This window comes from Mesorhizobium sp. B2-5-13, assembly GCF_006440535.1.
GTDB classification, from domain to species: domain Bacteria; phylum Pseudomonadota; class Alphaproteobacteria; order Rhizobiales; family Rhizobiaceae; genus Mesorhizobium; species Mesorhizobium salmacidum.
Map to the genome: position 1 here is coordinate 56212 of NZ_VFUI01000014.1, position 55195 is coordinate 111406.

The following is a 55195-nucleotide window of genomic DNA, read 5'->3' on the forward strand; positions in this document are numbered from 1 at the left end:
CGTGGTGGAGAGATAGCTCGACACGGCGAAGATATCGTTGGCGGCACCTTGGCGGTCGAAGGTTCTGGCCGCTTCGGCGACGGTCGAATAGAGCTTGAGCACCGATTTCGGCGGCTCTTCCTTGTTCCACAAGGTGATCGACAGCACGCCGCCATCGGCAAGCGCGTGGATGTAGCTCAGCATCGCCTCACGCGTGTAGGCATATTTCTCCGAAATGGCGAAGCCGCCGGGATTGGACAGGCCGACGCTGTCGGCGAGGCTGAGGTCGATGACGTCGTAGCGCTCCGCCGTGTTGGCGAGGAACAGGCGCCCGTCATAGTCGATCACCTTGATCCGCGGCTCGGCCAGAATATTGCCGGTGACGTCCCTGAGCACGGAATCGCGAAACGCCCGCAACGTCATCGGGTTGCTTTCGGCGACGGTCACCGATGTCGAACCGGCATTGAGCGCCGCTTGGGTGGAGATGCCGCCGCCGAACTGCACGACGAACGTCTTGGGCTTCTGCTTGATGACATAGGGATAGTGCATCGGCAGATAGCGGAAATAGACCTGCTCGGCCGGCGCCAAGTTGCGCATGATGCCTTCCGGCCCGTCGCCGTCGCGATACATGCCGACATAGGTGTTGGCCGGAACCTCGGGCATGCCGAAAGCGGCGTTGTCGCTCAGGCCCGGCGCGAAGTGCATATAGGAGCTGGCATAGACCTGCAAATCGCCGAACGGCGAGACGCTGCGGTAGATGCGCTTGCCGTCGGGGAAATTGCGGGCATAGGCGACACCCTTGTATTGCGAGACGGCGATGTCGGGTATGCCTGTGAGCCCAGGCAGCATGAGGTAGCCGGCGATCGACAGCGCCGCAACCACGGCACCAGCGACAACACTCTTCCAGGCGCCGAACGCGGCGAACCACAAGAGCGAGCCGGCGGCCCACAAAAGCAGCGGCACGACGATGATGGTTTCAGGCGCGAACAGATACAGCGACACCAGCACGACGAGGCCGGCAAGCCCCGAGCCGGTCAGGTCGGCGAAATAGACGCGGCCGAAGGCGGTGCGGCTTTTCAGGAAGACGATGCCGAGGAAGAAGGCGCCGGCCAGGAACGGCAGGAGATAGAGCAGGAAATTGGCGAGCAGCCGCCATTTCTGCTGGGGATCGGAAACCAGGAAGATGGCGTTGAACGGCACCGTCTGGGCGACAAGGTTGGAGCCGACGGCGAGCGGGCCGATCAGCAGCAGGGCCACTGTTGCCGCGCCTTGCCAGTGGCGGTCGAACCAGCCCTTGCCGGCGAAGATGACGACGCTGGACAAGGAGAAACCAAGCATGGCGAGGCTCACCACCAGCGAGCCGAAATGCGACCAGCTGCCCACGGCGAACACCCGCATGACGGCGATCTGCAGGGCGATGATGGCGCCGGCGATCAGCCCGACCGCGAGATAGTGCGCAAGCCGTGGCGCCTCCAGCGGGGCGATGCCTGGTCGAGAGATCGGTGCGACGGCTGCCATTCAGGCCCCTTGGTGCGAAATTCAGCAAGGCCGGTGCCGCCGCGCGGCAACTCAGCCGTTATGCGTACCGACGATCTGGTTGCCTTCCAGCTTGGTGAAGGGCACGAAGGGCACCACCTTGCCGTTGTAGATGTCCGAGCGGACGATGTTGAACGTGCCGTCGGCAAGCTGCTGCTTGATCACCTTGAGCACATGCTGGGCGCCCGGCGGACCGACCGGAATGACCATCACGCCGTTGGGCTTGAGCTGCTGCAGGAGGGACGGCGGGATGTGGTCGATGCCACAGGTGACGATGATCTTGTCGAACGGGCCGACGCTCTCCCAGCCATAATAGCCATCGGCATTGCGGCTGGTGACCGAGCCGTATTCGCTGTAGCCGCGCTCGATCAGCCCATCATAGGTGCGGCGGGTGCGCTGCGCCAGAGGATTGATGATCTCGATCGTGTGCACCTTGTCGGTGAGGTTGGCGAGGTAGGCCGACTGGTAGCCCGAGCCGGTGCCGATCTCGAGCACGGCTTCGCCGAACTGCACGTCGATGGACGTCGTCATGCGCCCGACCAGATGCGGGCCTGAAATCGTCACGCCATAACCGATGTCGAGGAAGGCATGATCATAGGCGCGGCCCATATTCTGCGGCAGCACGAACTCCTCGCGCGGCGTCAGCAGGAAGGCGCGCTTGTTGCGGTCGTCCAGCACGTCCTTGTTGTAGACCATGATCTGGAAGCGATCGAACCGCTCCGCCAGCAACTTCGGATCCTCGCCGCGATTGGCCACCATCCAGTCGATGAATGATTTCTTGTCCTTGAACGGCACCTCCGCATTGCGGTCATAGGCAACCGGCACGGCGGCCTTGACGGCGGCCGGAAGAATGGAAAACGCCGCAGCTCCCGCCGACAGCGCCAAGAAGTCTCGACGCTTCATGGAAAAAGCCTCCAAAAGTGGCCTTTGCCACCTAAAACCAAGCACTTGAACGGATTGCACTGCCTCCCAAAACGAGTCAATCGGCCGCCGGGAGGCGATCCTTCAGGCCGAAGAATTGTGGCAGGACGGCAACACTATTTGCAGGCAGCCGGTGGCATAGCAGCGGCGCGGCCGACGCATGTCGGCGTGCCTCATTGCCGCGGGAATCGCCCGAACCGCCTTTTTGCTAAGACTAGCGAAGGCTGTTTTGCTTGACTCAGCAGGCAAAAACAGGCAGCAAAACAGCCTTGGAAGGGCTGCAATACCGCGTGCATGGTCGTGGACGAGCCTTTTTTCGGCACAAAGTCCACGTCTCTCCATTGGTTTTGAGAGGGATTGGTTAACCAACTTTGTCCATATTTTGAAGCAATCGGCAACTAACGACAGGCGCGGCAAACGCGTCGGGGACCACCTGGGATCACTCACAGAATGGTCGTCGCGGCTATCACAGCCGCGGACGTGGGAGCCGCTTGGAGCAAGATTGGTTGCATGGCGTTCTTGAGTCGTAAAATTGTCGGGGACAGGCGTTGGAGCGGCGAGACCGCTTTCGAAGCGCCACGTGCCTCATCCTTCACCCCTGAACGGGTTGTCCGCTGGGTCGCGGTGCCGGGCGTCAGCGCTGCCGTCGGCCTATGGCTGATCGGCACCATGGCCGGCCTCAGCTCCGTCGGCGCCTCGCTCTCGACGGCGTCGATCGGCCTGCCACAGACGCTGTCCATGCCGGGCACGCTCGCTCTCGCCGATCCGTTGAAACAGCGTTTCCTCAGCTCTGCGGCGCCCTTCGTGACAGCCAATGCCCATGGCGGCGCGCAAGCGCTGCACGACCACGCCGTACAGTGCGGCGCCAGCTGCTTCAAGCTGGCGGCGATAACCTCCAGGGCGGAGAAATCCGGGCGCTTGGTGGTGCAGGCCAAGCCAACGCCGGCGAAGTCGAAATCGCAGCAGCGCTTCGAACTGATGGAAGCGTCGCTGTCGCCGACAAAGCTCGCTGCCGCCTTCGCCGGCGCGGGAAAGCCGGCGGGCACGGCCAGCATCCGTCCCCTGATTTCCAGCCCCGCCCCGCAGATCACCGAGGCGTCCCTCGTGCCGTCCCTACAGGTCATGGCCAGCCTGTCCAATGACATGCCGGCTCCGGCGGCGGAACGTTTCGCCCCCGCCGATACGGGTTCGGTCGTGCAGACCGCAGCGGCGCCGATGGGCTTTGCCCAGTCGGAAACGCCCGACAACGCGCAGTTGGCGCTTGCCCTGGTCGAGTCTCTGCCTGTCGAGGACGAAGCCTTCGCCTCGCCGCTGCCGATGACCGAATCCTCGCCCGACGTCGCGGTTGCGCCGGTCGAGACACAGCAGCAACAGCCGGGCGACGCCGCCTCGCTGCCGGATGCGCTCACCGATGACGTGCCGCTGCCGACCCGCCGCCCGCAATATGACGCGCCGCAGCAGCCCAGGGTGGTGGAAGAGGACAAGCCGGCCGCACAGCCCAAGGCTTTGGAGCAGAAGCCGGCGCCCCAGCCGAAGCCCGTCCAGCAAGCCACGCAGCCGGCCCGGCAAGGCCGGACCCGCGATGGTGGCGACGTGCTGGCCTATGCCAAGCCCGACGTTCCCGCCGGCGGCCTCGGCCAGGCGTTCAAGAACCTGTTCGGCGGCCCGCGCGGCGGCAGTGGCGCAGGCAACGGCGTCGCCGTCTACGACATCAGCGCCGGCACCGTCTACATGCCTGACGGCTCGAGGCTCGAGGCGCATTCGGGCAAAGGCGCCATGGCGGACCAGCCGCGCTATGCCGACCAGAAGAACCGCGGACCGACACCGCCCAACACCTATAATCTGTCGCTGCGCGAGTCGCGCTTTCACGGTGTGGAGGCCTTGCGCCTAACACCGGTCGATGGCCGCAACAAATACAATCGCGACGGCCTGCTGGCCCATACCTACCTGCTTCGGGGCCGCTACGCCCAGTCGAGCGGTTGCGTCGCCTTCAAGGACTATGCGCGCTTCCTCGCCGCCTTCAAGAAGGGCAAGGTCACCCGGCTCGTCGTGGTGCCGCGCCTGAATGGATCGCCGACCCGCGTGGCCGACAACGCGCGCGGCGCCTGACCCCTGCGAGCAGGAAGCGCGCCATACCTGCCCACTCCTGACAGCCTGCTGTCAGGAGCCGCAGCCGGCGGCACGCCTGCCTTCATCGTGCTCTTTCCATTTTCGCCAAGACCTCCCATATTCGGGGCATGGCCAAATCCCCCGATAAAAAAACGCCGCCGACGGCGAATGAGGACCGCGCCGCGCCGAAGCGGCGCAGCCCGCTGACCGATTTCCTCGACGCCTCGGAGCCGCTGCACAAGGGCGGCTTTGCCGAGATGCCGCAGGCCGAACTGTCGGGCACGCCGCTGACTGGCTCGATCGCCGATTGGGCCGAGCAGATCGAGCAGGAGGCCGAACGCGAAGGACGCACCACGGGCAAAGGCGGCGGCGCCAAGTCGCCGAAGAAGATACCCGAGCGGTCCGCCGCGCCGGGCCGCACCGCGCGCGGCACCTCGATGGGCGGCGCCGCGTCGGCCCGCGAACGCACGGCAGCCGGCCTTAATCCGGTCGCCGGCCTCGACATCTCGCTGGAGGAAGCCGAGACGATGTCGTCCAGTAGCGTCACCGCCACGGTGGCCGCGCTCTCGGCGCTGATCGAATCCGGCAATCCGCTGCACAAGGACGGCGTGCTGTGGACACCGCACCGCCCTGCCCGGCCGGAGAAATCCGAAGGCGGCATCGCCATCAAGATGGTGTCGGACTTCGAACCGGCGGGCGACCAGCCGACCGCCATCAAGGATCTGGTCGAGGGCGTCGACAACAACGACCGCACCCAGGTGCTGCTCGGCGTCACCGGTTCCGGAAAAACCTTCACCATGGCCAAGGTGATCGAGGAGACGCAGCGGCCCGCTTTGATCCTGGCGCCCAACAAGACGCTGGCCGCGCAGCTCTATTCCGAGTTCAAGAAATTCTTCCCCGACAACGCGGTGGAATATTTCGTCTCCTATTACGATTATTACCAGCCGGAAGCCTATGTTCCGCGCACCGACACCTTCATCGAGAAGGAGTCCTCTATCAACGAGCAGATCGACCGCATGCGCCATTCGGCGACCCGTTCGCTGCTCGAGCGCGACGACGTCATCATCGTCGCCTCGGTGTCCTGCATCTACGGTATCGGCTCGGTCGAGACCTACACGGCGATGACCTTCCAGATGCAGATCGGCGACCGGCTCGATCAGCGCGCCCTGCTCGCCGACCTCGTCGCGCAGCAGTACAAGCGCCAGGACATCAATTTCGTGCGCGGCTCATTCCGCGTGCGTGGCGACACGATCGAAATCTTCCCGGCCCACCTGGAAGACCGCGCCTGGCGCATCTCGATGTTCGGCGATGAGATCGAGGCGATCACCGAGTTCGACCCGCTGACCGGCCAGAAGACGGGCGAGTTGAAGAGCGTCAAGATCTACGCCAACTCACACTATGTGACGCCGCGCCCGACGCTGAACCAGGCGATCAAGTCGATCAAGGAAGAGCTCAAGCACCGCCTGGTCGAGCTCGAGCGCGCCGGCCGGCTGCTGGAGGCACAGCGGCTGGAACAACGCTGCCGCTTCGACCTAGAAATGCTGGAAGCCACCGGCTCCTGCGCCGGCATCGAGAACTATTCGCGCTACCTCACCGGCCGCCAGCCCGGCGATCCGCCGCCGACCTTGTTCGAATACATTCCCGACAACGCGCTGGTCTTCATCGACGAAAGCCACGTCACCGTGCCGCAGATCGGCGGCATGTATCGTGGCGACTTCAGGCGAAAAGCGACGCTGGCCGAATATGGCTTCCGCCTGCCCTCCTGCATGGACAACCGGCCGCTTCGCTTTGAGGAATGGGACGCCATGCGGCCGCTCTCGGTCGCCGTTTCGGCGACGCCCGGCGGCTGGGAGATGGAACAGGCCGGCGGCGTCTTTGCCGAGCAAGTCATCCGCCCGACCGGGCTGATCGATCCGCCGGTCGAGGTGCGCCCGGCCAAGAGCCAGGTCGACGACGTCGTCGGCGAAATCCGCGAGACGACCGCCGCCGGCTACCGCACGCTGGTCACCGTGCTGACCAAGCGCATGGCCGAGGATCTGACCGAGTATCTGCACGAGCAGGGCGTGCGCGTTCGCTACATGCACTCCGACATCGACACGCTGGAACGCATCGAGATCCTGCGCGATTTGCGGCTTGGCGCCTTCGACGTGCTGGTCGGCATCAACCTGCTGCGCGAAGGCCTCGACATTCCCGAATGCGGCTTCGTCGCCATTCTCGATGCCGACAAGGAAGGTTTTTTGCGTTCGGAAACCTCGCTGATCCAGACCATCGGCCGCGCCGCCCGCAACGTCGACGGCAAGGTCATCCTCTACGCCGACCAGGTCACCGGCTCGATGGAACGGGCAATGGCCGAGACCAATCGCCGCCGCGAAAAGCAGATGGAATGGAACGCCGCCAACGGCATCACGCCGGAATCGGTCAAGTCGCGCATCTCCGACATTCTGGATTCGGTCTACGAGAAGGACCACGTCCGCGCCGACATCTCGCAGTTCACCGACGGCGCCGGCGCCATGATGGGCAACAATTTCAAGGCCCATCTCGACGCGCTGGACAAGCAGATGCGCGACGCCGCCGCCAATCTCGACTTCGAGAAGGCGGCCCGCATCCGCGACGAGATCAAGCGGCTGCGCGAGATGGAACTGTCGATCTCCGACGATCCGCTGGCGCGCGAGGTGGAAGGCCAAAGTCCGGCCTCGGGCCGCGAAAAGGGCAAGCACAACAAGGGCGTGGCCAAGCATCGCACGTTGGAGGAACAGGAACGCTTCCGCAAGCTCGACCAGGCACGCGCCGCCGAAGAGGCGGCCAAGGCCGCCAGGCCCAACCTCTTTCGCAAGCCCGATCTCGACGAGATGGGCGCCGACGGCGCCGTGCCGGTGAAGAAGCCGCTGTTCGCCAAGCCCTCGCTCGACGATATGGGGCCTGGTACCGATATGCCGACACCGTCAGGGGCGGTGTCGCGCTCGCTGTTCAAGAAGCAGTCGGCCGAAGAGGCGCACGGCTCCGATTTCGGCATCCCGGGCGACGCCGCCAAACCGTTGTTTAAGAAGAATTCTCTGGACGAAATGACGGTGCGCCGTACCGAGAAACCGGTAGAGGGAAAAGTGCCGGCGAAGCCACAGCCAATCTCCCCCCTCGTGGGGGAGATGTCCGGCAGGACAGAGGGGGGCGCGAAGGATCGCGGCGACACCGATAAGCCAATCGTCCGTCAGCGCGCCGGCATCGGCTCTTACGAGGACCCAGGCGACGCCCGCCGCGAAAAGCGCCGGCCGGGGAAGACAGGTAGACCGGGACGGTAGCGATCCTTCGCGCCCCCCTCTGTCCTCCAACATGGATCAGCTCTTCTTGCCACCTTGCCAGTCGTGGGATGAACCTATACGGGGCCTTGCAATTCAGCTCTTTCGCTCCGAAAACCATCAGCCAACTCCCCCATGAAACCCAGAGACATCGCCGCCTACGTCTTCCTGGCTGTCACCTGGGGGCTATCCTTCCTGGTGCTGCTCAAGGTGGTGCATGCCTTTGGCTGGGTCGGCGCGGTCACCTTGCGCGCGCTGATCGCCGGCATCACGCTCGTTCTGCTTGCAGCCGCCACGCGGCGACGGCTGGATTTCAGCGCCGGCTGGCGGCACTTCGCCATGGTCGGCGCAACGACGGTCGCGGCGCAGCTGATCGGTCTGTCCTATGCCACGCCGCGCATCGGCACGGCGATGGCGGCCATCCTGGTTGCCGCGATCCCGCTGTTCTCGATGATCATCGGCCAGCTCTGGGGGCTCGAGCGCATCACTGTTCGCGGCCTTGGCGGGTTGCTGCTCGGCGCTGCCGGCATCATCGTCCTGGTCGGTTTCCCCGCGGTTCCGGTCACCGCTTCCTTTGCGGTCGGCTGTGCCGCCTCGCTGTTCAGTTCCTTCTCGGCGGCGTTCGGCAGCAACTACGCCAATCGCCATTTGCGGTCGGCCGGCTCACTGGAACTCACCAGCGCCGCCTTCCTGTTTGGCGGCCTGATGACGCTGCCGCTGCTGCTCGCCGTGCCGGTGCCGGCAGTGCCGCGCCCTGTCGACTTCCTCTATCTGGCGATACTGGCCTGCGTGATGAGCGCATTGACCTATGTCGTGTATTTCAGGCTGGTGGCCAGCATCGGCGCGACCAGGACCATCAGCGTCGAATTCGCCGTGACCACGATCGCAGTGCTGATCGGCACGATGCTGCTTGGCGAGTCGCTGACCGTCATCCAGTGCTTCGGCGCGCGGTGGCGATCATCGCCGGCTGCGTGCTGGTGCTGGACCCGTTTCCCCGCCGGTTGGAAGCCTTGCCCTTGCCATCGGCCCCGCCTTTGGTGTAACCGGTCCCCATACTCGAACGTCTTGAAAGGAGGGCTAACGTGTTTTTCGATCACCATCGTCAGCGTGGCCCGATTTCCGCCCTGCGAGCTTGCTTGCAGGGCTGACCAGGGACGGTCCGGGTTTTTTCCCGCCTCGATTTTTTGGTCTGCCCTTCGTGGTGCCGCAACGCCTGGCCTGATGACCGGCATGCGCACCGTCAAAGTGCATCGAGCCGGATTTTCCGGACAGACCAGAGAAATCGAACATGGCCCTGATCAGCCTCAAATCCCTCGGCGTTACCATGAGTGCGCCGCTCTTTTCCAATCTCGACCTCAGCATCGGCACTGGCGACCGGCTCGGCATCGTCGCCACCAACGGCCGCGGCAAGTCGACCTTGCTGAAATGCCTGACCGGCGAGCTGGAGCCGACGACGGGCGACATCACCCGCACGCGCGGCCTGCGTGTCGGCCATGTCGAGCAGTCCGTTGCCCCTGCCCTGCTTGGCCGCACCTTTTATCAGGTGGTGGCGGATGCCTTGCCGCCGGAGCAGGCCGACAGCGAGATGTGGCGCGTCGATATCGTTCTCGATTCGCTTGACGTGCCCGAACCAATGCGCGAGCGAGAGATGCAGGCGCTGAGCGGCGGCTGGCAACGGCTGGCGCTGATCGCCCGCGTCTGGGTCACCGATCCCGACGTGCTGTTGCTCGACGAGCCTACCAACCATCTCGACCTCGCCCGCATCAGCCAGTTGGAAACTTGGCTCAACGCGCTGCCGCGCGAGGTGCCGGTCATCATCGCCAGCCATGACCGAGCCTTCCTCGACGCCGCCACCAACCGGACGCTGTTCCTGCGCCCGGAACAGTCGCCGGTGTTTTCTCTCCCCTATTCGCGGGCCAGGGATGCGCTGGACGAGGTCGACGCCTCGACTGAGCGAAAGTTCCAGCGCGACATGAAGGTGGCCCAGCAATTGCGCCGGCAGGCGGCCAAGCTCAACAACATCGGCATCAATTCCGGCAGCGACCTGCTGACCGTCAAGACCAAACAGCTCAACCAGCGCGCGGAAAAGCTCGAAGAGGCCGCCAATCCGGCGCATCGCGAGAAATCGGCGGGGGCGATCAAACTCGCCAATCGCGGCACGCACGCCAAGGTGCTGATCACGCTCGACGACGCGGCGGTCGAGACACCGGACGGCACGCTGCTGTTCAGGACCGGCAATCGCCACATCTGCCAGGGCGATCGCATCGTGCTGCTCGGCCGCAACGGCGTCGGCAAGTCGCGCTTCGTCACCTTGATCCGCAACGCCATTCTCGAGCCGGACACGGTGCGGAATGTGAAGGTGACGCCGTCGACCGTGCTCGGCTACAGCGACCAGGCGCTGTCCGGAATCAGCGGCGACGATACGCCGCTGGCGATGGTCTCGCGCCGCTACGATGTCGGAGAACAGCGCGCCCGCTCGCTGCTTGCCGGCGCCGGCGTGGTCATCGAGATGCAGGAACGCAGGATCGGTGTGCTGTCGGGCGGCCAGAAGGCGCGGCTGATGATGCTGGCGCTGAGACTCGCCAATCCCAGCTTCTATCTGCTCGACGAGCCGACCAACCATCTCGACATAGACGGCCAGGAAGCGCTGGAGGAGGAGTTGCTGAAGCACCAGGCAAGCTGCCTGCTCGCCTCACACGACCGTTCCTTCATCCGTGCTGTCGGCAACCGCTTCTGGCTGATCGAGAAGCGAAAGCTGACCGAGGTCGAGGATCCGGAGAATTTCTTCCGCGAGGTGGCCGAGGGAACCGGCTGAGCGGCGGGACTGATTCATGCCGATGAAGTCCGGCCTGTCGTCGCCAGGCCGGACCTTGGCCTCATTCATGAGGCGCCCTCTTGATTTCCGGAACGTATCATGCCATGGTACGTCCAGCGGAACCCGGGGATGATACGCTCATTCAAGGACAAGACCAGCGAAGCCGTTTCGAACGGCAAGACTCCAAAGGGCTTCCCTTCGGATCTTGTACGATCAGCCCAACGAAAGCTCTACATGATCGACAATGCCGTCGAACTGTCAGATCTCAAGACGCCTCCCGGCAACAGGCTTGAGCCCTTGAAAGGCAACCGCGCCGGTCAGCATTCGATCCGCATCAACGATCAGTTTCGCATCTGCTTTCGCTGGGTGGATGGGCAAGCAGAAGATGTTGAAATAACCGACTACCATTGAAAGGCAGGTCCCAAATGCTTGATATCAACCCGCCTATCCATCCAGGAGAAATTCTCCGCGAAGAGTATCTTCTACCGCTTGGTCTGAAGTCTTACACGCTGGCCAAAAAGCTCCATGTGCCGCGCACCCGCATCGAGCGCCTGGCTAGCGAGACGACACCGGTAACGCCTGATACGGCATTGCGCCTTGCGAAGTTTTTTGGCACCACGCCGCAGTTCTGGATGAACATGCAGGCAAGCTATGACCTCGCCGTCGAGGCGAAGGCCAAGAGAGCCGATCTTGAAACGATCGAACGATTGGAGACTGCTGCCTGAAGTCAGCGCATTGCCGATAACAGAGGCCGCTAAAAAGATTCGGCAATCTGTCGGATCGCCCGTTGCTGCCCCGTCCTTGGGATGCCGACACGATGATGCCGGCGCCAACCCAGGGAGAAGTCGTCATGTCCGTCCTGTCATCCATCGGCCGCATCGCAACCCGGTATGCCGCGGCGCGCGCCCGTCACCGCAGCGAACGCATCCTGCTGTCGCTGCCGGCCGAACTGCGCAAGGATATCGGTTTTCCGGAAATCTTCGATGCCCGCGACAGCCGTCGCGCGGCCACGTCCTCGGCCAAGGTCATATGACCACGGCCTGTACGCCGGTCTCAACAGCCGGCCGGTTGCCCGATAATATCAGGCCAAAAATTTTCGCGACCCTGTAGGATTGGCGTCCTCTCGTCCGTCCTATGGTCCGCAAGGCCAATCCAACGTGAAGAGGAACATGCAATGACCGACCAGACCCCACCCCGGCCAAAAGTGCTTGGCGGATTGACCCCCTATCTGCAGGTCGACGGCGCCAACAAGGCCGCCGAGTTCTACAAGAAGGCTTTCGGGGCCGAGGAAGTCTTTGCCTATCCGGCGGATGAAAAAGGCCGCACCATGCATATCCATCTCTACATCAACGGCTCGACGCTGATGCTCGGCGACGCCTATCCGGAACACGGCCATCCGCACCAGGCGGCGCAGGGCTATACGTTGCAGCTCCATCTCGGCAAGGATGATATCGACGCCTGGTGGAAGCGCGCTGTCGACGCCGGTTGCGAGATCGTCACGCCGCTGCAGGTGATGTTCTGGGGCGACCGATGGGGCCAGGTGAAGGACCCCTTCGGCGTCGCCTGGGCAATGAACGCACCGACGGAATAAGCTTTAGCGTGCGCGCCCTCGCCGAGAGGGATGCGCCCAACCGCGCCGGATCGCATCCCCGCCGATCCGGCGCCTATTTCTAGCAAAGAGGAGACCGCCATGTCCTATGTCGATGGCTTCGTGCTTGCCGTGCCGAAGGCAAATCTCGATGGCCCCATATGGATGGAACACGGCGCGCTCGCCTATGTCGAATGTATCGGCGACGATGTGCCCTATGGCGAGCTGACCTCGTTTCCGCGCGCCGTTCAGGCCAAGGACGACGAGATCGTCGTTTTCTCCTGGGCCGTCTACAAATCCAGGCAGGATCGCGATGCTGTGATGGCCAAGGTGATGGCCGACCCGCGCCTGAAACCCGATTGGGGAACCATGCCCTTCGATGCCAAGCGCATGATCTTCGGCGGCTTCCAGCCCTTCATGGAGCTTTGACGCCAAGCTAGGTCGAGATTGAGGTCAGGCCGAGTCGAGAACGATGGTTTCCGAGAACCGGAACGGAGCGTACGTTTGAGTACGTGAGTACCGGAAGCGCAGGCAACCACCGTTCGCGGGCCGGCCTCACCTCAATATCGATCTAGCTTGTCGAGCAGCGGCTTCAGCCTGTCGCCATAGCGCTTCCACAGATCGACCGAGCCCTGGTACATCGGCTGGCGCACCTGCGCGGCGGATGCCGTGCGCACCGGCCTGTCGGTCTGGTGGAACGACAGCACGGCATCCTCCCATGGCAGGCCTAGATAGTCGATCAGCGCCCGGCTCTGCCCGTCCTGGTCGGCGACGAAATCCTCGTAGCGCACATCGTGCACGACGCCGGGCAGCACCTTGTGCCAGTGCGCCATGATATCGGTATAGAGATTGTGGAAATCGGCGAGCTCGCCGAGGTCATAGCCATAGCGGTGGCTGTCGCCGCGGAAATGCACCTTGTAGATCGACAGGCATGTCGCCGCCGCATCGCGGGCGCAGTGGATGATTTTTGCCTTCGGCAGCATCATGTGGATGAAGCCGACGAGCAGGAAGTTGCCCGGCATCTTGTCGGTGACGTGGCGCATATGCGGATAGCGGGCATGGAGCATGTCGAGATAGGCCTGCCCCGCCTCGGCGAAATCCGCATCGTCCGTGTCGGCCACGCCCCAGGGGAACCCGCCCGGCATGTTCGACGGGAACTGCCTGCCGACCGCCGTCTTCAAGATGCCGAGCTCGCCCGCGCCGTAGACTTGGGCGTGGCTGGCGATGATCTGTTCGACGAGCGTCGTACCCGAACGCGGCATGCCGACGACGAAGATCGGCGCATCGTCGGTGATCGGGCTCGGTCTGTGCTTTTCGAAGAAGCCGGCATCGAACACCGTCTTCATCGCCTCGAATTCGGCACGTGTCTTCACCGGATCATAGTCGATGCCCTTACGGCGGATGGCATTGCCCTCGGCGAAGTAGTCGAAAGCCTTGCCATAATCCTTCAGATCATCATTGGCCTTGCCGAGGCCAAACGACAGTTGCATGCGTGCCAGGCTGTCCTGAGGCGCCTTGGCGTGCTGCGCCTCCATGCCGGCCAATTCGGCATCGCGCTCCTTCTGGCGCTTGACCTGCGTCAGCATCAGCCACGCGCGGGCCATGGCGGGCTGGATCGCCACCGCCTGCCGGAACAGGTCGGCCGCCTCGTCGAGCTTGCCCTTCTCCATCAGCCCGACGCCCAGTCCGTGCAGCAGGTCGGCATCCCTAGGCCGGATGGTCAGTGCCTCTTGGAAAACAGCCAGCGCCTCGTCGAGGCGTCCGGCTTCCTGCAGGGTTTCGGCAAGGCCGATCCGCGCGCGCACGTGGAATGGGTTGCGCTGCACCGTGCCGCGATAGATGTCCTCGGCCTCCTCGAACCGGCCGATCTGCTTCAGCGACGAGCCGAGATTGTCGCGCGCCGCAAGCTGCTCCGGCCGCAGATCAACCGCGCCGCGGAAGAAATCGATAGCCGCCGTGACACGCCCCAGATCGCGCATCACGGTGCCGAGATTGTTGAGGAAGTCGGGATTCGTCGGCTGCAGCTGAACCGACTGTTCCAGGAAATCCATCCCTTCTTCGCTGCGCCCGGTCTGGTGCAACAGCAACCCCAGGAAATGCGCTGCGGCCGCATGTTTGGGCTGACGCGCCAGCACCTGCCGGTAGATCGCTTCGGCCTCTTGCCGGTGCCCGGCCTGGTGCAGTTGCAGCGCCTGCTGCACATACTGGTCGAGGCCCAGCGGCGGCTGGCCTCCCGCGCCAGATTTGGCCGCGCCAGATTTGGCTCCCGCACCCGCCGCTCTTCTCTGATCTCTGTTGATGGGACACCTGCCGTGTTTCTACGCCCCGCGGGACCTAAGCCATGCCGAGGAGAGATTCAAGATGTGGGCGCGGCCGAACGGCCGGGAGCCACAGCAAGGTACGCGCAACCACAAGCCGGTCGCGACGTTGAGCCTGCGCGGCCAAACAGGAGTTGCCCAATGTCCCTTACCGCCTTCTCCATCAATTGCTCGCTGAAAGCCTCGGACGACAGGGAGAAATCGTCAACCGACAAGTTGATAGCCGATCTGCTCGCGGCGCTCAAACCGCATGGCGTGGAAGGCGAGGTCGTGCGCGCGCTCGATCATGACATCAAGCCTGGCGTGCTCTCCGACATGGGCAAGGGCGACAACTGGCCTGGCCTGCGCGAAAAGATCCTCGCCGCCGATATCTTCATTCTCGGCTTGCCGATCTGGTTGGGCCAACCATCGAGCGTCGCCAAGCGCATCATGGAGCGGATGGACGCCTTTCTCGAGGAAACCGACGACAAGGGCCGCATGCCGGCCGCCGGCAAGGTGGCCCTGGTGGCGATCGTCGGCAACGAGGACGGCGCGCATCACTGCCACGCGGAGTGCTTCCAGGCGCTGAACGATGTCGGCTTCACCATCCCCGCCAATGGCGGCGTCTACTGGGTCGGTGAAGCCATGCATGACGTCAATTACGTCGACCTGCCGAAAGCCCCCGACAAGGTCAGCGAAGCCATCGAAATGGCGGCCTCGAACGCTGCTCATCTGGCCGGCCTGCTCAAGAGCAAAGCTTATGTTGGCGTGGAAAAATAATGCGCCGCCTTGCCTTCCCTTCTTGCGGGAGGGCAGAATCTCAGCACGGCCCGTTGCCGACAATGTGGTAGTCCGAGGCACGGGCCTCGCAGGCGTTGGGGAAGGTGCGCATCTCGCCATGCCGGCGGGCGCACACCGGCGCGTATTCGCGGGTGCAGAACGTCTGCTCGCCGCCACCACCACCGCCGTCGCGGCAGGGGCTGTCGCGCACGATGCGGTAACCCGCCCGATCGGCAAGGCAGGCATTGGCGAAGGTCTGGCGATCTGCGCCGCGCCGGGCGCAGACCGGCTCGTACTGCTTGGTGCAGAATTGCGGATCAGGGCGCGGCGGGCGCGGCCCCGGTCCTTCATCGACGACGACCGTACAGGCGGCGAGAATTGCCGATAGGAACAGGATGGTAAAACCCTGCCGTGAGAAGATTGCCGCAAGAAACCTCATGATCGTCTCTCCCTCGATCCCCGTCTCGGTCAATACCGCTCAAAACTGCTTGGCGGTTCGCTGACAATGATATCGATCAAAACAAGATTTAAATCAGTCGCCTATGGCATGATCCTCGCTATTGCATTGCCAATTGCAACCCCGTTCGCGGCCTCTGTCGGGAAATGACCGGGATCAGTGAGGCCTCGCCGCGCGTTGCCGGCAATCATCACTTGTGGCCTATATATGACCACGGCCGTGGGCCGATGACCCCTCGGGCAACGAAGTCTATTTGCAGCCGGTCGACGCCCTGATCGGTCGATTTTTTTGCGTCGGATGCGCTCGTGGCGGCGGCCCGCGGCGCTATCTTGCAACGTTCACGTTTCCGTGCGATAAATTCTGTGTTCGGGCATTTGCGACCCGGAGAGCGGAACGTTTTGGACGACCTTTCCCCGATACTGTGAATCTCTGACGGCCCCGTTTTTCGGCGGGGGGTTTTGACATGCGCCAATGCATGACTGCCGAAGCAACCACCGGGAACTGCCCTCGACGCCAGGTGGCGGGCAGGACCACCAAGACTGAACGGGTGAAGGAGTTTCCCCAATGGCCCAGACCGGCACCGTTAAATTCTTCAATGCGACCAAAGGCTTCGGTTTCATCACGCCCGACGGCGGCGCCAAGGACGTGTTCGTCCACATTTCAGCGATCGAGGCCTCGGGCCTACGCACGCTGGTCGACGGCCAGAAGGTCACCTTCGACGTCGAGCCGGACCGCATGGGCAAGGGCCCGAAGGCGGTCAACCTGCGCGCAGCCTGAGCGATCGGCGCCGCACATCCCAGGCGGATGCGCGATCGAGCAGCTTGATCAGCACCTGGGCCAGGCAGACAGATTTTTGAAAGGCGCGGCGGTTTTCGTCGCGCCTTTTTCATGTCCGTGGCGCAGCATAAACGCATGTCATCTGGAAGTTCATCCGGTCCGGGCCAATGACACGCGTCATAACAAGCACTTAAAGCACGACGTGCTTTAAGTGCCCGGAAAACTTTCACTTGCCGATGGCGCTAAAATAAAGGACAAATTTCCATTCGGGCATTTGCCGGCCCGAGACTGGAGTTTATGGGATCAAAGGAGCTTCCCATGCCGCAGACCGGCACCGTCAAATTCTTCAACCATGCCAAAGGCTTCGGCTTCATCACACCGGATGATGGCGCGAAGGATGTCTTCGTCCATATTTCGGCCGTGCAGGCGTCGGGTCTTCCCGGTCTCGAAGATGGGCAGAAAGTGACATTCGACACCGAGCCGGACAAGCGCGGCAAGGGACCCAAGGCCGTCAACCTGTCGGTCGGCTGAGCCGGCTTCGCACCGACGCCGGCTCCGGCAGGTCTGGTCAGCGCCCCGTAGGCGCGGGTTTGATGTCGAGAAACAAGGCGTGCGGTCAAATTTTCGTTCAGCCCCCGTTCAGCCACGGTCCCATATTAATCATTCGTAAAGCCGGACCGCATCCCCTGCAAAACTGCACGGCCCGGCACGAAGGAGACCAAGATGAACCGAATTTTCAAGACAGCCGTACTGTCCGCCGCCGTGGTCGCCACCACGCTGGGGACCTTTTCGGCGGCCAATGCCGATGACTGGCGCCGTTGGCACCATCACGGCCATGGCCATGGCGATGCTGTCGCGGCCGGCGTTCTCGGCCTTGCCGCCGGCGCGCTGATCGGTGGCGCGTTGGCCAATGACCGGCCGCCGCCCGATTCCGACCGTTATTACGATGACGGCTATTACGATCGTGACGTGCGGATACGCCCGGCCCCGGTGCGCCGCTACTACGTGGAACCGCAGGTGGTCTATGCCGACCGCTATGCCGAACCGTGGACGCGCGGCTGGTACGAGTACTGCTCGGACCGCTACCGCAGCTTCAATTCCCGGACCGGCACCTTCACCGGCAGTGACGGCGAACAGCATTTCTGCACCGCCAACTGAGGCTTCCCTGCCCCAAATAAAAAAGCGCTGACCGCAAGGCCGGCGCTTTTTGCTATCGGCTTGCTAATGCATGTCGCCCGGAAGTGTCCTCGGTTCCGGGATAACGACATGCATAATCAGAAGTTTACAGCAGGTCGGCAATCCTGTTCGCCGCGACATGCTGTAGGCTTTCGAACCCGGAGCCGGTCCAGATCTCATTCAGGTCAAAAACGGATTGGTTCGCCGTTCCTCGCCGAAGCGCCCGCCGGGACCGTGACCGCAAATGAAGCCGATGTCATCGCCAAGCGGCAACAGCTTGTCCTTGATCGAGGCGATGAGTGCCGCGTGGTCGCCGCCCGGCAGGTCGGTGCGGCCGACCGAGCCGCGAAACAGGACGTCGCCGACATGGGTGAATTTGGCGGCGCGGTTGTAGTAGACGACATGGCCAGGCGCATGGCCGGGGCAATGCAGCACCTCGAACACATGGCCGCCAAATGACACCGTCTCGCCTTCTGTAAGAAACCGATCGGGCACGCAATTGCGCACACCGCCGATACCGTAGCGCCTGCCCTGGTTCTCCAGATTGTCGAGCAGCATCTTGTCGGCCTCATGCGGGCCGATGATCTCGATGCCGAGTGCTTCCTTCAACTCCATGGCGCCGCCGGCATGGTCGATATGGCCGTGCGTGATCCAGATCGCCTCGGCCGTGATCGCATTGTCCTTCAACACCCCCAGCACCTTGTCGATGTCGCCGCCGGGATCGACCACCACGCCGTGCTTGTCATCCATGTCGAACAGGATGGTGCAGTTCTGCTGGAACGGTGTGACCGGCACGATGCCGGCATTGAGCTGACCCATGATCGTCCTTTCGCTGTGTCAGCGATCATGTAGAGACATCGGTCAAAACCGTCCACAGCCGGAAGGTCAAACAGTGCGTGTCCAAAAAGAAATGGGCGGCCGAAGCCGCCCATTTGCCAGCCCGAGATTGGCAGGCTTATTTCTTCATGGCGCCCATGACCGCGCCCAGAATGCCGGTCAGGATCGCGCCGCCGCCGGCGCCACCGACGATGTTCTGCAGGTTGAGCGCGCTGCCCAGGCCGCCGGTCGCCGCCGCGGCCGCCGCCGGATCGACGCCGTGGCCGAGCAGGCTGCCGAGGATCGCCGCGCCGCCGACACCGCCGATGGCTCCGCCCAGGATTTTGGGAAGCTGACCCATCGCCGCCGTCTTGATCGCCGCCCCGACCGCCTGACCACCGATAATGCCTGCAATGATCTGAATGATGATCGGAAGAAGCGTGTTCATGTCCATATGATTAGTCCCTCCATAGCTGTCAGCCTCCCGGGCCGACAGCATCATGAGAGACGCCGAATTCGATGAAAGTCAAATGCACAAACGCTGAAATAAAAGGGGCGGCCCGAAAACCGCCCCTGCTTGCCCGAAAAGCTGTGACTATCGTTATTCTGCGGCGATGGCATGCTTGGGTTGAACGGCGATAGAATAGTCGTTCATGAGATTCTTGGCGATCTCGCCGACTTCGAATCGGTAAGGGCCGATCTCCGAAACCGGGGTTACTTCCGCTGCCGTTCCGGTCAGGAAGCACTGCTCGAACCCTTCCAGTTCTTCCGGCAGGATGGCGCGTTCGATGATCTCCAGGCCGCGATCCCTGGCCAGGCCAATGACCGTGCGACGGGTGATGCCGTCGAGGAAGCAGTCGGGCTTGGGCGTGTGGATCTTGCCGTCCTTGACGAAGAAGATGTTGGCGCCGGTCGCTTCCGCGACCTGGCCCCGCCAGTCGAGCATCATGGCGTCGGCATAGCCCTTGGCCTCCGCGGCATGCTTGGACATGGTGCAGATCATGTAGAGGCCGGCGGCCTTCGACCGCGACGGCGCCGTGCGCGGGTCGGGCCGGCGCCATTCCGCCACATCGAGACGGATGCCCTTCAGCTTCTGCGCCGGGTCGAAATAGCTCGGCCACTGCCAGATGGCGATAGCGACATTGATGCGGTTGTTCTGCGCCGAAACGCCCATCTGCTCGCTGCCGCGCCAGGCGATCGGCCTGACGTAGGCGTCCTGGAAGCCCTGCTTCTTCAGGAGCGTGGTCGAGGCGTCGTTGAGCTCGGCCACCGAATAGGGAATCTTGAAGCCGAGCAGGCGCGCCGATTCATGCAGGCGCTCCGTATGCTCGTTGAGCTTGAAGATCTCGCCGCCATAGGCACGCTCGCCCTCGAAGACCGCGCTGGCGTAATGCAGGCCGTGGGTCAGAACGTGGATCTTGGCGTCTCCCCACGGAACGAACTCGCCATTCATCCAGATGAAGCCGTCCAGTTGATCGAAGGGAACGGATGCCATGGTAACCTCCCGCGGACCTCCGTCCGCATATCTCAGTATCGTTGCGTGTTCTTTTTTTGGCCGCGCTATTGCGATTGGCGACGCCGGCCGGTGTCTCGAAGCGTAGGCGGATAATCGCGCTCTGGCAAACTCAGGAAGTTCCGGAAAAACCGGCCTGCCTTGCCTTTTCGTTCGCAATTCGCCCAAAAGCTTGTCAAAAATTACCATTGCAGGGAAATTACGTCAATAGTACTGACATAATCTCCCGTTCCGATGGAGAAATGATGACGGATAAAAGCCCACCTGCCGGAAAACCGATCAGGACCGCGATCACCAGCGAGGACGGCATCGACTTCGCCATCATCGAACTCTTCTTCTTCGCCTATCGGGACTTCACTTCCGATCCCGACCAGATCCTGGCTGATTACGGCTTCGGCCGCGCCCACCACCGCGTGCTGCATTTCGTCAACCGCCGGCCGGGCCTGACCGTCGCCGAACTGCTCGATGTGCTGAAGATAACCAAGCAGAGCCTGGCGCGTGTGCTCAAACAATTGATCGACACCGATCACGTCGTGCAGTTGCAGGGCCCGCGCGACCGCCGCCAACGTGAACTCTATCCGACGGCCAAGGGCCGTGCGCTGGCGCTGGCGCTGGCGCGGCCACAGTCGCGCCGCATCCGTGCTGCATTGGAAGATTGCGGTGCCGCCGAACGGACCTTGGTGGAACGCTTCCTCGAAGCGATGGTCAATCCGGAACTGAGAGCTCAGATCGACGTTGGGTCCGCAAAAATGTCAGGGAAAAGCCATGGAGAGCACTGAGAGGATCGACCAGGCGGCCGCACCGGACGACGATGCGCCGCATCTGCTCGTGGTCGACGACGACACCCGTATCCGCAATCTTCTCAAGCAATATCTGACCGAAAACGGCTTCCGCGTCACCGTCGCCGGCAATGCCGACGAGGCCCGCCGCAAGCTCGCCGGCCTCGACTTCGACCTGCTTGTGCTCGATGTCATGATGCCGGGCGAAAGCGGCGTCGATCTCACCAAGGCGCTGCGCGCCGAGAAGAACGTGCCGATCCTGATGCTGACCGCCTTGTCGGAGACCGACAGCCGCATCTCGGGCCTCGAAGCCGGCGCCGACGACTACCTGCCAAAACCCTTCGATCCGCGCGAGCTGATCCTGCGCATCAACAACATCCTGCGCCGGGGCGGCCCGGCGGCGACGCCCAAGGTCGAACAGTTGGTGTTCGGTCCCTACACCTTCCAGATCGCCAGGCGCGAACTGAAGCGCGGCGGCGAGGCGCTGAAGCTGACCGACCGTGAACAGGAGATCCTGGCGATCTTCGCCGCGCGCGCCGGCGAAACCATCCCTCGCCACGAGCTGGTCGGCGACGATTCGGAAGTCGGCGAGCGCACCATCGACGTCCAGATCAACCGGCTGCGCCGCAAGATCGAGCGCGATCCGTCCAACCCGGTCTGGCTGCAGACCGTGCGCGGTATTGGGTATCGGCTCAGCGTGGAATAGAATACCGGCCGCAGCCCAAGAGCATGATCCCGAAAAGTGCGAACCGGTTTTCGGAAAAGATTATGCTCCAACAAAGAGTTAGATCAGGATGACGATTCAGCCAAACGTCATGCTGATCTAATACCGCCGACGGATGAAAAGAGCCAATGGCGACCACGGAACTGGAACAGCCGGACAATGACGGCTTGAGCGCACGCGCCGCGCGGACGCTCAAGGCGGTGCCGCGCAGCTGGAACCGGTTCTGGCGCCTCGTTTCGCTTTACATGCCCAAGCGCCTCTATGCGCGCTCGCTGATCATCGTCATCGCGCCGATGATCCTTTTGCAGTCGGTCGTCGCCTTCGATTTCATGGAACGTCACTGGGCAACCGTGACGCAACGCCTGTCGCAGGCCACCGTGCGCGACATCGCCGCCATCATCGACCTGATCGAAACCTACCCGCACGACGGCGACTACGCCAACATCATCCGCATCGCGCAGGACCGCATGCAGCTGAAGGTCGACCTCCTGCCGCCCGATCCGCTGCCGCCGCCCGGTCCAAAACCGTTCTTCTCGATCCTCGACGATGTTCTCTCCGCCGAAATCACCCGCCAGATCAACCGGCCCTTCTGGATCGACACGGTCGGGAATTCCAACATCGTCGAGGTGCGCGTCCAGCTTGAGAACAAGGTGCTGCGCGTCTTCGTGCGCCGCAGCCAGGCCTATGCCTCCAACACGCACATTTTCCTGATCTGGATGGTCGGCACCTCGCTGGTGCTGCTGATGATCGCCATCCCTTTCCTGCGCAACCAGATCCGGCCGATCCTGGCGCTTGCCGAGGCGGCCGAAAGCTTCGGCAAGGGCCGGCCGATGCCGCGCGATTTCCGCCCGCGCGGGGCCGAGGAGGTGCGCCGCGCCGGCTTTGCCTTCATCCAGATGCGCGAGCGCATCGAGCGTCAGATCGAGCAGCGCACGGCCATGCTGACCGGTGTCAGCCATGATCTCAGGACCATCCTCACCCGCTTCAAGCTGCAGCTGGCGCTGGCCGGCGGCAAGGCCGAGACCAAGGCGGCGCTGGACCAGGACATCGAAGACATGCAGTCGATGCTGGAAGGCTATCTCGCCTTTGCCAAGGGCGAGGCGTCGGAGGATCCGGGACGTTTCGATCTCGAAGCCTATTTCCAGAAGCTCGGCGAAGAAGCGAACTTGCGCAAATGCAGACTGTCGACGACGCTTTCCGGCGATCCGACCGTGCATGTGCGGCCGAACGCCTTCGCGCGGCTGCTGTCCAATATCATCGGCAATGCCTTCCGCTATGCCCGCACCGTGGAGGTCGCCGCCAACCATGGCCGCGGCTCGCTTCTGGTCACCATCGACGATGATGGGCCAGGTATTCCGACCGACAGGCGCGAAGACGTGTTCAAGCCCTTCGTGCGGCTCGACGCGGCCCGTAACCTTGACGCCAGCGGCACCGGGCTCGGCCTGTCGATCGCCCGTGACATCGCCCGCAGCCATGGCGGCGACATCACGCTCGACGACAGTCCGATGGGCGGCCTGCGCGTCGTGATCAAGGTTCCGGCCTGATTTCTATTTGACTATCCGGGCAAGATCTTGCCTGAAAACCGGTTTCGACTTTTCGGGACCACCGTCTGCTTCATCCGCCCGTCATGAAACCATGGTCAAGAGTGCGCATGAAGCGCGCGACCGCACTTGATTCGTCCTTGCCGCCTCACTTCGACCTCGTGCCCGTCAGGGTGCGCTGGAGCGAAGCGAGGGCGGCCGCATGGTCGCCGTTCCGGCATCGTTTCAAGGCAACCGCCGACCTCCGGAGCAAAGGGCCGCCATGCGCATATTGATGGTCACCGACGCCTGGCGCCCGCAAGTCAACGGCGTCGTCCACACGCTGGAGCGGCTAACCGAGACCCTGAAATCCTTCGACGCCGCGGTCGAATTCCTGACCCCGAACATCTTTCGCACCCTGCCCTTGCCGACCTACCCCGACATCCGCCTGGCGCTGACCACGCCCGGCCATGTCGCGCGCCTGATCGATGGCTACAAGGCCGACCACATCCACATCGTCACCGAGGGACCGCTGGGCATCATGGCGCGGCGCTATTGCCGCAATGCCCGCCGGCCGTTCACCACCAGCTATCACACCCGCTTTCCCGAGTATCTCAGCGCCCGCCTGCCGGTGCCCGAGAGCTGGACCTATCGCTGGCTGCGCGATTTCCACAATTCGGGCCAGGGCACGCTTGTCGCCACCCAGTCGCTCGCCGACGATCTCACGGCGCGCGGCTTCAACAAGCTCAGGCCCTGGACGCGCGGCGTCGACACCGAGCATTTCCGGCCCGACAAGCGCAAGGACCTCGGCTTTCCCGGCCCGGTTTTCCTGTGCGTCGGCCGCGTGGCCATTGAAAAGAACCTCTCCGCCTTCCTCGATCTCGACCTGCCGGGCAGCAAGGTGATCGTCGGCGAAGGTCCGGAGCTTGCCAAGCTCAAGGCCAAATATCCCCAGGCGCATTTTCTCGGCCATCGTCCCAATGACGAACTGGCCGAAGTCTACGCCTCGGCCGATGTCTTCGTCTTCCCCAGCCGCACCGACACCTTCGGCAACGTCATCATCGAGGCACTGGCCAGCGGCACGCCGGTCGCCGCCTATCCGGTGACCGGGCCTATCGACATCGTTGGCGACGGCTTTGGCGGCGCGGTTTCGAACGACCTGCGCGAGGCGGCACTTGCCGCGCTCGACATCAGCCGCGACCAAGCCCGCGAGCGCGCCACGCGCTACAGTTGGAAGGCCAGCGCGGAAATGTTTCTCGACGCGGTCGAGGAAGCGCTCGGCGTGAAGCGCACGATCGCGGCCTGACAGGGTCGACACAGCCGAGCCGCCGCGGGCGAGCTTTAGCTAGGTGTGGTGTGGCCGGTGCCAATTGTAGCGATGAAGCCATCGTGGCAGTCTGCGGTGCGTTCATGACAAGTGTTGTAGGCTCGAGCATAAGCCCATTCGCGCAGAGTCGGAGGTTTGCTCCTGATTCCGGCGGATGCGGCGTCGCCTTCCTTCCTGAACCTTGTGCTGATGCATTTTGGACTGGCGTGGCCGTCCGACGTCCTGCATCTTGTGCTCTCAGCCGCAACGGTCGGAGCCATTCTCGGCGCGTTTCGGCCTCCAGCTATCGCGTCAATTCAATCGGCCGCGACGCCGTGATGGCGTCTGCCGGGGCTTCCTGCCCGCTATTTCAGAATAGCCGCCCGCCGTCCGGCACCTTGCGTTCGATGGCGCCCAACACGACGGCGCCCTCTTCATCGGGGAAACCGAGCGTCAGCACTTCCGACATGAACGGGCCGATCTGGCGCGGCGGGAAATTGACCACCGCTAACACCTGCCGGCCGATCAAAGTCTCGGGCGTATAATATTTGGTGATCTGCGCCGACGACTTCTTGATGCCGATCTCGGCGCCGAAATCGATCTTCAGCCTGAAGGCCGGCTTGCGCGCCTCCGGAAACGGTTCAGCCTCGACGATCGTGCCGGCGCGGATGTCGACACGATCGAAGTCGGCAAAACTGATCTCGGGCTTGCGCTCGTTGCTGGAACTCATGTCGAACGCTTCTTGCTCAGGCGTTGCCGAAGGTCTCGAACAGCACGCCGGCCAGCGCGTCCTTGGCCGAGGTTCCCGACCAGACGACGAACTGGAAAGCCTGGAAGTAACACTCGCAGGCTTCCAGCGCCGAGGACAAAAGCACTTCGACCTGCTGGCTCGATGGTTCGACCCCGCCGGCCAGGAGCAGCGACTGGCGGAACATGATCGCGCCTTCCTGCTCCCAGAGGTCGAAATGGCCGAACAGCATCTGTTCGTTGATCAGCGACAACAGCCGCATCACTTCCAGCGTGCGGGTTTCCGGCACCTTGATGTCGAAGGCGCAGGCCAGGTGCAGCGCCTCGAAATCCTCCATCCACGAGAAGGAGACGTGATAGTCGGTCCAGCTGCCGGCAACCGAGATCGAGATTTCGTCGTCGCCGGCCCGTTCGAAGGACCAGTCATTGTTGTGGGCCACCTGCTCGATCACATCCACCGGATGGATTTCGCGGGAAAATTCGAGTTCGAGAAGTTCCATGGAATGCTTCCTGTGTTCAGGGGGAGCGCCACACGCTCCGCGGGGCACACACGACGAACAATCTTGTCTAGAACTCGGACGGCCGGGACTTCTCAACGCAAAGACCCCAGACCGGACCCCACCGCCCGGCGCATGACCCCTGCTCCGAATCATGCAACAAATTCAGTCTATTGATCGGGAGTCGCGTGAACAGCCCAATTTTCGCACTGCGTCATTCGCATGTGGAAAGGTGCCTGCCACAAAGAGTCACGCAATGCCGGTAAGCGATTCACGGCAAAGCGATTTTCAGGCTGGTGCTTTGTGGAAAAGTTTAACGAATTATTTTTTCGGCTTGGGCTTCGCCGGAGCCGCAGGTGTAGCCTGACCGGTCAGTTCGGCGATCCTGGCCTCGAGCGTCTCGATGCGCTCGGCGAGCCTGCCGTTCTCTTCTCTCGCCTTGGCCGCCATCTCGCGCGCGGCCTCGAACTCCTCGCGCTGCACGACATCCATGGAGTTGAGGATGCGTTCCGCTTGGCCCTTGAAGGCCGTCTCCACCTCGCGCCGCACACCTTGAGCGGCACCGGCGGCATCGGTCATCAACTTGGCGAATTCATCGAGAATGCGGTTCGGTCCGGTCGACATGGCAGATCCTCGCTTGCATGATTTGAATTAGTGACGTGGCGCGAGGAATGCAAGAACGTTGGGCGTTGGTGCGGCATCTGCGTTGCTATGGCGCACAACCGCATGGCGACTGCCGCGTCCTGCGGGAGGCTCCCGAACGCTCCGAAGCTGTACTTGGTGGTGGCAAGTCGCCTATTGTGACGCCCTCGTCTCCCTTCAGGCACGTTCAACCCGGGATAACCAATGGCAACGCCCCCGCGCAGACCGACAAATCCGATGGAAGCCGCCGAAGCTGTCTTCAAGCCGGTGAAGAAGCCGGCACCGGCCCCGCCTCGCGAACCCTCCACCGCCCCGAATGTCCGCGAGCTTGTCTCGATCAGGATCGACCGGGCCGTGCTCGAGCATTTCCAGGAAGATGGCCCAGGCTGGCAGGACAGGATCAACGACGCCTTGCGTGAAGTGGTGGCCGGCAAGCCCAGGGGTTGAGGACATCCATCCGCGCGACGGATCTTGAAGCGATCCCGTTCACCAGCCATGGACGGCCGTGCCCTTGCCTTGACCCTGCCAAAACCCTGCCGCATGGTCCGCGCCGATCGCAACCGAGAGCTCCCCGTTGAACGAGTATTTCCTGCTGCCGCTGGCTTCACTGCCTTTCCCGAACATCAACCCGATCCTCATCCAGATCGGGCCGCTGGCGGTGCACTGGTACGGCATCGGTTACATCGTCGGCATCCTGTTTGCCTGGTGGTATGCCAAGCGGCTCGCCGCAAATCCGAAACTCTGGCCCGACGGCGTCCTGCCGATGAAGCTGGAGGACCTCGACGATTTCATCGTCTGGGCGGCCGTCGGCGTGGTTCTGGGCGGCCGCACCGGCTATGTCCTGTTCTATGACCTGGCGCGCTATATCGCCCATCCTCTCGATATCTTCGCCGTCTGGCAAGGCGGCATGTCCTTCCATGGCGGCCTGCTCGGCGTCATCCTGGCCATGACGCTGTTTTCCTTTAAGCGCGGCATCCGCACCTGGTCGCTGTTCGATGTCGTGGCGGCCGGCGTGCCGGTCGGCCTCGGCCTCGTGCGCGTCGCCAACTTCATCAACTCCGAGCTCTGGGGACGGCCGACCGACGTGCCCTGGGCGATCGAATTCCCCAATGGCGGACCGTTCACCCGCCATCCGAGCCAGCTCTACGAGGCCTTGCTCGAAGGGCTGGTGCTGTTTGTGGTGCTGCGCATCCTCACCCACTCGCGCCTCAAGCTGAAGACGCCGCGCTTTGTCGGCGGCGCTTTCATCTGCGGCTACGGCCTGTCACGAATTTTCGTCGAGTTCTTCCGCGAACCCGACCAGCAGCTCGGCTATCTCCTCGGCACAAACTGGCTGACCATGGGCATGATCCTGTCGACGCCGATGGTGCTGGCCGGCATCTGGGCGATGGCCACAGCCAAGCCGGTGAAGCAAGTGCAGCCGCAGGCGACATGACGCGACTGAAATCCCGTATCGTCGACCTGATCGAGGCGGTGGGTCCGATGCCCATCAACGAATATATGGCGCTGTGCCTGTTCGATCCGCGCGACGGCTACTACACCACACGCGAACCGTTCGGCGCGGCCGGCGACTTCATCACCGCGCCGGAAATCAGCCAGATGTTCGGCGAACTCGTCGCCGTCTGGCTCTATCAGGCTTGGGCAGCGATCGGCCGGCCGATGCCGGTCACCGTCGCCGAGATCGGCCCTGGCCGCGGCACGCTGATGAAGGACATGCTGCGCACCTTGTCGCGGCTCGACCCCGCCTTGGCCAATGGCGCCGCCTTCGCCATGATCGAGACCAGCCCGCGCCTGACGGAAATCCAGAAACAGACGCTCGGCGCGACACCATTCGCTGTTTCATGGCACGAAACCATCGACACGCTGCCGCGGCAACCACTGCTGATCGTCGGCAACGAACTGTTCGATGCCATGCCCATCCGCCAGTTCGTCCGCGCCGGCGCCGAGTGGCGCGAGCGCATGGTCGGCCTGGACGACGCGGACAATCTTTGCTTCTTCGCGGGCGTCGGCTCGGTCGACCCGACGCTGCTGCCCGGGGATGCAGCCGACGCGCCGCAAGGCGCGATCGTCGAAATCGCGCCCGCCCGCACCGCCCTGATGGCGGCCATCGCCGAGCGCATAGCCGCTCATGGCGGCGCCGGGCTGTTCCTCGACTACGGCCATCTGCGGCGCGGGGTCGGCGACACGCTGCAGGCCTTGCGCCGGCACAATCACGAAGATGTGCTGGCCAATCCCGGCGAAGCCGACCTTACCTCCCATGTCGATTTCGCCGCCCTTGCAGCGACCGTGCGCGCGTACGGTCTCGACGCCTACCTGTCGACGCAGGGCAATTTCCTGCTCGGCATGGGCATTCTGGAGCGTGCCGGCCAGTTGGGCGCCGATGCCGGCCAGGCAGCACGCGACAAGATATCAGATGCCGTCGAGCGCCTCGCCGGCCCGCGAGCCATGGGCGAACTCTTCAAGGTCCTAGCCGTCGTTCCGCGCGGCGTCGCCGTCAGGTCCTTCGCCACGGCGGATTGACTTTTCGTCGCTACCCCTCCCAATCTCCCGTCCGGTAAAAGACGGCCGGACCGCCGGCCGCTTTTCCTTGACGAAACCGCCCACACGGACAACAACGCCCGCATGCTGAATCAGACCAAACCGGATCCCGTTCGGTCGCCGCTACTGGACCAGGCGCAGGCACAAGGCATCCGCCACGGCTACTTCACCCGCATTGGCGGCGTCTCCACGGGCATCTACCGGGGCCTCAACATCGGCACTGGGTCGGATGACGACCAGGCGCTGGTCGCCGAGAACCGGGCCCGTGTCGCCGCCTGGATGGGCGTGCCCGCAAGCCATCTGCTGACCGCCTGGCAGGTCCATTCACCCAACGTCGTCATCGCCAGGGAACCCTTCGCCGGCGAGCGTCCCAAGGCCGATGCCATCGTCACCGACCGGCCGGGCATCGCCATCGGCGCCTCGACCGCCGATTGCGGCCCGGTTCTGTTCGCGGATGACGGCGCGCGCATCATCGGCGCGGCGCATGCCGGGTGGAAAGGCGCTTTCACGGGCGTACTCGAAAACACCGTTGCCGCCATGGAGAGCCTCGGCGCCCGTCGCGAAAAAATCGTTGCCGTGCTTGGCCCTTCGATCAGCCCCGACAATTACGAAGTGGGGCCGGAATTCGTCGCCCGCTTCGTCGATGCCGACAGTGAAAATGCACGATATTTCGTGCCTTCGGCACATGCCGGCCATTCGATGTTCGACCTCAACGGCTATACGATCGACCGGCTGGCCAAGGCCGGCGTTACGGCCGAAGGCCTTGGCCGCTGCACCTATGCCGAGGAAGATCTGTTTTACTCCTACCGGCGCACCACGCACCGTAGGGAACCCGATTATGGCCGGCAGGTTTCGGCAATCGTTTTGGAGAAGGTATAATGGCGCTGCATTTTGAACGATCGGAATTCGACGCGCGGCGCGACCGGCTGATGATCGAGATGGCCGAGAAGAAGCTCGACGCCATCCTGCTGTTCGCGCAGGAAAGCATGTACTGGCTGACCGGCTACGACACGTTCGGCTTCTGCTTCTTCCAGTGCCTGGTGGTGAAGGCCGACGGTTCCATGGTGCTTCTGACCCGTTCGGCCGACCTGCGCCAGGCCCGCCAGACCTCGATCATCGACAACATCGTGCTGTGGACCGATCGCGACGGCGCCAATCCGGCCGTCGACCTGCGCAACCTGCTCAACGAACTCGACCTGCTCGGCGCCCGGATCGGCGTCGAATACGACACTCACGGTCTGACCGCCTATAATGGCCGCCGCCTGGACGAGCAGTTGCAGACCTTCGGCCAGATCGCCGATGCCTCCGGCATCGTCGGGCGGTTGCGCCTGTTCAAGAGCCCGGCCGAGGTCGCCAAGGCGGAGAAGGCCGCCAATCTGTCCGACGACGCGCTGGACGCGGCGCTGCCGCTGATCAAGCAGGGCGGCGACGAGGCCTTGATCCTCGCCGCCATGCAGGGCGCGATCTTCGCCGGTGGCGGCGACTATCCGGCCAACGAGTTCATCATCGGCTCCGGCGTCGATGCGCTGCTGTGCCGCTACAAGGCCGGCCGCCGCAAGCTCACCAAGAATGACCAGCTGACGCTTGAATGGGCAGGGGTCTTCCATCACTACCACGCGCCGATGATGCGCACGGTGCTGACCGGAAAGGTCTCCAAGCGCCATCAGGAGCTGTTTGATGCGGCACGCGCCGCCCTTCTGGCCGTCGAAAAGGCGATGACGCCCGCAAACACCTTCGGCGACGTGTTCGACGCCCACGCCCGTACCATGGAAGCGCACGGCCTGACCAAGCACCGGCTGAACGCCTGCGGCTATTCGGTCGGGGCCCGCTTCACGCCGTCCTGGATGGATATGCCGATGTTTTACCAGGGCAATCCCGAACCGATCGCGCCGAACATGACGCTGTTTGCCCATATGATCATCATGGATTCCGAGACCGAGACGGCGATGACGCTTGGCCGCACCTACCTGACCACCGAATCCCAGCCGAAGCCGCTGTCCCGCCATGATCTCGACTTGATCGTGCAGTGAATCCATAATGGGAGGCGTTCTTCGCCAAGGAGTTAGAAGGCAAATGAGACGATCGCATGTGACGACCGTGTCATTGCTTGTGGCATTGGCTTTGGCTGCCTGCACCAACGCAAAGGACGTCCTCGAGCCTTCCGCCATCACCCCGCCGGCGGCTTCGACGCAGCCGGCAACGCAGGGCAGCTCGGCGGGCACCGTTCCCGCCCCGGCGCCATCTACGGCCGCGACGGCCACCACGACAGCGGGCGCACCCGCCGCCGCGCCCGTCACCTCCGCCCAGGCTGCCGCCATCCTGTCGAAGACCCGGCTGCAGATCGCGCCGATCGTCGGCGCTTCGGTGGAAGCCGCCACGCCGCTGACGGCGGAACTGCAGACACGCGCCAGGCAGCGCGGCATCACGCTGGCCGGCAGCCAGGACCAGACCGCCACCCATGTGCTCAAGGGTTACTTCTCGGCGATGACGGAGGGCAAGGACACCACCGTCATCTATGTCTGGGACGTCTACGACCTATCCGGCAACCGGCTGCACCGCATCAACGGCCAGATGAAGGCGCCTTCGACCGGTTCCGGCGCCGGCGCCGACAGCTGGAAGTCGGTCTCGCCAGCCACCATGCAGGCGATCGCCGACCAGACCATCGACCAGTTCGCGGCCTTTCTCAGTGGCAAGGCGAGCTAGCCCAGAACCCAAAAGTAGAAAACGGTTTTGGGAAAATCCGGATGCTCGAACGAGCAGAGGGAGCAGCGGAAGTCCGCAGCTCTCCGCTGCCAGTCGGTGATGGCTAACAGTTTTCGTGAGCTTAGCCGGCGGATTCACGATCTCGACGCTTGCAATACCGGCGCGGGCCGCTAAAAGCCCGGTTAAAAGGCGCAGGAGAGTCCGCCAGGCCTCTCCGTCCTCCACCAGGAACGGTGCATGAAACTCTTCGCGGGCAATTCCAACAGGGTGCTGGCCGAAGCGGTCGCTCGCTATCTCAACATCCCGCTGGGCAAGGCCAGTGTCAGGCGCTTCGCCGACCAGGAAATCTTCGTCGAAATCCAGGAGAATGTGCGCGGCGAGGATGTCTTCATCCTGCAGTCGACCTCGTTCCCGACCAACGATCACCTGATGGAACTGCTCATCATGATCGACGCCTTCATGCGCTCCTCGGCCAAGCGCATTACGGCCGTTATCCCCTATTTCGGCTATGCCAGGCAGGACCGCCGCGCCTCCGGCCGCACGCCGATCTCGGCCAAGCTGGTCGCCAACATGATCACCCGCGCCGGCGTCGACAGGGTTTTGACGCTGGATCTCCATGCCGGCCAGATCCAGGGCTTCTTCGACATCCCGACCGACAATCTGTTCTCGGTGCCGGTGATGGCCCGCGACGTCAAGGCAAAATACAAGCAGCTTGGCAACGTCGTCGTCGTATCGCCCGATATTGGCGGCGTGGTGCGTGCCCGCGCGCTTGCCAAGCGCTTCGACGCGCAGCTCGCCATCGTCGACAAGCGTCGTGAGCGTCCGGGCGAATCGGAAGTCATGAACATCATCGGCGCGGTCGCCGGCAAGGATTGCCTTTTGATCGACGACATCGTCGATTCCGGCGGCACGCTGTGCAATGCCGCCGACGCGCTGCTGGCCAACGGCGCCACCAGCGTCACCGCCTACATCACCCACGGCGTGCTGTCGGGCGGCGCGGTCGCTCGCATCAGCGGCTCGAAGCTGCAGGAACTGGTGATCACCGATTCCATCCAACCGACGCAGGGCGTGCTCGACGCGCCCAACATCCGCGTCATCTCGATCGCCGACCTGATGGGCGAAGCCATCTCGCGCACGGCGACCGAGGAATCGGTGTCGAGCCTGTTCGACTGAAAACCCGTCACCCCTGCGGCAAGGCCGATGGCGTCGGTGCCTCTGACCGGGCCGGAGCTCGCCGCATGCCTTCGCCGGCATCGCGCGCGCCGCGCATATAGCCGCGCGGCGAGGAACCCAGCATGCGCTTGAACATGGTGATGAAGGCCGGCACGCTGTCATAGCCGAGATCGAGCGCCACCCGGGTGATCGGCTCGCCGTCGGCGAGCCTCGGCAGCGCCGCGAACAGGCAGGCCTGCTGGCGCCATGTTGACAGCGACAGGCCGGTCTGGCGCTGGAAGGCGCGCGTGAAGGAGCGTCGGCTCATGCCGACCGTATCGGCCCATTCGTCGATCGTCGCATGCGGTGAGGGTGCGGCGACGAAACGCCGGCAGAGCGCCGCCAGTTTGGGATCCGACGGGAACGGCAGGCCGAGCGGCCGCTCCGGCAATTGCGGGATCTCGTGCAGGAGAAGGTTCATGATCAGGCCGCCGCGCCCTTCAAGCTCGCCGCCTTGCGGCAGCTTCTCGGATTCCACGATCAGACTGTGCATCAGGTCGGTGATGCCGACGACGCGCATGCCCTCCGGCAGGCCCGGAATCGCCTGCGGCATGACATAGACCGAGCGCATCGAGACATCGCCCAGCATCTCGACGGAATGTTCGATGCCGGCCGGGATCCACATCGCATGGTCCGGCGGCACCATCCACCGGCCATGCCGCGTCGTCACCAGCACGACGCCGACCAGCGCATGCAGCAACTGGCTGCGGCTGTGGTGGTGGTGCGGCACGTGGTAGCCGTCCGGATATTCGGTCGGCAACACCACCGCCGGCCCGACCGCCTGCTCGAGCCACTGCCAGCGCAGCCCGTGCAATTGCTCGAGATCGGCGTGGCCGGCGCCGAAAATCTCCCTGGTTTTTGGCATTCGGTATGGCCCACTTGCGAAACTCTTGGACCAAACCACGAAAGAAGTCGCTTGGCAACCGGACTATAAGGCAGCCTGCGGGAAGCGCCCGCCACACCGCCTGCGGGAAAAACCGCCAAAAAGACTACGGAGCCTATCTTGACCGATACAACAGCCACCAGCGTCGCGCCGCCTGCGACCGCCAGTCACGCTTCAGTCCAGGCGACGGCCTTCACCGTCATCCTGGCGGTGAGCCTCTGCCACTCCATCAACGACATCATGCAGTCGCTGCTATCGGCCATCTATCCGCTTCTGAAAGACAATTACGGCCTCGACTTCTGGCAGATCGGCCTGTTGACCTTCACCTTCCAGGTGACGGCATCCCTGCTGCAGCCGATCATCGGCGCGGTTACCGACAAGCGGCCGATGCCTTATTCGCTGCCCTGGGGCATGGCGTCTTCGCTGATCGGCCTGGTCGTGCTGGCCTATGCCGGGCACTACTACCTCCTCCTGATCGGCGCCTCGCTGATCGGCATCGGCTCGGCGATCTTCCATCCGGAGTCCTCGCGCATCGCCCGCTTCGCATCCGGCGGCCGGTTTGGCCTGGCGCAGTCGCTGTTCCAGGTCGGCGGCAATTTCGGCCAGTCCATGGGCCCATTGCTGGCCGCCTTCATCGTCGTGCCCTTCGGCCAGACCAGCATCGCCTGGTTCGCCGTCGGCTCGCTGATCGGCATCGTCATCCTGTGGCAGGTCGGCGGCTGGTACAGCCGTCTGCGCGCCGCGCAAGGCAATCGCAAGACGGCAAGCTTCGTCTCGCCCTTCCCGCGCCGCAAAGTGATGTGGGCCTTGGTGGTGCTGACCTTGCTGGTGCTGACCAAGAACGCCTACATCGCCAGCCTGGCCAGCTACTACACCTTCTACTCCATCCATAAGTTCGGCGTTTCGGTGCAGATGTCGCAGGTCATGCTGTTTCTCTTCCTCGGCTCTTCGGCGCTGGGCATCCTGCTTGGCGGTCCGTTCGGCGACCGCTATGGACAAAAGGCGATGATCTGGTTCTCGATCGTCGGCGTCCTGCCCTTCACGCTGGCGCTCCCCTACGCCAACATGGAATGGACGATGGTGCTGACCGTGCTGATCGGCCTGATCCTGTCGTCGGCATTCTCCAACATCGTCGTCTTCGCGCAGGAACTGGTGCCGGGCCGCGTCGGCACGATCGCCGGCATCTTCTTCGGCTTCGCCTTCGGCGTCGGCGGCATCGCGGCCGCCGTGCTTGGCGTCGTCGCCGACATGAAGGGCATCGATTTCGTCTTCCAGATCTGCTCCTACCTGCCGTTCCTGGGATTGCTGACGGTGTTCCTGCCCAACATGAAGGAAGCCCGCAAGGCGCAGGCAGCCGCATAAAATCATCCGAGCTGTATCCAGGCAAAGGCACCCGCCATATGGCGGGTGCCTTTGCCATTCAGGCGGGAAGGATTCAGGCCTTGAAGAAGGCCAGCAGGTCGGCGTTGATGATTTCGGCGTGGGTCGTGGCCATGCCGTGCGGAAAGCCCTTGTAGACTTTGAGCTCGCCCTTCTTGAGCAGCTTGATGGTCAACAGCGCCGAGTCGGCAATGGGGACGATCTGGTCGTCATCGCCATGCATGACCAGCACCGGCACGTCGATCTTCTTCAGGTCTTCGGTAAAGTCCGTCTCCGAAAAGGCCTTGATGCAGTCATAGTGCGCCTTGGTGCCACCCATCATGCCCTGGCGGTACCAGTTGTCGATCACACCTTGCGAAACCTGCGCATCCGGGCGATTGAAGCCGTAGAACGGGCCGGCGGGAACATCCACGTAAAGCTGCGCGCGGTTGGCGGCAACGCCTGCGCGGAAGCCGTCGAACACCTCGATCGGCAGGCCGCCGGGATTGGCTGGGGTCTTGAGCATGATCGGCGGCACCGCGCCGAGCAAGGCCGCTTTGGCAACACGGCCGCCCGCACCATACCGGGCGACATAGCGCGCCACCTCGCCGCCGCCGGTCGAGTGGCCGACATGGATGGCATCCCTAAGGTCGAGATGCGCGACAAGTTCAGCCACATCGGCGGCATAGGTGTCCATCTCGTTGCCGATATCCGTCTGCGTCGACCGGCCATGGCCGCGGCGGTCATGGGCGATGACGCGGTAGCCTTGTGACAGGAAGAACAGCATCTGGGCGTCCCAGTCGTCGCTGCTCAACGGCCAGCCGTGATGGAAGACGATGGGCTGGCCGGTTCCCCAGTCCTTGTAATAGATCTGCGTGCCGTCCTTGGTGGTGATCGTGCCGCTGCCTGAGCCTGATTTGGTCTGCGAGGTCATCTCAATCTCCGTTCGATTAGTATCGCAATAAACAATATCGCGATAAGATATCGCTAGCGCAGCTTGATCCCCGTGTCTACAAAAAATATGTATCGCGATATCATTTTTTGCAGTACATATTTTAGGCGTTTAATCGGCAAAGGAATGCGTCGTGCCTCTCCCGTTGGACAATCAGCTGTGCTTCACGCTCTACGCCACCAGCATGGTGATCAATCGCACCTACAAGCCGATGCTGGACGAGATGGGCATCACCTATCCGCAATATCTCGTGCTCAACGTGCTGGGCGAGGCTGACGGGATGTCTGTCGGCACGATCGCGCACAGGCTCGCTCTGGAATCGAGCACGGTCACGCCGCTGGTTAAGCGCATGGAACAATCCGGCCTGGTGACCCGCCGGCGCAGCCAGACCGACGAGCGCCAGGTACAGGTCGACCTGACATCAGCCGGCCGCAAGCTGCTCGTCCAGTGCAATTGCCTGAACGAAACCCTGGTTGAGCGCTCGGGCATGACGCTGGCCGAGCTCGACGCCCTGAACCGGCAGGTCCAGGCACTGCGCTATGCCTTGAGCGGCGACCGTTAACGACGGCCTTTCCCACCTCCGCTTGCACGCCTGCCCGCCTTCCGCTATAGAGCCGCCACCCGCGTAGACACCCTTGGAGGCAACGCGGCGGAAGGCTGCCTTCCCCTTGTGATCCCGAACAAAGATCCGCTCGCTGCGGTTTCCGGCATTCGGGCACCGAGGTCTGGCGGCTTTCGACGTTTACGGCCTGGCACATCGCCAACCGTAGGCGCTCCATAACACGCGAAAGGAAAAGCCATGAGCCACGATACTTACGAGCTCAAGGCCGAAGCGCGCGAACAGGTCGGTAAGGGGTCCGCCCGTGCAGTTCGCCGCAACGGTAAAGTGCCTGCAGTAATCTACGGTGACAGACAGCCTCCCCTGGCGATCGCGCTCACCTACAAGGACATCTACTACAAGATCCATGGCGGCGGGTTCCTGACCACGGTCGCCACGATCGATGTCGACGGCAAGAAGATCCAGGTCCTGCCGAAGGACTTCCAGCTCGACCCGGTCAAGGATTTCCCTGTCCATGTCGACTTCCTGCGCATCGGCAAGGACACCGAAGTCAACGTCGATGTTCCCGTGCACTTCATCAATGAAGACAAGTCGCCCGGCATCAAGCGCGGCGGCGTGCTCAACATCGTGCGTCACGAAGTCGAGTTCCACTGCCCGGCCAATGCGATCCCGGAATTCATCACCGTCGATCTCACCGGTGCCGACATCGGCGATTCGATCCACATCTCGGCGGTCAAGCTGCCGGCCGGCGTCAAGCCGGTCATCTCCGACCGCGACTTCACCATCGCGACCGTTGCCGGCTCTTCGGCGATGAAGCCGGAGACGGAAGAGACGGTTGAGGTTGCGGCTCCCGAAGCGGCTCCCGCCGCCGAAGAGAAGTAACTCTTTTCACGCCCGGAGGCGACGATGCTTGTCTTTGCAGGCCTCGGCAATCCGGGCGCGAAATACGCTGAAAACCGGCACAATGTCGGCTTCATGGCGGCGGACGCTATCGCCCGCCGCCATTCCTTTTCGCCCTGGTCGAAGAAGTTCCAGGGCCTGATTTCCGAAGGCACGCTCGGCGGCGAAAAGATCATCCTGATCAAGCCGCAGACCTTCATGAACCTGTCCGGCCAGTCCGTCGGCGAAGCGCTGCGCTTCTACAAGCTCGACCTTTCCGCCCTCACCGTCTTCTATGACGAGATCGATCTTGCCGAAGGCAAGCTGCGTATCAAGACCGGCGGTGGCGCCGGTGGCCACAACGGCATCCGCTCGATCGACGGCCATGTCGGCAACGCCTATCGGCGCGTGCGCATCGGCGTCGGCCATCCCGGCGTCAAGGAAATGGTCCAGCATCATGTGCTCGGTGACTTCGCCAAGGCCGACCGCGACTGGCTCGACCCGCTGCTCGATGCGATCGCCGACAATGCGGCGATGATCGTCAAGGGCGACGAATCCGGCTTCATGAACAAGGCCGCCCTTGCCGTCCAGGGTAAGGCGGGCGTCGAACCGGAAAAGCCGGCGCAGAAGCAGTCGAGCCCGAAACAGCAAAGCCCGAAACAGCAAAGCCATGTCCGCCAGGCCCGCCCCCAGCAGGCGCCCGCCAAACTGCCCGAGACCGGCCCGATGGCCGCCATGCTGAAGAAACTCTTCGGCAACAAGGACTGAAGCGTAGGCGCATGTGGCCTTACAGGGCTTGACGTTCCTAACCCCTATCGCCCATAGCCCTCATCAAATTTCGCTTTTTCCCGATAGGACCGGACAAAATGGGTTTCAAATGCGGCATCGTTGGCTTGCCCAATGTCGGCAAGTCGACGCTTTTCAACGCGCTGACGAGGACGGCCGCCGCGCAGGCCGCCAATTATCCCTTCTGCACCATCGAACCGAACACCGGCGAGGTGGCGGTGCCCGATCCGCGCCTGCAGAAGATCGCCGAAATCGCCAAGTCGAAGGAGATCATTCCGACGCGCATCTCCTTCGTCGACATTGCCGGCCTGGTGCGCGGCGCCTCCAAGGGCGAAGGGCTGGGCAATCAGTTCCTCGCCAACATCCGCGAGGTCGACGCCATCGTGCATGTGCTGCGCTGCTTCGAGGATGACGACATCACCCATGTCGAGGGCCGCATCGACCCTGTCGCCGACGCCGAGACGGTCGAGACCGAGCTGATGCTCGCCGACCTCGACAGCATCGAGCGCCGCATCGTCCAGATCCGCAAGCGCGCGGGCAGCAAGGACAAGGAAGCGACGACCGTATTGCCGATGATGGAGGCGGCACTGGAGCTGCTGCAGGCCGGCAAGCCGACCCGCATCCTGCTCAAGGGGATTTCGGCGGAGGACCTGCGCATCCTGCAGGGCCTGAACCTCTTGACCTCGCATCCCGTGCTCTATGTCTGCAACGTCGCCGAGGTGGATGCCGCGACCGGCAACGAGCACACCAGGGCCGTGGAGAAGATGGCCACCGCGCAGGGCGCCGGCACCGTGGTGATCTCGGCCGCGATCGAGGCCGAAGTCGCCCAGCTCTCGGACGAGGAAGAGATGGAGTTCCTGTCCTCGCTTGGGCTCGACGAGCCTGGCCTGAACAAGGTCATCCGCGCCGGCTACGACCTGTTGCATTTGATCACCTATTTCACCGCCGGGCCGAAGGAAACGCGCGCCTGGACCATCCACAAGGGCGACAAGGCCCCACAGGCCGCTGGCGTCATCCACACCGACTTCGAACGCGGCTTCATCCGCGCCCAGACCATCGCCTACAACGACTTCGTCACGCTGGGCGGCGAAGTGGCGGCCAAGGAAGCCGGCAAGGCACGCGATGAAGGCAAGGAATACGTCGTCCAGGACGGCGACGTCATGCTGTTCAAGTTCAACACGTGATGTGATTGAGGACACGCAGCAGCGGCGGCGTGTTCGACCAGCAAGGGAATCTCAAAATCAACAGATCGGTATCTGTGGATGCTTTTGGGTCCAAGCACTCTCTATACCCGCGCCGCGAGTTGGCTTCGCAAGCTGCCTCGGCCGCAGCTGGGTCAGAGCGAGCCGCTGCCCGCTTCAATGCTCTCGACTTGAGAGGACTCAGCCTGTGTTGTGCGACCTTCCAGTTCTATCTCCCTCCCGAGGGCTCCACGCGGGGCTATCGCCGGGTGAGAACGTCTCCCAGGACGCGAACGAGCTGTAGTGCTCAAGATCCACCTGATCGAACGCGTCTCGTCTGTAGGGGTATGTGTCAGGACGAAGGATACTGGAACCCTCCTTTTCGACCTTGAGCGGAACAACTGGAAGCATCGAACTTAGGCGTTTGGGCAGTTCCATGAGAAAGTGCCAGAGCCCGTTTTCTTTGATGGCCGACACACGCTGCTCCGGCTTTCGATAGGCCTCATGTTCCAAGAACAGGCCGCTGTCCTGATCCAAGACGCAAAGCCCGTGCACATGAGCGTGTTCCACCTTTTTTGTGATTTCCTGGAACATCTTCGCTAATTTAGCTTCAGTCGGGCCTCCATACCCGAAGACAAAAAAACGTGGGGGCAGGTCCGATGGTCGTCTTTCGTATCGCACCGGCGTCTTTTTCTCGGCAGGCAATTGCCAAAGGTATTTCTTGTTTGGCTCTCCATCTGGATTCTTGCACATATTTCGTATGAAAAGGCAGTTAGTGAAGGCGTTTTTAAGATTATCCTTTTTTATGTTCGTTTTTACCTCAATAACGCCGTACACCATCTCGATCGGGTAGATTTGCCATGCTTCAGAGGAGTAAAACGGCACGTTGTTCAGCGCATCAAAGATGATGATGTCGCACTGTGGACTCATTCTTCCGTGTTCGCCTCCCGAGACTAGGAAGCCGGTCCCTATCCCGAATTTCGCCGGCAGGTACCTGCGTAGCATTCGAACGAGATGGGTTTCGTTAAGACGTCCGACCTCGCCCGGATGGGACGTAAGCGAGCTGAAGAACTCCTTCTCTATGCGCAGTTGAGCAATGTTCCCGGCCATCAACTTATCGACGTTAAATAACCCCATAAGGATACCCTCCACTGAACCCATTTTACGAGAAGCGCATTGCCCAAGGCTAGTGCGGCTTTGCCGATCTTGCTGAACTCGGCTTCATTATCGGTCATGTGCGGATGTGCCTTGATCGGACATTTCCGCCCGCCGCACCCTGGCTCTGAAGCGGCCATACATTGGCTGGTTCACCAGAAAGGGCTTGACCAAACCGCCCGCGGCCTGCATCCGGATTTTCCGATCCAAGGGGATCGCGCATTCTACAACCGGATTTGCAGACCATGACCGGAAAGACATGGGCCTATGAGGACTTCGTCGAAGGGGCCAAGTTCGACCTCGGCACCAAACAGGTGAGCGCGGCCGAGATCATCGAGTTCGCCAGCGAGTTCGACGCCCAGCCGATGCATCTCGACGAGGAGGCCGGCAAGGCCAGCATCCTCGGTGGCCTCTCGGCTTCGGGTTGGCACACCTGCGCCATGTTCATGCGCATGCTGTGCGATGCCTTCTTGCTGGACTCCACCTGTCAGGGCGCGCCCGGCGTCGATCAGGTCAAATGGAAGAAGCCGGTGCTCGCCGGCGATACGCTGCGGGGCAACCTCGTGGTTCTGGCCAGATGCCTGTCGAAGTCGAAGCCGCAGCTCGGCTTCGTGACCATGCGCAGCGAACTCGTCAACCAGCGCGGCGAAAGCGTCTTCGAACTCGAGAACTCCGTCATGTTCCTGACGCGCGATGCCGCGGGGAATGCGTCATGACGCTGGATGAATTCTTCCGCATCGGCACGACCGTCACACTCGGTTCGCACACATTCGAACCCGAGGCGATCAAGGCGTTCGCCCGCAAATACGACCCGCAGATTTTTCATATCGACGAGGAGGCGGCGAGGAAGAGCGTGCTAGGCGGGCTCTGCGCCTCCGGCTGGCACACTGCGGCCACCTGGATGAAGCTGAACCTGGAGACCCGCCTGGATGCCGAAGGTTGGGACGGCCCGGTGCCCGAATTCGGCCCCTCGCCCGGATTCAAGAACCTGAAATGGCTGAAGCCCGTCTACGCCGGGCAAACCATCACCTTCACGCGCACGGCCCTTTCCCACCGCCCCATCGCGTCCCGCCCCGGCTGGCGGTTGCTGGCGCTGCTCTGCGAGGCCTCCGATTCGACCGGCGGCAAGGTGCTGGAATTCGAAAGTGCGGTGCTGGTGAGGGTTGGGTGAGGCGTCTCTTCCTTCTCCCCTTGTGGGGCCCGAAGGGCGGGCGAGGCCCGTGACTCGCCCAGGGCGGTGGCCTCGCGAAGCGAGGTCGGATGAGGGGTGCTCCAGCTTGGCGCCGACGGCACTGCGTCACCCATCCCTCAACCGTCTCGGCGCTGCGCGCCGATCCGCCTTCTCCCACAACAAGCGGAGAAGGAACAGACTCGACCCCTCAATGTCCCTCGAAGCCGATCAGCGTCCGCACCGGCACGCCGAGCGCCTCGAGCTTGGCGCGCCCACCCAGATCCGGCAGGTCGATGACAAAGCAGGCGGCGAGAATATCCGCCCCGATCTGGCGCAGCAGCTTGACCGCCGCTTCCGCCGTGCCGCCGGTGGCGATCAGATCGTCGACCAGGATCACCTTCTCGCCGGGCGCGACGCCGTCCTTGTGCATTTCCATCTCGTCCAGCCCGTATTCCAGGCTGTAGGCGACGCGCACGGTCTCATAAGGCAGCTTGCCCTTCTTGCGGATCGGTACGAAGCCGGCCGAGAGCTGGTGGGCGACGGCGCCGCCCAGGATAAAGCCGCGCGCTTCGATGCCGGCGATCTTGTCGATCTTCTGCCCGGCATAGGGATGCACCAGCTCGTCGATGGCGCGGCGGAAAGCGCGTGCGTTGCCGAGCAGTGTGGTGATGTCGCGAAACAGGATGCCGGGCCTGGGATAGTCGGGGATGGTGCGGATCGACGCCAGCAGCGTGTCTTCGAGCGAGGATTTCATGAAGCGGCTCCGGATGATCCAGCTGACAGAAGCGAAACGGCGCGGGGCCGATCGTAACCCGGCGCGACCGACAACGGCTAGCGCGATGTGACGGTCGAGACAAGCGCATCCGACAAAGGATTTGGCAGCGATGCCAGGCGATTTCCTTGCCGTGGGCCGCAGGCCCTGGCCGACACGAAAAGGGGCGCCCGAAGGCGCCCCGCTCGAACAGATGGCTATCGGCCAATTTTACATGCCGAGATCGGAACGAAGCTCCGCCCTGGCTACTTCGTACTCGGCCTTGAAGTCATCGCGGTTGAGCAAGACCGCGGCGATGACGCTGCCGGAAATCTTGCCCATCTCGACGTCGGACGGATAGTGGATGCCGCCGACGATGCGGTTATGGGCGAACTCGGCCGCGCGCGCCATGATCTCGGCACGCCTCTCCGGAACCATGTCAGCCAGAATGATGCCCATCATCGTGCCGACGGTCGCATGGCCCGACGGCCAGGAACCGGAGCTCGACAGCTTCACCACCGGCTTCACGAGATCGCTGAGCTGGTGCGGACGCGGGCGCTTCCAGACGTCCTTCGCCGGATCGACGACGGCGCCTTCGGTCTCCACCACGCGATCGAAGAAGGCGCTGAATTTCGGCAGCTTGTCCTTGTTGAAATTCGGTCCCATGACGTCGGCGAAACGCCAGACGTTTTCCTCGGCATCGGCGATGGCGCGGGCTTCCATTTCGGGTGTGCGCGTGACTTGCATGGTCAGCACCTCGCCAAGCTCGGCCTTGGTCTCGGCCGAATCATTGGCCGGCGGCGGCGGCAGGATCATCGTCAGGTCGACGTCCTTGTTGGTGATGAAGGGCTTTGCGTCTTCGGCGCGGGCCGTGGAACCAACGACGAGCAGCAGCAGGCCTGCCGCTAGCGATGCGTATCTATTCATGGGCGTAATCCTTTGATGAGAGCGCCGCAGGATCGCGATGTGTGGTGACGGCCATGTGACACCGCCGAGACGTGGCGGTGCAATCCACCCGAAAAACAGAAAAGGGCGCCTCGCGGCGCCCCATGTCGTGCCTTGAACGGCCCAACGCCTAATGTGCGACGGCTTCCCATACCTTGCGCTTGGTCATGTAGACCAGGGCGCCGAACAAAAGCAGGAACACCAGCACGCGGAAGCCCATCTTCTTGCGGTCTTCCATGTGCGGCTCGGCCGCCCATGTCAGGAAGGCAGCCACGTCGCGGGAATACTGGTCGATGGTTTGCGGCGAACCGTCGTCATAGGTCACCTGGCCGTCGGAGAGCGGCTTGGGCATCTTCAGCGACACGCCCGACATGAAATACGGGTTGTAGTGCGTGCCTTCCGGGATGACCATTCCGGCCGGGGGCGTCTGGTCATAGCCGGTCAGCAGCGAATGGATGTAGTCGGGACCACCGGCATCATACTGGGTGAAGATGTCGAAGACGAACTGCGGGAAACCGCGCTCGACGCCGCGCGCCTTTGCCAGCAGCGACATATCCGGCGGCGCCGCGCCGCCATTGGAGGCAGCGGCGGCTTCCTCATTGGCGAACGGCGCCGGGAAATGATCGGATGGCTTCCCGGGACGGTCGAACATGTCGCCGGCATCGTTGGGGCCGTCGTGGATGGTGTATTCGGCTGACAGCGTCTTGATCTGCGCGTCGCTATAGCCGAGGTCCGACAGCGTGCGGAACGCCACCAGGTTCATCGAATGGCAGGCCGAGCAGACTTCCTTGTAGACCTTCAGGCCGCGCTGCAGCTGCGCCTTGTCATAGGTGCCAAACGGGCCGGTGAAGCTCCAGCTCATTTCCTTCGGCTCGTTGATCGGGAAATGCGTCGGTGCCGCCGCGTTGTGCGCTTCTTCAGCCGCTAACGCCCAAGTGCCTGCTACTCCGGTGCCGGCGGCCACAAGGCCGATCAGCGCCAGCGAGGTGAGAATCTTCTTCATGCCAAATCCCCTTAGATTCTCTACCGCTCAGCCCTTGGTCTCAGGTGCTGCCGTGGCGCCCACCGGATGTCCGCTGCCACCCTTGTTCTTTTCGAGCACCGCCTCGGTGATCGAGTTCGGCAGCCTGCGCGGTGTCTCGATCAGGCCAAGAACCGGCAGGACGATGAGGAAGAAGGCGAAGTAGAACAGCGTCGCCATCTGCGCCATGAACACATAGCTGCCTTCCGCCGGCTGCGAGCCCAGCCAGCCCAGCAGGATGGCATCGGCCACGAACAGCCAGAAGAACAGTTTGTACCAGGGCCGGTAGACCGCCGAGCGCACCTTGGAAGTATCGAGCCACGGCACCAGGAACAGCATGACGATGGCACCGAACATGCACAGCACGCCGCCGAGCTTGGAATTGATCGGCCCGACATTGAAGGTGATGGCGCGCAGGATCGCGTAGAACGGCAGGAAGTACCATTCCGGGACGATATGGGCCGGGGTCTTCAACGGGTTGGCGACCGTGTAGTTGTCCGGATGGCCGAGATAGTTCGGCAGGTAGAAGACGAAATAGGCGAAGACGAACAGGAACACGATCATGCCGAACGCGTCCTTGATGGTCGCGTAGGGGGTGAAGGCGACGGTGTCGGTCTTCGACTTGACCTCGATGCCGGTCGGGTTCGACTGGCCGACGACATGCAGCGCCCAGACATGCAGCACCACGACGCCGGCGATCATGAACGGCAGCAGGTAATGCAGCGCGAAGAAGCGGTTCAGCGTCGGATTGTCGACGGCGAAGCCGCCGAGCAGCAGCTGCTGGATCCAGTCGCCGACCAGCGGAATGGCGCTGAAGAAACCGGTGATGACGGTGGCGCCCCAGAAGCTCATCTGCCCCCATGGCAGCACATAGCCCATGAAGCCGGTCGCCATCATCAGGAGGTAGATGATGCAGCCGAGGATCCACAGAAGTTCGCGCGGCGCCTTGTAGGAGCCATAATAAAGACCGCGGAAGATGTGCAGGTAGACGGCGATGAAGAAGAACGAGGCGCCGTTGGCATGCATGTAGCGCAACAGCCATCCCGAATTCACGTCGCGCATGATCTTCTCGACCGAACCGAAGGCGAGATTGGTGTCGGCCGTATAGTGCATGGCCAGCACGATGCCGGTCAGGATCTGCGCCACCAGCATGATCGCCAGGATGCCGCCGAAGGTCCACATATAGTTCAGGTTGCGCGGCACCGGATAGGCGATGAAGCTGTCATAGACCATCCTGGGCAGCGGCATGCGGGCGTCGAACCAGCGTTCGATACCGGTCTTCGGCGTATAGGTCGAGTGTCCCTCGCTCATCGAAATATCCCCTGCCTCAACCGATAAGGAGTTTGGTGTCGGAAACGAACTTGAATACCGGAATCGCCATGTTCTCCGGCGCCGGGCCTTTGCGGATGCGGCCGGCAGTGTCGTATTGCGAGCCATGGCACGGGCAGAACCAGCCGCCGAAATCGCCTTCCTGGCCGAGCGGAATACAGCCCAGATGGGTGCAGACCTGAACCATCACCATCCAGGCTTCCTTGCCGGGCGTGGTGCGGTTGGCGTCGGTTGCCGGCGCATCGGATGGCAAATTGGCGTTGCGCGCGATCGGATCTTTGAGATCGGAGAGGCTGACGGCCTCGCCGTCCTTCATTTCCTTCTCGGTGCGGTTGCGCACCACGACCGGCTTGCCGCGCCACTTGACGATCAGCGAGCTGCCAGGCGTCAGCGAGGAGACATCGACCTCGACCGAAGCGAGCGCCAGTGTCGAGGCGTCGGGGCGCATCTGGTCGATGAACGGCCAGGCGACGGCACCGGCGCCAACCACGGCGGCCATGCCGGTGGCGACGTAGAGAAAATCTCGACGGTTGGGATCGTGGATGTCGGTTGCGCTCACGGGTGCCTGATCCTTTCGCCTCTTCCGCGCCGGTGGCCGAGCCTTGTCCCCGCTCAATCACGCCAACCCGACAGCGCATGGCGAACAGGCTAGCGAATTCCTCCGGCATTTGGACTTCGGTTTATGCGTGAAGCCCGTTTTTGTCCAGACGGGTGAAGGCACAAGGGCAGATTGTCGCGGGGACGAAATACCCTGTCGCCGGGCGGGACGGCCAGGCGCCGCGAAAGGCGGCTAAACAACCGGGAAACAACCGCAAATCCGATGCCTGGCTTCGCCTCGACACGGAGCATCGGCGTGATCTATCCTTGGCCGCATGGCGCATGTCATCGATCGCGAGGAATGGGCTGTTCGTTCCAACCACTGGAAGGGCGAACTGCAATGCGGCGCCTACGGCTCGAACTCCTGCCTGATCTTCAACTACCTGCCCGACGTCGGCGGCGGCCCGCGGCTGCACGCCCATCCCTATGCGGAGATCTTCATCATCCGCCAGGGCACCGCCTTGTTCACGGTCGGCGACCAGGAAATCGAGGCCACCGCCGGTCAGATCGTCATCGTGCCGCCGCACACGCCGCACAAATTCACCAATCTCGGCCCGGGTCCGCTGGAAACGACCGACATCCACGAGAACGGCAGCTTCATAACCGAATGGCTGGAGTAACTCCTGCATAACCCTGGCGGCTTCCCGGTCGGCGCCTAGATCTACGGCATGGGAGCCAACCGGAAAGCCGCCAGGGCCAGGACATGCAAACCTCGACCATCGAAATCGAAGGCCTGAGCATTGCCATGCGCGAGGCAGGCCCTGCCGGAGCACCGGCTTTCCTCCTGCTGCACGGATGGCCGCAAAGCTCCTACGCCTTCGAGCGGGTGATCGGCCGGTTGGCGGCCGACTACCGGGTCGTCGCCCCTGACCTGCCCTGCATCGGCGACTCGCAAGGCCTGCCCGGGGCTGGCGACAAGAGAACCCTGGCGAGACTGATGAGAGGCGTCGCAGAGACTTGCGGACTACGCCAGCTCGTGGCCGCCGGCCATGATGTCGGCGGCCAGATCGTGTTTGCCTTGTTGAGAGACCATCCGGACATCCTTTCCGGCGCGGCGATCATGGATGTCGTCATTCCAGGCATCGCGCCGTGGGAGAAGGTCATTCGCGATCCGCGGATCTGGCACTTCGCCTTCCATGCCGTCCCGGCCTTGCCGGAAACGCTGGTCAGCGGCCGTCAGAGCGCTTATTTCGACTTCTTCTTCAATGTGCTTTCGAAGGATCGAGCCTCGATCCCTGACGACGCCAGGGAAATCTACGCCAAGGCCTATTCACGGCCGGAAAGCCTCCAGGCGGGGTTCGACTGGTATCGTGCCTTTCCCGAGGATGCCAAGGTCAATGCCGCGCGGCCCGCGAAACCGATTGCGGTTCCGGTGCTGTATCTGAGGGGTGCGGCCGAGTCCGGCGACATCGGCGACTATGTCGATGGCTTGCGTGCAGCCGGGCTCTCAAATGTCGAGGGCGACATCATAGCCGGCAGCGGACACTTCGTTGCCGATGAAAATCCCGAAGCGCTTGCCGCCCGCCTGGCGCGCTTCCACAGGGAAATCAGCGCGGCAAGCTCCAACTCTACATGGCGCCAAGCCTGACCAGCACGGCTTTCGGGATGTTGTATTCGCGGATGACGGCGTCATGCTTGCGAAAGCCGCACAATTCGCGCTGGATGAAATAGCCATGCACCGCGGCGGCGGCCTCCTTGAGCAGACGGGGGCGCAACTCATCGTTGCCATTGTCGCGCAGCCGGGCCAAGGTTTCTTCCACGCGCTGCCCCGCGCGACCGAGTGCCGCCGCCTTCTCGGCGAGGATTTCATGGCCAAGCGCGTCGAAGGCCGCGTCGGCGGCCGACGCGCCGGCAAGATGAGATGGCGGACTCAAGGACATTTCAGTTCCCCTTCCCGAGCACCATGCGGTGGGTGACGAATTCTTCGCCTTCCACGCGCTGAAAACCAAGCCGTTCATAAAAACCGAAGGCTTCCGGCGGCGCGCGGGTGTTCAACACAGCGAAATATTGGCCGGCCCGGCCGATCACGGTCTCGACCAGCATGCTGCCAAGGCCGTTGCGGCGGTGGCGCGCACTGACGAACAGGTGCCGGACCCGGCCCTGGTCCCTGCCCTCGAAATAGGGATCGATGTTCAGCCCGCACACGCCGGCGAGTTCCCGGCCATGCCACATCCCGAACAGTCCCTCGCCCCGCTTCAGGAACTTGTTGCGGCCGCTTGCCCAGCCATCGCCCAGGCGCACCAGCATCCAATAGCCTTCCAGCCGGCTCTCTTCCTTCAACGCGCCGAAGGCCACCACGGTTGGTCGTAAACGCTTGAGGACATAGCCGACCTCTGGGCCGACCTCTGGGCCGAACTCTGGCGATCCAACCATGCGCCTACTCCGCCGGCCGCGTCTCTTCCAGCACGCTTTCCTCGTGATAGAGGAAGCCGCCGGACTGGCGCTTCCACAGCCGGGCATAGAGCCCGTCGAGCGCCACCAGTTCGTCATGCGTGCCTTGCTCGACGATGCGGCCGCCGTCGAGTACCACAAGGCGATCCAGTGCCGCGATCGTCGACAGCCGGTGCGCGATGGCGATAACGGTCTTGTTCTCCATCAGCCGCGTCAGATTCTCCTGGATCGCCGCCTCGATGTCGGAATCGAGCGCCGACGTCGCCTCGTCGAGAATCAGGATCGGCGCATCCTTGAGGAAGACGCGGGCGATCGCCACGCGCTGGCGCTGGCCGCCCGACAGTTTGACGCCGCGCTCGCCGACGAAGGCCTCGTAGCCCTGGCGATCCCTGTTGTCGCGCAAGGTCAGGATGAATTCATGGGCCTCGGCCTTCCTGGCCGCCGCGATCACCTGCGCGTCGGTCGCATCGGGCATGCCGAGCTTGATGTTGTCGCGCAGCGACCGATGGAACAGAGCGGTGTCCTGGCTGACGACGCCGATATTGGCGCGCAGCGAATTCTGCGTCACACCGGAGACGTCCTGGCCGTCGATAGTGATCCGGCCGCTTTCGAGATCGTAGAGGCGCAGGATCAGGTTGGCCAGCGTCGTCTTGCCGGCGCCCGATGGCCCGACCAGCCCGACCTTCTCGCCCGGCTTGACGACAAGGTCGATGCCGTTCAGCACGCCAAACCCGTTGCCGTAGTGGAATTCGACATTCTTCACGTCGATGCGTCCGCCCGTCACCACCAGCTCTTTCGCGCCCGGTGCGTCGGTCAGGCCGAGCGGCTGCGAGATCAGCGCCTTGGAGTTCTCCAGCACGCCAAGGTTTCGCAAGATACCGTTCATCTGCATCATCAGCCGTCCGAGCAGCATGTTGAGGCGCAGCACCAGCGACAGCGTGAAGGCGACGGCGCCGACGGTGATCGAGCCCTCGACCCACAGATAGACGGCAAAGCAGCCGATCGCCGTGATCATGATGCCCGACAGCGTCGTCAATGCCATGCGCACGCCGGTCAACCGGCGGGTGAAGGGACGCAATGCGTCGAGATAGATGTCGAAGCCGTTCCTGATGTAGCGGTCGTCTCCGTCGGCCGCGAACAGTTTCAGTGTCTGTACATTGGAATAGGAATCGACGATGCGGCCATTGATCATCGAGCCCGCCTCGGCCGTCGCTTCGGCGTGCTTGCGGATAGCCGGCAGATAGAGCTTGGCCAGAAATCCGAATGCGGTGATCCAGATCATCACCAGCACCGCGAGCCTGAGGTCGAGCCCCGCGACCAGCGCCAGCGTCGTCACCGTATAGACGATCATGAACCAGACGACCTCGATGAAGCTTTCCATCAGGTCGCCGGTCGCCTGCCCGGCCTGCCAGACTTTCGTCGCGATCCGGCCGGCGAAATCGTTCTGGAAGAAGGCATAGGACTGGCGCGATACGTGCCGGTGCGCCTGCCAGCGCACCAGATTGTAGAAGCCGGGCGTGATCGTCTGTTCGTCGACCAGCGCCGACAGCCCGACGACCACGGTGCGGATGACCAGCACCACCGCGACCATGAACATAAGTTCGGGGCCGGCGGCGGTCCACAGCGCGTGCCAGCTCCGCTCGCCGGGCAACTGGTCGAGAATATCGACCAGCCGTCCGACGAAATAGAACAGGCCGGCCTCGACCAGCGGCGCGATGCCGCCGATGACCAGCATGGCGAAGAAGGCGAACTTCGCCTGCCCGACATAGTGCCGGAGGAAGCCGGCGACGCTGGCCGGTGGCCGAAGATTCGCCGGCTCCCTGAACGGGTAGACCCAGGTCTCGAACCAGCGGTAGACGGCTGTCATCATGCGGCGGCCATCATTCTGCGGCTTGCCCCCTTACAACTGCGTCGTTGGCGGCGTCGACCGGGCCGTCTTCGAGCAGGAATCCACCCGACTGGCGCTGCCAGAGCTGCGCGTAGAGCCCGCCTCTGGCGACCAGTTCCTCGTGCGAACCCTCCTCGATGACGCGGCCCTGGTCCATCACGACGAGCCTGTCCATCGCCGCGATGGTCGACAGCCGGTGCGCGATGGCGATGACGGTCTTGCCCTGCATAAGCCTGTAGAGATTCTCCTGGATGGCGGCTTCCGCCTCGGAATCGAGCGCCGACGTCGCCTCGTCAAGGATAAGTATGGGCGCGTCCTTCAACATAACGCGAGCAATGGCGATGCGTTGCCGCTGACCGCCGGACAGTTTGACGCCACGGTCGCCGACATAGGCATCGAAGCCCTGGCGGCCGCTATGGTCCGAAAGCGCCGATATGAAATCCAGCGCCTCTGCCCGCCGCGCCGCCTCGACAAGCATGTCGTCGCTGGCATCGGGCCGGCCATAAAGGATGTTCTCGCGCACCGAACGATGCAGCAGCGAGGTATCCTGTGTGACCATGCCGATCTGGGCGCGCAGCGAATCCTGCTTCACGCCGGCGATCTCCTGGCCGTCGATCAGGATCCGGCCGGACTCCAGATCGTAGAAGCGCAAGAGGAGATTGACCAGCGTCGACTTGCCGGCGCCCGAGCGTCCGACAATGCCGACCTTTTCGCCCGGCTTCACCGTCAGCGACAGGTTTTCGATGACGCCCTTCTGCTTGCCGTAGTGGAAGCGGATGTCCTCGAAGCGGATATCACCTTTGGAAACGCTGATCTCCTTGGCATCCGGCCTGTCCTCTACGAGGCGCGGCAGCGAGATGGAGGCAATGCCGTCCTGCACCGTGCCGATATTCTCGAACAGGCCCGACATTTCCCACATGATCCACTGCGACATGCCCCACATCCGGAGCACCAGGCCGATGACCACTGCAACCGCGCCAATCGTCACCGCTTGCCCCATCCACAGCCACAGCGAGATGGCGGTGACCGAGAACAGCAGCAGCGCGTTCAGTATGTAGAGCGAGCCGAACAGTACCGTCACCAGCCGCATCGACCGGTAGACCGTGTCGAGGAAGCCCATCATGCCTTCCCTGGCGAAGGCGGCCTCGCGGCGCGAATGGGAAAACAGCTTGACCGTCTGGATGTTGGTGTAGCTGTCGACGACGCGGCCGGTCATGGTCGAGCGCGCATTGGCCTGCTCCTCGCCGACCTTGCCCAGGCGCGGGATGAAAAAGCGCAGCAACAGGATGTAGCCGACCAGCCAGACGCCGAGCGGCGCCGCCAGCCGCCAGTCGGCCGAACCGACGATCAACAGCATGCCGAGGAAATAGACGATGACGTAGTTCAGGACGTCGATCACCTTGATGACGCATTCGCGCACGGCGAGCGCGGTCTGCATCAGCTTGGTGGCGATGCGGCCGGCGAATTCGTCCTGATAGAAGCTCATCGATTGCTTGAGCAGGTAACGATGCACCTGCCAACGGATGCGCATGGGATAGTTGCCCATCAGCGTCTGCTGGTTGAGCAGCGAATGCAGCCAAACCGTGCCGGGCAGCGCAAACAAGACGATGAAGGCCATGCCGGCGAGCTTCCAGCCCTCCGTCTGCAGGAAAGTCTCGCGGTTCTGCCCCGACAGCCAGTCGACGATGCGGCCGAGGAAGCCGAACATCCACACTTCCGCGATGGCGATGGCCGCCACCAGCACCGCATCGACAAGGATATAGGGCCATGCCCCGCGCGTATAATGCAGGCAGAAGGCAACCAGCGTCTTGGGCGGCTCGACCGGTTCCGCGGCCGGGAACGGATCGAGCCTTCTTTCAAACCAGCTAAACAAAAACATAGGATACGCCTTAAAATCTGTTTTCCGCTTACGCGGCTTGGCGACGTACAAAGTCCTCGGACCGCATGGCGTCGAGGGCCGACGCTCCGGAATCATCCGGAGCGTCGGCCCTGCTTCGCGCTATATAGGGGTTCGCCGGTTTTTCGCCGACAGGCACCTTTGTCGATCCTGACGACACGGCGCCACCAGTCCGGTTCTTCGCGCCCGGCCGGATCAGCCGGACGATCCGGCGCACCAGCGACGGCCGGCTCGGATCGGGAACCGCGTGCGAGAAATCGACATCCGGCAGCATGCCGCGATGCGGACGCCTGCGCACTTCGGCATGAACCGCCGACGAATAGGTGTCGCCGATCAGCAGCGCCCAGGTCGGCAGCCGGTGGACATGCAGGCTCCTCGAGCCCGGTATTCTGTAGGGATCGAACATCGGTCCGTCCTCCGTGTGAAAATAGAGATGAAAAGGATGATCGACATCGTGCCGCGGGATCGGCGGCGGATCAGTCGGGACGCGTTGGGATGGGGCCATCGGCCCCTTCGGCAGCTTAAAAAACATCGCAGGATTCCTTCGAAGACCAGGGTATGGTTTCGGCGGAAATCGGTGCGGAAGTGTCTAAAAGATCAGGAGAAACGTCGTACCGAAACCGCCAGGGCGCAAGTAAGCCCACGGGTGGGGCGCTGGATGTACATGGCCATCATGAATTACCCCTCCATCGGTTCGGGTTGACAATGCTGGTCGTATACTCGACTTCGCAGAAAATGGCCACCCGCAGGTCCAGGAATTTCCAAAACCGCGAAGCATCTGTGGCCGATCTGCCACTTATTAGAAGGACGCGAAAGTGAACCGTGGTCTCCGCATCGCGCTCTACCAGCCTGACATCGCCGGCAATACCGGGACAATCCTGCGCTTCGCCGCGTGTCTCGGGCTTGGCGTCGACATTATCGAGCCGGCCGGCTTTCCGCTCTCCGACAAAGCGCTCAAGCGCGCCGGCATGGACTACCTCGAAATGGCTGCCCTGACCCGGCATGTCGACTGGCACGCCTTCGAGGAGTGGCGCAAGGCGCGCGCGGATCGGCTGGTGCTGCTGTCGACCAAGGCTACGACCCCCTACACCGACTTCAGCTTCACCAACCGCGACATCCTCCTGTTCGGCCGCGAATCCGCGGGCGTGCCGGATCCAGTCCATCAGGCGGCGGATGTTCGGCTGACCATCCCGATGCGGCCCACCGCGCGCAGCCTCAACGTCGCCCTTTCCGTGGCCATGGTGGCGGGCGAAGCCATCCGGCAGCTCGGCTAGGGGACCGGCGGCAGCGCGGTCCGCGGTGATTTTTGCCCAGGCGCACATCCGCCTTCTCCTTCGTTTGCACATCCAGGCTTTCTTGGCTACAAGCTCAACTTAACTTGAGGTCAAGCGGAAAATCGAGAGATGGCACCAGCGTTGGAATTGACGGTCGGCCAGGTGGCTGCGCGCAGCGGTGTGGCGGTGTCGGCGCTGCATTTCTATGAAACCCGCGGGCTGATCCGCAGCCACCGCACGTCAGGCAACCAGCGCCGCTACGGCCGCGACGTGCTGCGCCGGGTGGCGATCATCAAGGTGGCGCAGGAGGTTGGCATCTCGCTGGCCGAGATCGGTGAGGCATTGGCATCCCTGCCCGAGGGCCGGACGCCGACACGCGACGACTGGAACCTTTTGTCGACAGCCTGGCGCGACGGGCTCGATCACAAGATCGCCCAGTTGAAGAAACTGCGCGACGGGCTGACCGACTGCATCGGCTGCGGCTGCATGTCGATCGACAAATGTCCGCTGCGCAATAAGGAGGATCGGCTGGCCCGGGAGGGAACTGGCGCGCGGCGGCTGGTTCTTCCTTCTTCCCATGCACGGGGAGAAGGTGCCTGAAAGGCGGATGAGGGGCAGCGCCAGCACTCGAAGGTTCGCGCCGTCCCTCACCTGCCTACCGGCATCCTCTCCCCGCAAACGGGGCGAGGAAATCCTAATCCGCCGCCGGCAAGCGCCTGATCGTAAACTCGATCAAATCCCCCGGGCGCTCGAACCAGCTTTCGATCTCGGTCCAGTAGGCCTGCTTTGGGAAGCGTTCGAACCATTCCTTGGCCTTGAGGCGGGCATCCGAGCGCGGCAGGACGAAGGTCTCGCGCAGGAACCCGTCGCGCGGCATGCGCGCGCGCTCGGCCCGGCTTTGGTCGAGCCTTTTCTTCAGTCCATCCAGCGGCGGTCTTGCCGGGGTGCGCACGAAACAACTCCTTGCACCTGGCGCATGACCCCGAAATCGGAATCGAGGTTCGGAAAGGATCATGCGCGAAACCAAAGTGACTTGACCCTGTCCCTTAAGAGATTAGGGATCGCGCCCGGAAAAGACGAGTCTTTTGTCGACTCACCGCCCCGCAACCGGAGACGGCACTTGGAACGACCTGAAATACCGGCGGGGCTGCCCGCCGACATCGAAGAGAAGAAGATGAAGGCCCGGCTTTGGTTCGAGGCGCTACGCGAGCGCATCTGCGCCACCTTCGAGCAGATCGAGCAGGATCTCGGCGGGCCACTGGCTTCGTGGTCGCCGGGCCGTTTCGAAAAAACGCCGTGGGAGCGCGATCAAGGCACGGGCGGCGGCGGCACCATGTCGATGATGCATGGCCGTGTCTTCGAGAAGGTCGGCGTCCACACTTCGACCGTTTATGGCGAGTTCTCGCCCGAATTCAGGAAGCAGATGCCTGGCGCCGAGGAAGACCCGCGTTT

The 55195-nt window shown here is 63.0% G+C and carries 59 protein-coding genes and 2 pseudogenes (2 of these 61 running past the window's edge); 36 read left to right on the plus strand and 25 right to left on the minus strand.

The window, feature by feature from the left end; genetic code table 11:
• Together FJ434_RS21285 and FJ434_RS21290 are read right to left on the minus strand one after the other, a co-directional pair.
• Positions 1 to 1497: the 5' portion of a hypothetical protein gene (locus FJ434_RS21285; RefSeq protein WP_140751105.1), read on the minus strand. The gene continues 1188 nt to the left of window position 1, outside the view; the window shows 1497 of its 2685 coding nt (coding positions 1-1497); it begins with the start codon at positions 1495 to 1497; its stop codon lies off the left edge, out of view.
• 51 nt (positions 1498 to 1548) lie between these two features.
• Positions 1549 to 2418 carry a protein-L-isoaspartate O-methyltransferase gene (locus tag FJ434_RS21290; RefSeq protein WP_140712432.1) on the minus strand — a complete coding sequence of 290 codons (870 nt, stop codon included), beginning with the start codon at positions 2416 to 2418 and terminating at the stop codon, positions 1549 to 1551.
• Positions 2419 to 2946: 528 nt separating this feature from the next.
• Here FJ434_RS21290 and FJ434_RS21295 point away from each other — a divergent pair.
• The 9 genes and pseudogenes from FJ434_RS21295 to FJ434_RS21335 all read left to right on the plus strand — a co-directional run bounded on the left by FJ434_RS21295 (position 2947) and on the right by FJ434_RS21335 (position 12670).
• Positions 2947 to 4545 carry a DUF2778 domain-containing protein gene (locus FJ434_RS21295; protein ID WP_140712434.1) on the plus strand — a complete coding sequence of 533 codons (1599 nt, stop codon included), beginning with the start codon at positions 2947 to 2949 and terminating at the stop codon, positions 4543 to 4545.
• A 128-nt stretch (positions 4546 to 4673) separates the two neighbouring features.
• Positions 4674 to 7841 carry an excinuclease ABC subunit UvrB gene (uvrB, locus tag FJ434_RS21300; RefSeq protein WP_140751103.1) on the plus strand — a complete coding sequence of 1056 codons (3168 nt, stop codon included), beginning with the start codon at positions 4674 to 4676 and terminating at the stop codon, positions 7839 to 7841.
• Between the two features lie 132 nt (positions 7842 to 7973).
• Positions 7974 to 8881: pseudogene (locus tag FJ434_RS21305) on the plus strand (DMT family transporter).
• Between the two features lie 245 nt (positions 8882 to 9126).
• Complete coding sequence (locus tag FJ434_RS21310; RefSeq protein WP_140751101.1) at positions 9127 to 10653, plus strand: ABC-F family ATP-binding cassette domain-containing protein; 1527 nt, start codon at positions 9127 to 9129, stop codon at positions 10651 to 10653.
• Between the two features lie 129 nt (positions 10654 to 10782).
• Entirely contained in the window at positions 10783 to 11064 is a 282-nt protein-coding gene (locus FJ434_RS21315) for a type II toxin-antitoxin system RelE/ParE family toxin (RefSeq protein WP_140712812.1), read from the plus strand.
• Positions 11065 to 11078: 14 nt separating this feature from the next.
• Positions 11079 to 11378 (plus strand): HigA family addiction module antitoxin, encoded by a 300-nt coding sequence (locus FJ434_RS21320; RefSeq protein WP_140504964.1) that lies wholly within the window; start codon positions 11079 to 11081, stop codon positions 11376 to 11378.
• Between the two features lie 125 nt (positions 11379 to 11503).
• Positions 11504 to 11686: a hypothetical protein gene (locus tag FJ434_RS21325; protein WP_023770253.1), complete on the plus strand. Its 183-nt coding sequence runs from the start codon at positions 11504 to 11506 to the stop codon at positions 11684 to 11686.
• Positions 11687 to 11827: 141 nt separating this feature from the next.
• Complete coding sequence (locus FJ434_RS21330) at positions 11828 to 12244, plus strand: glyoxalase/bleomycin resistance/extradiol dioxygenase family protein (RefSeq protein ID WP_027143331.1); 417 nt, start codon at positions 11828 to 11830, stop codon at positions 12242 to 12244.
• Positions 12245 to 12343: 99 nt separating this feature from the next.
• Positions 12344 to 12670 (plus strand): DUF1428 family protein, encoded by a 327-nt coding sequence (locus FJ434_RS21335; RefSeq protein ID WP_140751099.1) that lies wholly within the window; start codon positions 12344 to 12346, stop codon positions 12668 to 12670.
• A 131-nt stretch (positions 12671 to 12801) separates the two neighbouring features.
• On the opposite strand, the gene FJ434_RS21340 is transcribed toward FJ434_RS21335, so the two are convergent.
• Positions 12802 to 14442, minus strand: a complete 1641-nt coding sequence (locus FJ434_RS21340) for a tetratricopeptide repeat-containing sulfotransferase family protein (RefSeq protein WP_140751097.1) — start codon at positions 14440 to 14442, stop codon at positions 12802 to 12804.
• A 258-nt stretch (positions 14443 to 14700) separates the two neighbouring features.
• Between FJ434_RS21340 and FJ434_RS21345 the strand changes: the two genes are divergently transcribed.
• A complete protein-coding gene (locus FJ434_RS21345) occupies positions 14701 to 15318 on the plus strand; it encodes an NAD(P)H-dependent oxidoreductase (protein ID WP_140751095.1) in 618 nt (205 codons plus the stop codon).
• 40 nt (positions 15319 to 15358) lie between these two features.
• Here the strand turns inward: FJ434_RS21345 and FJ434_RS21350 are convergent, their stop codons facing one another.
• Positions 15359 to 15757: a Kazal-type serine protease inhibitor domain-containing protein gene (locus FJ434_RS21350; protein ID WP_140504955.1), complete on the minus strand. Its 399-nt coding sequence runs from the start codon at positions 15755 to 15757 to the stop codon at positions 15359 to 15361.
• 582 nt (positions 15758 to 16339) lie between these two features.
• On the opposite strand from FJ434_RS21350, the gene FJ434_RS21355 reads away from it, so the two are divergent.
• The 3 genes from FJ434_RS21355 to FJ434_RS21365 all read left to right on the plus strand — a co-directional run bounded on the left by FJ434_RS21355 (position 16340) and on the right by FJ434_RS21365 (position 17710).
• Positions 16340 to 16552 (plus strand): cold-shock protein, encoded by a 213-nt coding sequence (locus FJ434_RS21355; protein WP_006202520.1) that lies wholly within the window; start codon positions 16340 to 16342, stop codon positions 16550 to 16552.
• Between the two features lie 318 nt (positions 16553 to 16870).
• The gene (locus tag FJ434_RS21360) at positions 16871 to 17083 is read left to right on the plus strand and encodes a cold-shock protein (RefSeq protein ID WP_008877668.1); all 213 of its coding nucleotides are present in this window, start codon (positions 16871 to 16873) and stop codon (positions 17081 to 17083) included.
• Positions 17084 to 17275: 192 nt separating this feature from the next.
• A complete protein-coding gene (locus FJ434_RS21365; protein WP_140712449.1) occupies positions 17276 to 17710 on the plus strand; it encodes a BA14K family protein in 435 nt (144 codons plus the stop codon).
• 198 nt (positions 17711 to 17908) lie between these two features.
• Here FJ434_RS21365 and FJ434_RS21370 read toward each other — a convergent pair whose 3' ends face one another.
• The 3 genes from FJ434_RS21370 to FJ434_RS21380 form a co-directional block, all read right to left on the minus strand.
• Complete coding sequence (locus FJ434_RS21370; RefSeq protein WP_140751093.1) at positions 17909 to 18547, minus strand: MBL fold metallo-hydrolase; 639 nt, start codon at positions 18545 to 18547, stop codon at positions 17909 to 17911.
• 136 nt (positions 18548 to 18683) lie between these two features.
• Entirely contained in the window at positions 18684 to 18998 is a 315-nt protein-coding gene (locus FJ434_RS21375; RefSeq protein WP_140504950.1) for a hypothetical protein, read from the minus strand.
• 147 nt (positions 18999 to 19145) lie between these two features.
• Positions 19146 to 20039, minus strand: coding sequence for a branched-chain amino acid aminotransferase (locus FJ434_RS21380; RefSeq protein WP_140751091.1), 894 nt, complete (start codon positions 20037 to 20039; stop codon positions 19146 to 19148).
• A gap of 263 nt (positions 20040 to 20302) precedes the next feature.
• Here FJ434_RS21380 and FJ434_RS21385 point away from each other — a divergent pair, with 263 nt between their 5' ends.
• The 4 genes from FJ434_RS21385 (at position 20303) to FJ434_RS21400 (ending at position 24386) form a co-directional block, all read left to right on the plus strand.
• Positions 20303 to 20836 carry a MarR family transcriptional regulator gene (locus FJ434_RS21385; RefSeq protein WP_181166050.1) on the plus strand — a complete coding sequence of 178 codons (534 nt, stop codon included), beginning with the start codon at positions 20303 to 20305 and terminating at the stop codon, positions 20834 to 20836.
• Positions 20823 to 21542, plus strand: coding sequence for a response regulator transcription factor (locus FJ434_RS21390; protein ID WP_140504947.1), 720 nt, complete (start codon positions 20823 to 20825; stop codon positions 21540 to 21542). The genes FJ434_RS21385 and FJ434_RS21390 overlap by 14 nt, the downstream gene beginning before the upstream one ends.
• A gap of 146 nt (positions 21543 to 21688) precedes the next feature.
• Positions 21689 to 23104 carry an ATP-binding protein gene (locus FJ434_RS21395; protein WP_140751089.1) on the plus strand — a complete coding sequence of 472 codons (1416 nt, stop codon included), beginning with the start codon at positions 21689 to 21691 and terminating at the stop codon, positions 23102 to 23104.
• A gap of 259 nt (positions 23105 to 23363) precedes the next feature.
• Positions 23364 to 24386, plus strand: coding sequence for a glycosyltransferase family 1 protein (locus FJ434_RS21400; RefSeq protein WP_140751087.1), 1023 nt, complete (start codon positions 23364 to 23366; stop codon positions 24384 to 24386).
• 48 nt (positions 24387 to 24434) lie between these two features.
• Here the strand turns inward: FJ434_RS21400 and FJ434_RS21405 are convergent.
• From FJ434_RS21405 to FJ434_RS21425, 4 genes and pseudogenes are all read right to left on the minus strand, one after another.
• A pseudogene (locus FJ434_RS21405) lies at positions 24435 to 24532 on the minus strand (IS481 family transposase); the annotation flags it as partial.
• A gap of 224 nt (positions 24533 to 24756) precedes the next feature.
• The gene (locus FJ434_RS21415) at positions 24757 to 25116 is read right to left on the minus strand and encodes a tRNA-binding protein (RefSeq protein ID WP_140751085.1); all 360 of its coding nucleotides are present in this window, start codon (positions 25114 to 25116) and stop codon (positions 24757 to 24759) included.
• Between the two features lie 16 nt (positions 25117 to 25132).
• Positions 25133 to 25633 carry a YbjN domain-containing protein gene (locus FJ434_RS21420; RefSeq protein ID WP_027143347.1) on the minus strand — a complete coding sequence of 167 codons (501 nt, stop codon included), beginning with the start codon at positions 25631 to 25633 and terminating at the stop codon, positions 25133 to 25135.
• A gap of 318 nt (positions 25634 to 25951) precedes the next feature.
• Complete coding sequence (locus tag FJ434_RS21425; RefSeq protein ID WP_027143348.1) at positions 25952 to 26254, minus strand: accessory factor UbiK family protein; 303 nt, start codon at positions 26252 to 26254, stop codon at positions 25952 to 25954.
• Between the two features lie 222 nt (positions 26255 to 26476).
• Between FJ434_RS21425 and FJ434_RS21430 the strand changes: the two genes are divergently transcribed.
• From FJ434_RS21430 to FJ434_RS21460, 7 genes are all read left to right on the plus strand, one after another.
• A complete protein-coding gene (locus tag FJ434_RS21430; protein ID WP_027143349.1) occupies positions 26477 to 26719 on the plus strand; it encodes a BrnA antitoxin family protein in 243 nt (80 codons plus the stop codon).
• A gap of 127 nt (positions 26720 to 26846) precedes the next feature.
• The gene (lgt, locus tag FJ434_RS21435; protein ID WP_140712461.1) at positions 26847 to 27707 is read left to right on the plus strand and encodes a prolipoprotein diacylglyceryl transferase; all 861 of its coding nucleotides are present in this window, start codon (positions 26847 to 26849) and stop codon (positions 27705 to 27707) included.
• Complete coding sequence (locus FJ434_RS21440; protein WP_140751083.1) at positions 27704 to 28792, plus strand: class I SAM-dependent methyltransferase; 1089 nt, start codon at positions 27704 to 27706, stop codon at positions 28790 to 28792. Before lgt ends, FJ434_RS21440 begins: the two co-directional genes overlap by 4 nt.
• A 102-nt stretch (positions 28793 to 28894) precedes the next feature.
• Positions 28895 to 29689 (plus strand): peptidoglycan editing factor PgeF, encoded by a 795-nt coding sequence (pgeF, locus tag FJ434_RS21445; RefSeq protein ID WP_140751081.1) that lies wholly within the window; start codon positions 28895 to 28897, stop codon positions 29687 to 29689.
• A complete protein-coding gene (locus FJ434_RS21450; RefSeq protein ID WP_140504935.1) occupies positions 29689 to 30840 on the plus strand; it encodes a Xaa-Pro peptidase family protein in 1152 nt (383 codons plus the stop codon). Before pgeF ends, FJ434_RS21450 begins: the two co-directional genes overlap by 1 nt.
• A 43-nt stretch (positions 30841 to 30883) precedes the next feature.
• Positions 30884 to 31513, plus strand: coding sequence for a hypothetical protein (locus FJ434_RS21455; protein ID WP_140751079.1), 630 nt, complete (start codon positions 30884 to 30886; stop codon positions 31511 to 31513).
• A 237-nt stretch (positions 31514 to 31750) separates the two neighbouring features.
• Complete coding sequence (locus FJ434_RS21460) at positions 31751 to 32686, plus strand: ribose-phosphate pyrophosphokinase (RefSeq protein WP_019860650.1); 936 nt, start codon at positions 31751 to 31753, stop codon at positions 32684 to 32686.
• A gap of 7 nt (positions 32687 to 32693) precedes the next feature.
• On the opposite strand, the gene FJ434_RS21465 is transcribed toward FJ434_RS21460, so the two are convergent.
• Positions 32694 to 33590: a helix-turn-helix transcriptional regulator gene (locus tag FJ434_RS21465; RefSeq protein WP_140712469.1), complete on the minus strand. Its 897-nt coding sequence runs from the start codon at positions 33588 to 33590 to the stop codon at positions 32694 to 32696.
• A gap of 138 nt (positions 33591 to 33728) precedes the next feature.
• Here FJ434_RS21465 and FJ434_RS21470 point away from each other — a divergent pair, with 138 nt between their 5' ends.
• Positions 33729 to 34970, plus strand: a complete 1242-nt coding sequence (locus FJ434_RS21470; RefSeq protein ID WP_181166047.1) for an MFS transporter — start codon at positions 33729 to 33731, stop codon at positions 34968 to 34970.
• Between the two features lie 73 nt (positions 34971 to 35043).
• On the opposite strand, the gene FJ434_RS21475 is transcribed toward FJ434_RS21470, so the two are convergent.
• A complete protein-coding gene (locus FJ434_RS21475) occupies positions 35044 to 35901 on the minus strand; it encodes an alpha/beta hydrolase (protein ID WP_140504928.1) in 858 nt (285 codons plus the stop codon).
• Positions 35902 to 36052: 151 nt separating this feature from the next.
• On the opposite strand from FJ434_RS21475, the gene FJ434_RS21480 reads away from it, so the two are divergent.
• From FJ434_RS21480 to ychF, 4 genes are all read left to right on the plus strand, one after another.
• Positions 36053 to 36481 (plus strand): MarR family transcriptional regulator, encoded by a 429-nt coding sequence (locus FJ434_RS21480; protein WP_140751077.1) that lies wholly within the window; start codon positions 36053 to 36055, stop codon positions 36479 to 36481.
• Between the two features lie 237 nt (positions 36482 to 36718).
• Positions 36719 to 37360 (plus strand): 50S ribosomal protein L25/general stress protein Ctc, encoded by a 642-nt coding sequence (locus tag FJ434_RS21485; RefSeq protein ID WP_027143359.1) that lies wholly within the window; start codon positions 36719 to 36721, stop codon positions 37358 to 37360.
• Positions 37361 to 37384: 24 nt separating this feature from the next.
• The gene (gene pth / locus FJ434_RS21490) at positions 37385 to 38125 is read left to right on the plus strand and encodes an aminoacyl-tRNA hydrolase (RefSeq protein WP_140504925.1); all 741 of its coding nucleotides are present in this window, start codon (positions 37385 to 37387) and stop codon (positions 38123 to 38125) included.
• A gap of 98 nt (positions 38126 to 38223) precedes the next feature.
• Positions 38224 to 39327, plus strand: coding sequence for a redox-regulated ATPase YchF (gene ychF, locus FJ434_RS21495; RefSeq protein WP_140751075.1), 1104 nt, complete (start codon positions 38224 to 38226; stop codon positions 39325 to 39327).
• Positions 39328 to 39525: 198 nt separating this feature from the next.
• Here the strand turns inward: ychF and FJ434_RS21500 are convergent, their stop codons facing one another.
• Entirely contained in the window at positions 39526 to 40434 is a 909-nt protein-coding gene (locus FJ434_RS21500; RefSeq protein WP_140751073.1) for a DUF6602 domain-containing protein, read from the minus strand.
• Positions 40435 to 40724: 290 nt separating this feature from the next.
• Here FJ434_RS21500 and FJ434_RS21505 point away from each other — a divergent pair, with 290 nt between their 5' ends.
• Together FJ434_RS21505 and FJ434_RS21510 are read left to right on the plus strand one after the other, a co-directional pair.
• Entirely contained in the window at positions 40725 to 41195 is a 471-nt protein-coding gene (locus tag FJ434_RS21505; protein WP_140751071.1) for a MaoC family dehydratase, read from the plus strand.
• Entirely contained in the window at positions 41192 to 41650 is a 459-nt protein-coding gene (locus tag FJ434_RS21510; protein ID WP_140504920.1) for a MaoC family dehydratase, read from the plus strand. Before FJ434_RS21505 ends, FJ434_RS21510 begins: the two co-directional genes overlap by 4 nt.
• A gap of 208 nt (positions 41651 to 41858) precedes the next feature.
• On the opposite strand, the gene FJ434_RS21515 is transcribed toward FJ434_RS21510, so the two are convergent.
• The 5 genes from FJ434_RS21515 to petA all read right to left on the minus strand — a co-directional run bounded on the left by FJ434_RS21515 (position 41859) and on the right by petA (position 46255).
• Positions 41859 to 42404: an adenine phosphoribosyltransferase gene (locus FJ434_RS21515; RefSeq protein ID WP_027143364.1), complete on the minus strand. Its 546-nt coding sequence runs from the start codon at positions 42402 to 42404 to the stop codon at positions 41859 to 41861.
• A 228-nt stretch (positions 42405 to 42632) separates the two neighbouring features.
• Positions 42633 to 43328, minus strand: coding sequence for a phosphatase PAP2 family protein (locus FJ434_RS21520; RefSeq protein WP_140751069.1), 696 nt, complete (start codon positions 43326 to 43328; stop codon positions 42633 to 42635).
• Between the two features lie 148 nt (positions 43329 to 43476).
• Complete coding sequence (locus FJ434_RS21525; RefSeq protein ID WP_140504917.1) at positions 43477 to 44349, minus strand: cytochrome c1; 873 nt, start codon at positions 44347 to 44349, stop codon at positions 43477 to 43479.
• A 27-nt stretch (positions 44350 to 44376) separates the two neighbouring features.
• Entirely contained in the window at positions 44377 to 45678 is a 1302-nt protein-coding gene (locus tag FJ434_RS21530; protein WP_140504915.1) for a cytochrome b N-terminal domain-containing protein, read from the minus strand.
• A 16-nt stretch (positions 45679 to 45694) separates the two neighbouring features.
• On the minus strand, positions 45695 to 46255 hold the full coding sequence (gene petA, locus FJ434_RS21535) for a ubiquinol-cytochrome c reductase iron-sulfur subunit (protein ID WP_015316073.1): 561 nt from the start codon (positions 46253 to 46255) through the stop codon (positions 45695 to 45697).
• Between the two features lie 313 nt (positions 46256 to 46568).
• On the opposite strand from petA, the gene FJ434_RS21540 reads away from it, so the two are divergent.
• Together FJ434_RS21540 and FJ434_RS21545 are read left to right on the plus strand one after the other, a co-directional pair.
• Complete coding sequence (locus FJ434_RS21540) at positions 46569 to 46913, plus strand: cupin domain-containing protein (RefSeq protein WP_027143369.1); 345 nt, start codon at positions 46569 to 46571, stop codon at positions 46911 to 46913.
• Positions 46914 to 46996: 83 nt separating this feature from the next.
• On the plus strand, positions 46997 to 47881 hold the full coding sequence (locus FJ434_RS21545) for an alpha/beta hydrolase (RefSeq protein ID WP_140751067.1): 885 nt from the start codon (positions 46997 to 46999) through the stop codon (positions 47879 to 47881).
• Here the strand turns inward: FJ434_RS21545 and FJ434_RS21550 are convergent.
• Genes FJ434_RS21550 through FJ434_RS21570 form a run of 5 tightly spaced genes read right to left on the minus strand, consistent with a single transcriptional unit; the run spans position 47862 to position 52875 of the window.
• Positions 47862 to 48173 carry a DUF6665 family protein gene (locus tag FJ434_RS21550; protein WP_140751065.1) on the minus strand — a complete coding sequence of 104 codons (312 nt, stop codon included), beginning with the start codon at positions 48171 to 48173 and terminating at the stop codon, positions 47862 to 47864. The two genes, FJ434_RS21545 and FJ434_RS21550, sit on opposite strands and share 20 nt — an antisense overlap.
• 1 nt (position 48174) lies before the next feature.
• The gene (locus tag FJ434_RS21555) at positions 48175 to 48666 is read right to left on the minus strand and encodes a GNAT family N-acetyltransferase (RefSeq protein WP_140751063.1); all 492 of its coding nucleotides are present in this window, start codon (positions 48664 to 48666) and stop codon (positions 48175 to 48177) included.
• Between the two features lie 4 nt (positions 48667 to 48670).
• Complete coding sequence (locus tag FJ434_RS21560) at positions 48671 to 50554, minus strand: ABC transporter ATP-binding protein (protein WP_140751061.1); 1884 nt, start codon at positions 50552 to 50554, stop codon at positions 48671 to 48673.
• 10 nt (positions 50555 to 50564) lie between these two features.
• Positions 50565 to 52451, minus strand: a complete 1887-nt coding sequence (locus FJ434_RS21565) for an ABC transporter ATP-binding protein (protein ID WP_140751059.1) — start codon at positions 52449 to 52451, stop codon at positions 50565 to 50567.
• Between the two features lie 28 nt (positions 52452 to 52479).
• A complete protein-coding gene (locus tag FJ434_RS21570; protein ID WP_140505189.1) occupies positions 52480 to 52875 on the minus strand; it encodes a hypothetical protein in 396 nt (131 codons plus the stop codon).
• A 409-nt stretch (positions 52876 to 53284) separates the two neighbouring features.
• On the opposite strand from FJ434_RS21570, the gene FJ434_RS21575 reads away from it, so the two are divergent.
• Together FJ434_RS21575 and soxR are read left to right on the plus strand one after the other, a co-directional pair.
• Positions 53285 to 53743 (plus strand): tRNA (cytidine(34)-2'-O)-methyltransferase, encoded by a 459-nt coding sequence (locus FJ434_RS21575; RefSeq protein WP_140751057.1) that lies wholly within the window; start codon positions 53285 to 53287, stop codon positions 53741 to 53743.
• 129 nt (positions 53744 to 53872) lie between these two features.
• Complete coding sequence (gene soxR, locus FJ434_RS21580) at positions 53873 to 54343, plus strand: redox-sensitive transcriptional activator SoxR (RefSeq protein WP_140751055.1); 471 nt, start codon at positions 53873 to 53875, stop codon at positions 54341 to 54343.
• A 94-nt stretch (positions 54344 to 54437) separates the two neighbouring features.
• Here the strand turns inward: soxR and FJ434_RS21585 are convergent, their stop codons facing one another.
• Positions 54438 to 54695: a hypothetical protein gene (locus tag FJ434_RS21585; protein WP_023770299.1), complete on the minus strand. Its 258-nt coding sequence runs from the start codon at positions 54693 to 54695 to the stop codon at positions 54438 to 54440.
• 168 nt (positions 54696 to 54863) lie between these two features.
• Here FJ434_RS21585 and hemF point away from each other — a divergent pair, with 168 nt between their 5' ends.
• Positions 54864 to 55195, plus strand: partial view of an oxygen-dependent coproporphyrinogen oxidase gene (gene hemF, locus FJ434_RS21590; RefSeq protein WP_140712492.1) — the 5' portion only. 583 nt of this gene lie beyond the right edge of the window; 332 of the gene's 915 nt are visible here — the first part of the coding sequence; its start codon is at positions 54864 to 54866; its stop codon lies off the right edge, out of view.

Coding starts and splice junctions, on each gene's coding strand:
- FJ434_RS21380 (WP_140751091.1), bottom strand. CDS start 20,039: ATGGCATCCGTTCCCTTCGATCAACTGGACGGCTTCATCTGGATGAAT.
- FJ434_RS21370 (WP_140751093.1), bottom strand. CDS start 18,547: ATGGGTCAGCTCAATGCCGGCATCGTGCCGGTCACACCGTTCCAGCAG.
- FJ434_RS21310 (WP_140751101.1), top strand. CDS start 9,127: ATGGCCCTGATCAGCCTCAAATCCCTCGGCGTTACCATGAGTGCGCCG.
- FJ434_RS21395 (WP_140751089.1), top strand. CDS start 21,689: ATGGCGACCACGGAACTGGAACAGCCGGACAATGACGGCTTGAGCGCA.
- FJ434_RS21550 (WP_140751065.1), bottom strand. CDS start 48,173: ATGTCCTTGAGTCCGCCATCTCATCTTGCCGGCGCGTCGGCCGCCGAC.
- soxR (WP_140751055.1), top strand. CDS start 53,873: ATGGCACCAGCGTTGGAATTGACGGTCGGCCAGGTGGCTGCGCGCAGC.
- FJ434_RS21320 (WP_140504964.1), top strand. CDS start 11,079: ATGCTTGATATCAACCCGCCTATCCATCCAGGAGAAATTCTCCGCGAA.
- FJ434_RS21570 (WP_140505189.1), bottom strand. CDS start 52,875: ATGTTCGATCCCTACAGAATACCGGGCTCGAGGAGCCTGCATGTCCAC.
- FJ434_RS21525 (WP_140504917.1), bottom strand. CDS start 44,349: ATGAAGAAGATTCTCACCTCGCTGGCGCTGATCGGCCTTGTGGCCGCC.
- FJ434_RS21330 (WP_027143331.1), top strand. CDS start 11,828: ATGACCGACCAGACCCCACCCCGGCCAAAAGTGCTTGGCGGATTGACC.
- FJ434_RS21345 (WP_140751095.1), top strand. CDS start 14,701: ATGTCCCTTACCGCCTTCTCCATCAATTGCTCGCTGAAAGCCTCGGAC.
- FJ434_RS21420 (WP_027143347.1), bottom strand. CDS start 25,633: ATGGAACTTCTCGAACTCGAATTTTCCCGCGAAATCCATCCGGTGGAT.
- FJ434_RS21425 (WP_027143348.1), bottom strand. CDS start 26,254: ATGTCGACCGGACCGAACCGCATTCTCGATGAATTCGCCAAGTTGATG.
- ychF (WP_140751075.1), top strand. CDS start 38,224: ATGGGTTTCAAATGCGGCATCGTTGGCTTGCCCAATGTCGGCAAGTCG.
- FJ434_RS21365 (WP_140712449.1), top strand. CDS start 17,276: ATGAACCGAATTTTCAAGACAGCCGTACTGTCCGCCGCCGTGGTCGCC.
- FJ434_RS21530 (WP_140504915.1), bottom strand. CDS start 45,678: ATGAGCGAGGGACACTCGACCTATACGCCGAAGACCGGTATCGAACGC.
- FJ434_RS21375 (WP_140504950.1), bottom strand. CDS start 18,998: ATGGACATGAACACGCTTCTTCCGATCATCATTCAGATCATTGCAGGC.
- FJ434_RS21440 (WP_140751083.1), top strand. CDS start 27,704: ATGACGCGACTGAAATCCCGTATCGTCGACCTGATCGAGGCGGTGGGT.
- FJ434_RS21415 (WP_140751085.1), bottom strand. CDS start 25,116: ATGAGTTCCAGCAACGAGCGCAAGCCCGAGATCAGTTTTGCCGACTTC.
- FJ434_RS21475 (WP_140504928.1), bottom strand. CDS start 35,901: ATGACCTCGCAGACCAAATCAGGCTCAGGCAGCGGCACGATCACCACC.
- FJ434_RS21390 (WP_140504947.1), top strand. CDS start 20,823: ATGGAGAGCACTGAGAGGATCGACCAGGCGGCCGCACCGGACGACGAT.
- FJ434_RS21460 (WP_019860650.1), top strand. CDS start 31,751: ATGAAACTCTTCGCGGGCAATTCCAACAGGGTGCTGGCCGAAGCGGTC.
- FJ434_RS21515 (WP_027143364.1), bottom strand. CDS start 42,404: ATGAAATCCTCGCTCGAAGACACGCTGCTGGCGTCGATCCGCACCATC.
- FJ434_RS21520 (WP_140751069.1), bottom strand. CDS start 43,328: ATGAATAGATACGCATCGCTAGCGGCAGGCCTGCTGCTGCTCGTCGTT.
- FJ434_RS21400 (WP_140751087.1), top strand. CDS start 23,364: ATGCGCATATTGATGGTCACCGACGCCTGGCGCCCGCAAGTCAACGGC.
- FJ434_RS21505 (WP_140751071.1), top strand. CDS start 40,725: ATGACCGGAAAGACATGGGCCTATGAGGACTTCGTCGAAGGGGCCAAG.
- FJ434_RS21510 (WP_140504920.1), top strand. CDS start 41,192: ATGACGCTGGATGAATTCTTCCGCATCGGCACGACCGTCACACTCGGT.
- FJ434_RS21555 (WP_140751063.1), bottom strand. CDS start 48,666: ATGGTTGGATCGCCAGAGTTCGGCCCAGAGGTCGGCCCAGAGGTCGGC.
- FJ434_RS21360 (WP_008877668.1), top strand. CDS start 16,871: ATGCCGCAGACCGGCACCGTCAAATTCTTCAACCATGCCAAAGGCTTC.
- FJ434_RS21500 (WP_140751073.1), bottom strand. CDS start 40,434: ATGGCCGGGAACATTGCTCAACTGCGCATAGAGAAGGAGTTCTTCAGC.
- FJ434_RS21385 (WP_181166050.1), top strand. CDS start 20,303: ATGACGGATAAAAGCCCACCTGCCGGAAAACCGATCAGGACCGCGATC.
- FJ434_RS21455 (WP_140751079.1), top strand. CDS start 30,884: ATGAGACGATCGCATGTGACGACCGTGTCATTGCTTGTGGCATTGGCT.
- FJ434_RS21485 (WP_027143359.1), top strand. CDS start 36,719: ATGAGCCACGATACTTACGAGCTCAAGGCCGAAGCGCGCGAACAGGTC.
- FJ434_RS21315 (WP_140712812.1), top strand. CDS start 10,783: ATGATACGCTCATTCAAGGACAAGACCAGCGAAGCCGTTTCGAACGGC.
- FJ434_RS21295 (WP_140712434.1), top strand. CDS start 2,947: ATGGCGTTCTTGAGTCGTAAAATTGTCGGGGACAGGCGTTGGAGCGGC.
- FJ434_RS21290 (WP_140712432.1), bottom strand. CDS start 2,418: ATGAAGCGTCGAGACTTCTTGGCGCTGTCGGCGGGAGCTGCGGCGTTT.
- FJ434_RS21565 (WP_140751059.1), bottom strand. CDS start 52,451: ATGTTTTTGTTTAGCTGGTTTGAAAGAAGGCTCGATCCGTTCCCGGCC.
- FJ434_RS21355 (WP_006202520.1), top strand. CDS start 16,340: ATGGCCCAGACCGGCACCGTTAAATTCTTCAATGCGACCAAAGGCTTC.
- pgeF (WP_140751081.1), top strand. CDS start 28,895: ATGCTGAATCAGACCAAACCGGATCCCGTTCGGTCGCCGCTACTGGAC.
- FJ434_RS21545 (WP_140751067.1), top strand. CDS start 46,997: ATGCAAACCTCGACCATCGAAATCGAAGGCCTGAGCATTGCCATGCGC.
- FJ434_RS21465 (WP_140712469.1), bottom strand. CDS start 33,590: ATGCCAAAAACCAGGGAGATTTTCGGCGCCGGCCACGCCGATCTCGAG.
- FJ434_RS21430 (WP_027143349.1), top strand. CDS start 26,477: ATGGCAACGCCCCCGCGCAGACCGACAAATCCGATGGAAGCCGCCGAA.
- FJ434_RS21325 (WP_023770253.1), top strand. CDS start 11,504: ATGTCCGTCCTGTCATCCATCGGCCGCATCGCAACCCGGTATGCCGCG.
- FJ434_RS21560 (WP_140751061.1), bottom strand. CDS start 50,554: ATGATGACAGCCGTCTACCGCTGGTTCGAGACCTGGGTCTACCCGTTC.
- FJ434_RS21450 (WP_140504935.1), top strand. CDS start 29,689: ATGGCGCTGCATTTTGAACGATCGGAATTCGACGCGCGGCGCGACCGG.
- FJ434_RS21350 (WP_140504955.1), bottom strand. CDS start 15,757: ATGAGGTTTCTTGCGGCAATCTTCTCACGGCAGGGTTTTACCATCCTG.
- uvrB (WP_140751103.1), top strand. CDS start 4,674: ATGGCCAAATCCCCCGATAAAAAAACGCCGCCGACGGCGAATGAGGAC.
- pth (WP_140504925.1), top strand. CDS start 37,385: ATGCTTGTCTTTGCAGGCCTCGGCAATCCGGGCGCGAAATACGCTGAA.
- FJ434_RS21540 (WP_027143369.1), top strand. CDS start 46,569: ATGGCGCATGTCATCGATCGCGAGGAATGGGCTGTTCGTTCCAACCAC.
- FJ434_RS21335 (WP_140751099.1), top strand. CDS start 12,344: ATGTCCTATGTCGATGGCTTCGTGCTTGCCGTGCCGAAGGCAAATCTC.